Origin of the sequence: Nocardia brasiliensis IFM 10847, assembly GCF_000710915.1 — a bacterium.
Taxonomy (GTDB): Bacteria; Actinomycetota; Actinomycetes; order Mycobacteriales; family Mycobacteriaceae; genus Nocardia; species Nocardia brasiliensis_A.
This window is the reverse complement of sequence record NZ_BAUA01000194.1, coordinates 1-43,312: the sequence shown is the minus strand read 5'-3', so window position 1 is coordinate 43,312 and position 43,312 is coordinate 1. Positions and strand designations below refer to the sequence as shown.

The 43,312-nt window shown below is 67.4% G+C and carries 36 protein-coding genes and 2 pseudogenes; 27 read left to right on the top strand and 11 right to left on the bottom strand.

What is annotated here, in order from left to right:
- Together NBRGI_RS46965 and NBRGI_RS38255 are read left to right on the top strand one after the other, a co-directional pair.
- Nucleotides 1-142: pseudogene (locus NBRGI_RS46965) on the top strand (diglucosylglycerate octanoyltransferase); the annotation flags it as partial.
- 3 nt (nt 143-145) lie between these two features.
- Complete coding sequence (locus tag NBRGI_RS38255; RefSeq protein ID WP_029902432.1) at nt 146-988, top strand: DegV family protein; 843 nt, start codon at nt 146-148, stop codon at nt 986-988.
- Nucleotides 989-996: 8 nt separating this feature from the next.
- Here the strand turns inward: NBRGI_RS38255 and NBRGI_RS38250 are convergent, their stop codons facing one another.
- Nucleotides 997-1,779: a DUF5984 family protein gene (locus tag NBRGI_RS38250; RefSeq protein ID WP_029902429.1), complete on the bottom strand. Its 783-nt coding sequence runs from the start codon at nt 1,777-1,779 to the stop codon at nt 997-999.
- Between the two features lie 838 nt (nt 1,780-2,617).
- On the opposite strand from NBRGI_RS38250, the gene NBRGI_RS38245 reads away from it, so the two are divergent.
- From NBRGI_RS38245 to NBRGI_RS38230, 4 genes are all read left to right on the top strand, one after another.
- Nucleotides 2,618-3,457 (top strand): helix-hairpin-helix domain-containing protein, encoded by an 840-nt coding sequence (locus NBRGI_RS38245; RefSeq protein WP_370627914.1) that lies wholly within the window; start codon nt 2,618-2,620, stop codon nt 3,455-3,457.
- A 376-nt stretch (nt 3,458-3,833) separates the two neighbouring features.
- On the top strand, nt 3,834-6,431 hold the full coding sequence (locus NBRGI_RS44650) for a ComEC/Rec2 family competence protein (protein ID WP_235211249.1): 2,598 nt from the start codon (nt 3,834-3,836) through the stop codon (nt 6,429-6,431).
- Between the two features lie 305 nt (nt 6,432-6,736).
- Nucleotides 6,737-7,705, top strand: a complete 969-nt coding sequence (gene holA, locus NBRGI_RS38235; RefSeq protein ID WP_029902424.1) for a DNA polymerase III subunit delta — start codon at nt 6,737-6,739, stop codon at nt 7,703-7,705.
- Between the two features lie 384 nt (nt 7,706-8,089).
- Nucleotides 8,090-9,289, top strand: a complete 1,200-nt coding sequence (locus NBRGI_RS38230; protein ID WP_051728355.1) for an LCP family protein — start codon at nt 8,090-8,092, stop codon at nt 9,287-9,289.
- 23 nt (nt 9,290-9,312) lie between these two features.
- Here NBRGI_RS38230 and NBRGI_RS38225 read toward each other — a convergent pair whose 3' ends face one another.
- Complete coding sequence (locus tag NBRGI_RS38225; protein WP_029902419.1) at nt 9,313-10,383, bottom strand: aldo/keto reductase; 1,071 nt, start codon at nt 10,381-10,383, stop codon at nt 9,313-9,315.
- Nucleotides 10,384-10,506: 123 nt separating this feature from the next.
- Between NBRGI_RS38225 and NBRGI_RS38220 the strand changes: the two genes are divergently transcribed.
- Complete coding sequence (locus tag NBRGI_RS38220; RefSeq protein ID WP_029902417.1) at nt 10,507-11,382, top strand: helix-turn-helix domain-containing protein; 876 nt, start codon at nt 10,507-10,509, stop codon at nt 11,380-11,382.
- Here NBRGI_RS38220 and NBRGI_RS38215 read toward each other — a convergent pair.
- Together NBRGI_RS38215 and rpsT are read right to left on the bottom strand one after the other, a co-directional pair.
- Complete coding sequence (locus NBRGI_RS38215; protein WP_029902415.1) at nt 11,359-11,610, bottom strand: hypothetical protein; 252 nt, start codon at nt 11,608-11,610, stop codon at nt 11,359-11,361. The genes NBRGI_RS38220 and NBRGI_RS38215 overlap by 24 nt on opposite strands.
- 170 nt (nt 11,611-11,780) lie before the next feature.
- Nucleotides 11,781-12,041 (bottom strand): 30S ribosomal protein S20, encoded by a 261-nt coding sequence (gene rpsT / locus NBRGI_RS38210; protein ID WP_014982684.1) that lies wholly within the window; start codon nt 12,039-12,041, stop codon nt 11,781-11,783.
- Between the two features lie 324 nt (nt 12,042-12,365).
- Here rpsT and NBRGI_RS38205 point away from each other — a divergent pair, with 324 nt between their 5' ends.
- From NBRGI_RS38205 to NBRGI_RS38190, 4 genes are all read left to right on the top strand, one after another.
- A complete protein-coding gene (locus NBRGI_RS38205) occupies nt 12,366-13,985 on the top strand; it encodes a circularly permuted type 2 ATP-grasp protein (RefSeq protein WP_051728354.1) in 1,620 nt (539 codons plus the stop codon).
- On the top strand, nt 13,985-14,956 hold the full coding sequence (locus NBRGI_RS38200; RefSeq protein WP_029902411.1) for an alpha-E domain-containing protein: 972 nt from the start codon (nt 13,985-13,987) through the stop codon (nt 14,954-14,956). Before NBRGI_RS38205 ends, NBRGI_RS38200 begins: the two co-directional genes overlap by 1 nt.
- Nucleotides 14,953-15,795, top strand: coding sequence for a transglutaminase family protein (locus NBRGI_RS38195; protein WP_029902409.1), 843 nt, complete (start codon nt 14,953-14,955; stop codon nt 15,793-15,795). The genes NBRGI_RS38200 and NBRGI_RS38195 overlap by 4 nt, the downstream gene beginning before the upstream one ends.
- A gap of 94 nt (nt 15,796-15,889) precedes the next feature.
- On the top strand, nt 15,890-16,678 hold the full coding sequence (locus NBRGI_RS38190; RefSeq protein WP_029902407.1) for an aquaporin: 789 nt from the start codon (nt 15,890-15,892) through the stop codon (nt 16,676-16,678).
- A gap of 40 nt (nt 16,679-16,718) precedes the next feature.
- On the opposite strand, the gene NBRGI_RS38185 is transcribed toward NBRGI_RS38190, so the two are convergent.
- Entirely contained in the window at nt 16,719-17,270 is a 552-nt protein-coding gene (locus tag NBRGI_RS38185; protein WP_014982689.1) for a type II toxin-antitoxin system PemK/MazF family toxin, read from the bottom strand.
- Nucleotides 17,271-17,621: 351 nt separating this feature from the next.
- Between NBRGI_RS38185 and NBRGI_RS48840 the strand changes: the two are divergent.
- The 5 genes and pseudogenes from NBRGI_RS48840 to NBRGI_RS38160 form a co-directional block, all read left to right on the top strand.
- A pseudogene (locus NBRGI_RS48840) lies at nt 17,622-17,840 on the top strand (IS5/IS1182 family transposase); the annotation flags it as partial.
- A 795-nt stretch (nt 17,841-18,635) separates the two neighbouring features.
- Nucleotides 18,636-19,121, top strand: coding sequence for a hypothetical protein (locus NBRGI_RS38175; protein WP_148311120.1), 486 nt, complete (start codon nt 18,636-18,638; stop codon nt 19,119-19,121).
- A gap of 159 nt (nt 19,122-19,280) precedes the next feature.
- Complete coding sequence (locus NBRGI_RS38170) at nt 19,281-19,703, top strand: tyrosine-type recombinase/integrase (RefSeq protein WP_029902402.1); 423 nt, start codon at nt 19,281-19,283, stop codon at nt 19,701-19,703.
- 35 nt (nt 19,704-19,738) lie between these two features.
- Nucleotides 19,739-21,601 (top strand): translation elongation factor 4, encoded by a 1,863-nt coding sequence (lepA, locus tag NBRGI_RS38165; protein WP_370466225.1) that lies wholly within the window; start codon nt 19,739-19,741, stop codon nt 21,599-21,601.
- Between the two features lie 129 nt (nt 21,602-21,730).
- The gene (locus NBRGI_RS38160) at nt 21,731-22,315 is read left to right on the top strand and encodes a Uma2 family endonuclease (protein WP_029902397.1); all 585 of its coding nucleotides are present in this window, start codon (nt 21,731-21,733) and stop codon (nt 22,313-22,315) included.
- A gap of 9 nt (nt 22,316-22,324) precedes the next feature.
- Here the strand turns inward: NBRGI_RS38160 and NBRGI_RS38155 are convergent, their stop codons facing one another.
- From NBRGI_RS38155 to NBRGI_RS38145, 3 genes are read right to left on the bottom strand one after another with little or no spacing between them, the layout of a single operon-like run.
- Entirely contained in the window at nt 22,325-23,653 is a 1,329-nt protein-coding gene (locus tag NBRGI_RS38155; RefSeq protein ID WP_029902395.1) for a sensor histidine kinase, read from the bottom strand.
- The gene (locus tag NBRGI_RS38150) at nt 23,650-24,342 is read right to left on the bottom strand and encodes a response regulator transcription factor (RefSeq protein ID WP_029902393.1); all 693 of its coding nucleotides are present in this window, start codon (nt 24,340-24,342) and stop codon (nt 23,650-23,652) included. The genes NBRGI_RS38155 and NBRGI_RS38150 overlap by 4 nt, the downstream gene beginning before the upstream one ends.
- Before the next feature lie 23 nt (nt 24,343-24,365).
- Entirely contained in the window at nt 24,366-24,782 is a 417-nt protein-coding gene (locus tag NBRGI_RS38145; RefSeq protein WP_029902391.1) for a hypothetical protein, read from the bottom strand.
- Nucleotides 24,783-25,163: 381 nt separating this feature from the next.
- Here NBRGI_RS38145 and NBRGI_RS47840 point away from each other — a divergent pair, with 381 nt between their 5' ends.
- On the top strand, nt 25,164-27,365 hold the full coding sequence (locus NBRGI_RS47840) for a hypothetical protein (RefSeq protein ID WP_029902388.1): 2,202 nt from the start codon (nt 25,164-25,166) through the stop codon (nt 27,363-27,365).
- A gap of 58 nt (nt 27,366-27,423) precedes the next feature.
- Nucleotides 27,424-29,229 (top strand): dynamin family protein, encoded by a 1,806-nt coding sequence (locus tag NBRGI_RS38135; RefSeq protein WP_029902386.1) that lies wholly within the window; start codon nt 27,424-27,426, stop codon nt 29,227-29,229.
- Between the two features lie 9 nt (nt 29,230-29,238).
- On the opposite strand, the gene NBRGI_RS38130 is transcribed toward NBRGI_RS38135, so the two are convergent.
- Entirely contained in the window at nt 29,239-31,224 is a 1,986-nt protein-coding gene (locus tag NBRGI_RS38130) for a glycoside hydrolase family 15 protein (protein WP_029902384.1), read from the bottom strand.
- A gap of 111 nt (nt 31,225-31,335) precedes the next feature.
- Here NBRGI_RS38130 and NBRGI_RS38125 point away from each other — a divergent pair, with 111 nt between their 5' ends.
- Nucleotides 31,336-31,623: a hypothetical protein gene (locus NBRGI_RS38125; RefSeq protein WP_029902381.1), complete on the top strand. Its 288-nt coding sequence runs from the start codon at nt 31,336-31,338 to the stop codon at nt 31,621-31,623.
- A gap of 194 nt (nt 31,624-31,817) precedes the next feature.
- On the opposite strand, the gene NBRGI_RS38120 is transcribed toward NBRGI_RS38125, so the two are convergent.
- Nucleotides 31,818-32,879 carry a M48 family metallopeptidase gene (locus NBRGI_RS38120; protein WP_029902379.1) on the bottom strand — a complete coding sequence of 354 codons (1,062 nt, stop codon included), beginning with the start codon at nt 32,877-32,879 and terminating at the stop codon, nt 31,818-31,820.
- Between the two features lie 71 nt (nt 32,880-32,950).
- Between NBRGI_RS38120 and NBRGI_RS50035 the strand changes: the two genes are divergently transcribed.
- The 8 genes from NBRGI_RS50035 (at nt 32,951) to NBRGI_RS38080 (ending at nt 41,732) form a co-directional block, all read left to right on the top strand.
- Nucleotides 32,951-33,040 carry an Ms4533A family Cys-rich leader peptide gene (locus tag NBRGI_RS50035; protein ID WP_370627913.1) on the top strand — a complete coding sequence of 30 codons (90 nt, stop codon included), beginning with the start codon at nt 32,951-32,953 and terminating at the stop codon, nt 33,038-33,040.
- A 202-nt stretch (nt 33,041-33,242) separates the two neighbouring features.
- The gene (locus NBRGI_RS38110; protein ID WP_029902376.1) at nt 33,243-34,289 is read left to right on the top strand and encodes a sulfate ABC transporter substrate-binding protein; all 1,047 of its coding nucleotides are present in this window, start codon (nt 33,243-33,245) and stop codon (nt 34,287-34,289) included.
- 109 nt (nt 34,290-34,398) lie between these two features.
- Nucleotides 34,399-35,214 (top strand): sulfate ABC transporter permease subunit CysT, encoded by an 816-nt coding sequence (cysT, locus tag NBRGI_RS38105; protein WP_029902374.1) that lies wholly within the window; start codon nt 34,399-34,401, stop codon nt 35,212-35,214.
- A gap of 148 nt (nt 35,215-35,362) precedes the next feature.
- Nucleotides 35,363-36,169, top strand: coding sequence for a sulfate ABC transporter permease subunit CysW (cysW, locus tag NBRGI_RS38100; protein WP_029902372.1), 807 nt, complete (start codon nt 35,363-35,365; stop codon nt 36,167-36,169).
- Nucleotides 36,166-37,161 (top strand): sulfate/molybdate ABC transporter ATP-binding protein, encoded by a 996-nt coding sequence (locus tag NBRGI_RS38095; RefSeq protein WP_014982704.1) that lies wholly within the window; start codon nt 36,166-36,168, stop codon nt 37,159-37,161. Before cysW ends, NBRGI_RS38095 begins: the two co-directional genes overlap by 4 nt.
- A 533-nt stretch (nt 37,162-37,694) precedes the next feature.
- Complete coding sequence (locus NBRGI_RS38090; protein ID WP_029902370.1) at nt 37,695-38,906, top strand: Hsp70 family protein; 1,212 nt, start codon at nt 37,695-37,697, stop codon at nt 38,904-38,906.
- Nucleotides 38,907-39,142: 236 nt separating this feature from the next.
- The gene (locus NBRGI_RS38085) at nt 39,143-40,147 is read left to right on the top strand and encodes an AurF N-oxygenase family protein (RefSeq protein WP_029902368.1); all 1,005 of its coding nucleotides are present in this window, start codon (nt 39,143-39,145) and stop codon (nt 40,145-40,147) included.
- Nucleotide 40,148: 1 nt separating this feature from the next.
- Nucleotides 40,149-41,732: an FAD-dependent oxidoreductase gene (locus tag NBRGI_RS38080; RefSeq protein WP_051728352.1), complete on the top strand. Its 1,584-nt coding sequence runs from the start codon at nt 40,149-40,151 to the stop codon at nt 41,730-41,732.
- Nucleotides 41,733-41,980: 248 nt separating this feature from the next.
- On the opposite strand, the gene NBRGI_RS38075 is transcribed toward NBRGI_RS38080, so the two are convergent.
- Nucleotides 41,981-42,751, bottom strand: a complete 771-nt coding sequence (locus NBRGI_RS38075; protein WP_235211248.1) for an SDR family NAD(P)-dependent oxidoreductase — start codon at nt 42,749-42,751, stop codon at nt 41,981-41,983.
- Between the last annotated feature and the right edge of the window lie 561 nt (nt 42,752-43,312).

The following is a 43,312-nucleotide window of genomic DNA, read 5'->3' as shown; positions in this document are numbered from 1 at the left end:
CGTGCCGCTGGTCGACCTCGCCGAAGCCGTGCGCGAGAACATCTTCTCCGGTGACGCGAACCCGGACGGTATCCACTGGGGCTGGGCCGGACACGAGGCCGTGGCCAACGCGATGGTGAAGGCTCTGCAGGAGGTTCGGTAGTCCGTGGCCGTCGTGGTCGTGACAGATTCGTCGGCCAGCCTTCCTGCCGAATTCGTCGATGAGCTCGAGATCGAGGTCGTCCCACTGCATGTCCTGATCGGTGACCGCGCCATCCGCGAGGGTATCGACCCGATCGAGATCGACTACACCGCCGACACGGTGACTACCTCGGCCGCCTCACCCGGTGAACTGCGCGCCGTGTACGAGCGGGCCTGGGCGCGCAGCGGTGGCGACGGCGTTGTCGCGGTGCATATTTCGCGTCAGCTCTCCGGTACCTGGGAGGCGGGCAGGCAGGCGGTGCGGGATATGGACGCCGCCCATCGCGTGCGGCTCGTCGACTCGCTCGGCGCGGGACTCGCCACGGGGCTGCCCGTGCTCGCGGCGGCCCGACGCGCCCGCTCGGGCGCCGTGCTGGACATCGTCTACGACACCGCGGTCGCCGCATCGAGCCGCGCCCGCACGTTCATCCTGGTCAATCGGACCGAACAGCTGCGCCGCGGCGGCAGGCTCAGCTCGGCCGCCGCGTTCTTCGGCAGCGAGCTGGTCACCAAACCGCTGCTGCAAATCGTCGAAGGGCGTCTCGAACTGCGCGAGAAGGTGCGTACCCGATCCAAGGCGTTCGCGAAACTCGTTGCGGCAGCGGTGGATGCGGCAGGGGAGGACGGTGCCGCGGTCGCCGTCCAGCACCTCGGGGCCGAAGAGGCCGCACAGACCGTCGCCACGCAGCTTCGCGACATGGTGCCTGGGATCCGGGAACTGATCGTGGCCGAGTTCGGGCCCGCCCTCGGCGTGCACCTCGGGCTCGGGGCCGTCGGCGTGCTCGTGCTGCCGGGCGGCTGCGCGTAGCCGCCCGGTCAGGGCAGGGCGGACGACGATCGGCGCAGCGCATCGGCGCCGGACCGCACCGCTGACCAGTCCGTGTCGGGTCGCTCGTTCATCGCGCGGGCGAGCCATCGTGCCCGGTCGTCTTGTTCGTACGCGAGGTGGTCGAGGTCGACATCGATACCCGTTGGGGGGCCGGATGATTCGAACTCGCGCAGGCGGGTCGCCATGGCGGACAGCAGCGCGCGGTCGAATTGTATGACGGCGCTGCGGAATTCGTCGGTAGGTACGCTGATCCGGCCGGACGACGGTGCGGTGAACTCGATCTCGTGCTCCGGGTCCGGCGGGTGGTGCCAGGCCAGGGTGACGGTGTCGGCGGTGCCGTCGACCGTACGCCACCAGCGCAGGTGCGGGCCGAACCAGAGGTAGCCGGTGTCCAGGGTGTGTTCGCCGTACCAGGTGGCGGCGGCGTCGGCCTCGTCGGATTCGGTCCAGGACCAGTCCGCGGTGTCGGCGCCGATGAAATCGGCGAGATCCTCGGGGACCGGTTCCAGCACGCTGGGGAGCAGGGCCAGCAGATCCTCCCACAGACGGGCCACGTAATAGGCGACGTAGCAGTCGAAAGGCGTCTCCACGCCGCCGGACTGCGTGCGCAGGAGTTCGGTGGTGCGCGCGGAGTAACGCAGTAAGGCTTGCCCGCCGAGGTCGATGCCGTACCAGCCGTCGGTGAGCGCGAACCACTGCAGCGTCCGGCGTTGCTCTCCCCACGGGGCGACTCGGTCCACCGGCGCCAAGCCGAAACGGAAACGGATCACCCGCCAAGTCTGGCATCAGCGGCGTGGAATCCGGGTGCGCGCACACCGGTGATCCGGCTGCCGGTCTGCGTGTCGTCGGCGAGTTGTCCCCATCGCGCGACGGTCCACAAGACAGGCGAAATACCTGTTCGGCCAAGACCTTTGCTCCGCCCCCGAAACTACGTTCGGTCCCATGTCACGACAGCAAGAGCGCGACCGGACCCACCAGCGCCTCGGCACCCTGACCGCCCGCGTGCGCGCCGGACAAGGCACCAGCTCGAAACCACCGCGCACCCGGCGACCCCACGTGTCACGGGCGCTGGCGGTGAAGCGGTGGGAGGCCGGGGGACTGCGGGTGCTGACGGAAACGCAATCGGCACCGCAACCGAGCACCGGCGCATCACCGATTGCCGAGCCTTCGCGTACGGACTCGGCACCGAGTCGTGTGGACCGCTGCGATTCCGCGGTGGGCGATCTGAACGGAGCCTCGGATGTGCATGCGCGGACAGGGGTTCCGGCAAGCGCCGGCGCGCGGATGGACGCGAACCATGCCGAGCCTGGCGCGGCGATGCCGTCGATGGTGGTCGATCGTGCCGACTCAGGACCAGGTGTGCTGGCAGACTGCGCGATGCAACCCCGACTGGCGGATGTGTCGGATGCGAGCCTCGGCGCGGACAGGGCACGTCCGATCCCTCAGGTGAACTGGGCTCTCGGAGGGTTGGCTCCCGCGGCGGATGTCGAGGTGACCAGTGCGGGCGACGACATCGGGGTTGCAGGGTCGCGCAGGAAGGAGGAGCCGGGGGCTCTGCCTGGCGTGCACCGAGGAGGTTCAGGGCTCGAAGGCAATTGGGACGAGGAGGTGTTGGCGCCCGCGGTGGACTGCGAGGCTACGGGCGATGACGTCGGGGTAGTGCGGTCGCCGGGATGGCTGACGGAGCCGGCGGCTCGGTGCGGGTGGCGGGATCGGTTGGTACCGGAGCGATTTCGGGGGGCCCGGATCGATCCCGGGCGGCGCGGGGTGTGCACGCTGCTGGCGGTCGGTGTGGTGGCGATGGTGGTGGCCGGAGTCGTGATCTTTCGCGAGCGGCCGATCGCACGGCCGGTGCCGCCACTGCCCGCGGTGCACTCGACTGCTGACGCCGCGGCACCCGCCTCTCCGCCTGGTGCGGCAGCGCAGAGTGGGACCGGGCCGAAACCTGTTGAGCCCAGCTCGTCCGCGGGCGAAGTGGTGGTCAGCGTCGTGGGGTTGGTGCACCGGACGGGGTTGGTGCGACTCCCGACGGGAGCGCGGGTGGCCGATGCCCTCAACGCGGCGGGCGGCCCGCGTGACGGTGCCGACACGACCGGCCTCAACCTGGCTCAGCGACTGTCCGACGGCGACCAGGTGCTCGTCGGCCCCTCCGGCGCCGACCCCGCGGCACCGAAACTCGGCAGCGCGACAATCAGTGCGGGCGGCCGGCCCGCCGCCCCTTCCGCTTCCGGCTCCGCCCAGCCCCCACCATCTTCGGGCCGCCTCGACCTCAACACGGCAACCGAAGCCCAACTCGACGCCCTTCCCGGCGTCGGCCCCGTCACCGCCAAAGCGATCATCACGTGGCGCACCACCCACGGCCGCTTCACCGACATAACCCAACTCGGCGACGTAGACGGCATCGGCCCAGCCCGCCTCGCCCGCCTCCGCGAACTGGTGCGGGTATGAGGGCCGCGGGGTTCGATCCAGTCTGTGTTGCCAACGGCGTTGTGTCGGGGCGCGGCGGCGGTCGCTCAGTGCGCGAACCGCAGCCCCATCGCAATCGCGCGATTCGGCGCGACGCCCAGCATCAGCCCATGGCGGCCTGCCCGGCCCCAAGGACGGGTGCAGAGATGACGGTCTGCCGCGTCGTAATCGCGGAGTTCGGTGTGGCGAAGAGTGTCGGCCCGGCCTGGCCTGCGCGGTGCGGTGGACGGGGGCGGGGATGAGGGCAGGCGGTGTGGTCGAGGTGCCCGGAGAGGAGAAGGAGGAGCGAGGGCGGGAGGTGCTCGATGCGCGGTTGGTGCCTGCGGCGTTGTGTTGTTGGGGGGCAACGATTGTGGCGTTGACTGCGGGGTGGGTGGTGGGGGTGTGGGTGGCGGTTGGGCTGGTTGTGCTGGCGATCGGGTTGTGGGTGCTGCTGTTGTGGGCGATGGCGCATCAGCGGGTGCGGCAGCGGGCGGTGGCGGTGGTGGCGCTGGCGGCGGTGTTGCTCGCGGGCGGGTTCGCGGTGGCGGCGGCGTGGCGGGAACATCAGGCGGCGGCGCATCCGTTGCGGGCGCTGGCCGGGCATTCGGTGCGGGTGCTGGTGACGGCGAGTGATGACCCGAAGCCGGTGCGCGGCAACGCGTTCGGTGGAGAGCGCTGGCTGCTCAGGGCGAACCTGCGCGAGTATCGGGACGGGGAGCGGACGGTGCAGACCGGTGGCGCGGTGGTGATTCTGGCCGTCGGTGCGGGCTGGGCACAGTTGTCGCCGGGGCAGACGGTGCAGTTCCCGGCCAAAGCCGACCTTCCCCGGCAGCGTGACCTCACCGTCGCGACGCTGCGGGCGGTGGGTGAACCGAAGCCGACGGGTGTTCTGCCCTGGTGGCAACGGCTGGCACGTTCTGTGCGTACCGATTTCGCGGGGGCGGTCACCCACGCATTGCCCGCCGAACCGGCAGGGTTGCTCCCCGCACTCGTCGTCGGGGACACCTCGGCGCTGTCGGATCAGGTCCGCGAAGACTTCGAAATCGCTGGGCTGGAACATCTTTGCGCCGTGAGCGGTACGAACTTCACGATCCTGCTGGCGGTGGTACTGGGCGTCGTACGCGGGCTCACCCTCGGTCCGCGTGCTGCCGCACTGGTCGCCGGGCTCGTGCTGGTGCTGTTCGTGGTCGTCGCACGGCCCGACCCGAGTGTGTTGCGGGCCGCAGCGATGGGGTCGATCACCCTGCTCGCGTTGGTGACTGGTCGGCGGAAGCAGGCACTTCCGGCGCTGTGTGCGGCGATCATCGGGTTGCTCGCCGTGTGGCCCGCGCTCGCGGTTTCGCTGGGCTTCGCGTTGTCGGCCTGTGCGACCGGCGGACTGATCTTGCTGGCGCCGAGTTGGGCGGACTGGTTGCGTGCCCGCGGCTGGTGGCGTCTGCCCGCGGAACTTTGTGCGGTGGCGGCGGCCGCGTTCGTCGTGACGGCTCCGCTCGTCGTTGCGGTGACCGGAAAGCTCAGCCTCGTCGCGATTCTGGCGAACATGCTCGTCGAACCGGTCATCGCACCGATCACCGTGATCGGTGCGGTCGCCGCGGTGCTGGCGTCGATCTGGTCGCCCCTGGCCGAATTGGTCGTGCACTGCGCGGCACCTCCGCTGTGGTGGCTGCTGTTCGTCGCCGAGCACGCAGCAGCGGTGCCGGGTGCGTCCGTCGCGATGCCCGGTGGCTTGTGCGGCGGCCTGCTCGCCGCGGCGATCGTCGTCGCCGGCATCCTCGCGTTGCGGTTCGCGGCCAGCCGCAGGATGGTGCTCACGGTCGCTTTCGGCGTCGCCGCGGTGCTGGTTCCGGTCCGCATCTGGCATCCCGGCTGGCCCCCGTCCGGTTGGGTGCTCGCCGTCTGCGACGTGGGCCAAGGTGACGGGCTCGTACTGTCCACCGGCGACGGTTCCGCAGTGGTGATCGACGTCGGTCCCGAACCCCGGCGTATCCGAATGTGTCTGAACCGCTTGGGTATATCGCGCATCGCCCTTCTCGTACTGACCCACCCCCATGCCGACCACATCGGAGGGCTCGCAGGCGCGCTGGGCGGCCGAGCGGTCGCAGCGATCGCGGTCGGTGCGCAGGAGTTCGGCGGTGCTCAGGAACTCGACGAGGCGCTGATCGGTCCCCGGCCGTCGGAACCGGCATCGAAGGTCGCTTTGGGGCCGGTCTCGCACCAGGCGGATGCCGACAGTTGCGAAGCACTTGGGGCACAAGGTGAACCGCCCGGACCTTCGATAGGGGCGGAGCCGAACGGCGGTGAACTCGAGGCCGCGCGATGTGTCCCGGCGGTGACCGGGTGTGGGCAGTCAGGGGTGGAACGTACGCTGTCGTGCGCGTCCGACGAGTGGTGTGTGACCGCGGGTGAACGGTGTCGGCGAATTGGTGCACCACCGGCGGTGCGCTCCGGGGGCGCGCGAGTCGAGAACCTGACTCAGGTTGCGGATACTGCACGGCGCGAACGGATTCCGGTGTTGGCGCTTGCGGCTGGGCAGGTGCTGGAGATCGGCGGGGTCCGGTTGACGGTGCTCGCACCCGAGCTGACGAGCGCACGACCGGCCCCCGGCGCCGAAGCCGAGGATGCCAACGACCGGTCTATCGTTCTCGCCGCCGACACCGCGGCCGGTCGGATCCTGCTGACCGGTGATATCGAGGCTCCAGCCCAGCAATCACTGCTACGGCAGGGAATCGCATTGCGCGCCGACATCCTGAAGCTGCCGCACCACGGATCCCGGACGACCGCGAAAGTGTTCCTGGACGCGGTGCACCCACGCCTGACTCTGATCAGCGTCGGCGCCGAGAACACCTTCGGTCACCCGCACCGCGGCGTCCTTGCCGAACTCGGCGCCCTCGGCACCACCGTCCTGCGCACCGATCACCACGGCGACCTCCTGGTCCTCGCCGGCAACCCACCCACAACCATGACCTCCCGCTAGTGCAGTGCGGCTTGTAAAGCAGATCGCAATACACGGTGGCTCGCTCGGAATCTCGCGCGATCCGCGCCGGCTCGACAACGACGTCGCAGGGCCGACCGTGGTGGGGGTCGAACTGGGGGCAAAGATTCGATCGGCTCGATGCGAGTTGCCGGGTCTTGCGCGGTGCGCGGTGAACCTGCGGGGAGGCTGTCGGTGGGTCACCGTAGGATCGCTGCCGTGACCGACCATAACGAGCGTCAGCGAGTGAACCGCAGGCATGGTGCTTCGTCGGGTGGGGCGAAGGTGCGTGCCGGCGGGGCGGAGTCATGAGCGCGCCCGCACCGTTGCACCTGGTGCTCGGCGATGAAGAACTGTTGGTCGAACGAGCGATCGGCGCGGTCACCGCGCAGGTGCGGGACATCGCGCCGGACCCCGATGCCGTGCCGGTCGACCGCATGCGGGCGGGTGACGCGAGTACCGCGGAACTGGCTGAGCTGCTGAGTCCGTCGCTGTTCGCCGAGGACCGGGTCATCATCTTGGAGTCGGCGGCCGAGGCGGGCAAGGAAGCCGTCACCGTGATCACCGAAGCCGCGAGCGACCCGCCGCCCGGTGTGGTGCTCGTGGTGTTGCACTCGGGTGGTGGCCGAGCAAAAGCGTTGGTCCCGGCGCTCCAGAAAGCCGGTGCCGTCCAGCACGATTGCGCCAAACTGACCAAGTCCGCCGAGCGAGTGGAGTTCGTCCGCGGCGAGTTCCGCAACGCGGGCGTGCGCGTCGCCGGTGACGTGGTGCAGGCGATGTTGGAGTCCATCGGCTCCGAGCTGCGCGAGCTCGCCGCGGCCTGTTCGCAGCTCGTCGCCGACACCGGCGGCAAGATCGATATCGCCGCCGTCCGGCAGTACTACTCGGGCAAGGCCGAGGTATCCGGGTTCGACGTGGCAGAACTCGCCGTCGCCGGCGACCGTCCCGGTGCGATGGAGGCGTTGCGCTGGGCGAACGATCGGGGCGTGCCGCACGTGCTGCTCGCCGACGCCCTCGCCGATTCGGTGCACACCATCGCCCGCGTCGGCTCCGCGGGCCGCGGCGACCCGTTCAAACTGGCGCAGCAGCTGGGCATGCCGCCGTGGAAGGTCAAGAAGGCGCAGGCGCAGGCCCGCAACTGGACCCCCGCCACCATCGGTTCCGCCCTCCAGGTCGTCGCGACACTGAACGCCGACGTCAAAGGCGGCGCCGCCGACGCAAGCTACGCCCTCGAACACGCTCTCACCCGCATCCTCGACCTACACTCCGCAAACTGATCCGAAGGCCGACCGTGTCGTAGTGACCCAGGCGCCGGTGTCGCAAACCGTGATGCCAGCTGTGTGCTGTACCACAGCTCGTGACTTCTGCCGGAACCGGTCGGCGTTGCATCACGGGTGTCCTGCCGTGCTCGCCGGAAAGGGTAAACCGAGCCGTAGAGCGCGTTTTGTCCGAACCTCGTCGACCGCTCGAAGCCTCGCGATGCATTTTCCGGCTCCCGCCGATACGCCCTCAACCAGCATGTTTAGGCAAGATAGCAAATTGCTGGTTACTCATTTCGTGTCAGACTTGACTGGGTTATGGGTGAACACTCGGCACCGGTCCTTCCGGTCGACGAATCCCGGCGGGCCCGTGCGCGGCACTCTCGTCGGTCGATTCGGAATGTGCATGAGCGGCCGGCTCGCCGGGTCGGGCGGATCGTGGTGAAGGTCGTCATCGGCGGGTTGTCGACGGCGATGCTCGCGGGGACCGCGGTCGGCTGGGCGACAGAGGCCAGGTTCGATCGAGGATTCACCAGATCGGCGGCGCTGGGCGTGAACGCGCCGCATTCGCTCGCCGGGGACATGAATGTCCTGTTGATCGGCCTGGATACCCGGAAAGACCAAGATGGCAACGACCTGCCGAAGGAGATCCTCGATCGACTGCACGCGGGCGACGGCGAAGAAGGCGGCTACAACGCCAACACGCTGATCCTGGTGCATATCCCAGCGGACCTGAAAAAGATTGTGGCGGTATCGATTCCGCGCGACGACTACGTCTCGGTGTCCGGCATCCCGGGCTACACCAAAGCCAAGATCAAGGAAGCGTACGGCCTGAAGAAGGCCGCGGTGCAGGACGAATTGATCAACCAGGGGATGACCGACAAGAAGTCTTTGGAGCGGGCGGGCCGGGAGGCGGGCCGGGCGTCGGTCGTGCAGGCGGTGCGCGATCTGACTGGAGTGCCGATCGATCGGTTCGCCGAGGTGACCCTAGCCGGCTTCTACGATCTCGCCGAGACCCTCGACGGCGTCGAGGTGTGCCTGAATCAACCGGTGCGGGACCTCGAGTATTCGGGAGCGGATTTCCCGGCCGGGCGCCAGCGACTCGATCCGGCGCAGTCGCTCGCCTTCGTACGCCAGCGTCACGGTCTGGAGAACGGCGACCTCGACCGCACCCACCGCCAGCAGGCGTTCCTCACCTCGGTGGCGCTCGATCTGCGCCGTTCCGGCACGTTCACCGACCTGCGCAAACTGAACGCACTGATGGACGTCGCGCATCGCGACATCGTCCTGTCCGACGGCTGGAACGTCACCGACTTCCTGCGCACCCTCGGCACCGCGGGCAACCCGGCCGTCGAGTTCCGCACCCTCCCCGTCCTGCGCTACGACTCCATCAACGGCCAGGACGTCAACATCGTCGACCCGACCGCCATCCGCCGCGAGGTCCGGATCGCCTTCGGCGAACCGGACCCCGCCACGGCTCTGTTCAAATCGGCACCCCCGCCCGGGGGCGCGACCGTCGCCGAAACCGCCGATCCCGCACCGGATGTCGGCAAACCGGTGCAGGCCGCGATCGCCGGTGACACCATCCCCTGCGTGAACTGAGCGCCGCGCCCCAGCGATTCGGCTCAGGCGCGGGCCTGGATTTTCAGATCGCCGGACACCACATTCCGAGTCATCGGCCGGGCCAGCATGTCGTGCGGGAAACCCAGTTCGATCGCACTGACCTGTTCCAGGCGGCCCAGCTGTCCGGCGTCGAATTCGACGTCGAGCGCGCCGAGGTTGTCCTCCAGTTGCGCGGCGGTCCGCGCGCCGATGATCGGCGCGGTCACCCCCGGATTGCGTAGCGTCCACGCCAACGCGACCTGCGCGGGCGACCTGCCCAGCTCACCGGCCACGTCCTTGACCACGTCGGCGATGCCGAGTGTCCGTTCGGTGAGCGAACCCTGGGCCGCCGCAACGTTTTTGCGGCTGCCCTCCGGTGAGCTTTCGGCGTTGTGCGCGAGGTCGTCCCGGCTGTACTTACCGGTGAGCACGCCGCTGGCGAGCGGCGACCAGGGGATCACGCCGAGCCCCAGCTCCCGCGCCATCGGGATGAGATCGCGTTCGACGGTCCGCTCCGCCAGGTTGTATTCGATCTGCAAGGCGATGAGCGGTGACCAGCCGCGCAGGTCGGCGATCGTCTGCATGCGGGCGACCTGCCAGGCGGGCGCATCCGAGATGCCGACGTAGAGCACCTTGCCTGCCCGCACGAGATCGTCCATGCCGCGCAGGATCTCGTCGACCGGCGTGTGGAAATCCCAGGCGTGCAAGTAGAGCAGATCGATGTAGTCGGTGTTCAGCTTGCGCAGGCTCGCTTCGACCGAGGCGAACATGCTCTTGCGATGGTTTCCGCCGGAATTCGGGTCGCCCGGCCGCCGCAGCATGGTGTATTTCGTTGCCAACACCAGGCTTTCACGGTTGTTCGCAGTGAATTCGCCGAGAAGTTGCTCGGAGGTGCCGTTGGTGTACATGCTCGCGGTATCGATGAAGTTTCCCCCGCGATCGACATAGGTGTCGAAGATCTTGCGTGCCTCGTCCTGGTCGGCGCCCCAACCCCAATCGGCGCCGAAGGTCATCGTGCCCAGCGACAGCGGAGACACCCGAAGGCCCGAACGGCCGAGCAGCCGATAGGTATCGAGGGTGAGCGCTCCGGACATGTCCAGCTCCTTTTGTCGGTGCTTCCGTACTGATGAAAGCCAGTCTGGAACGGTGCAGCGGCAACGGTAAGGGAAGGTTTTTCCTGGGAAGGTCAGTCCTACTCAGCCGTACTATCAAGGACGATGACTGGAACGGTGAACGCGGATCGAACCCATGAGCTGGCCGCCTTCCTGCGGGATCGGCGTGCGCGACTCGCCCCGGGCGACCTCGGCCTGCCGCAGCGCAAGCAGGCCCGACGCACGCCCGGGCTGCGCCGGGAGGAGGTCGCGGAGCTGGCCGGGGTGAGCACCGACTACATCGTCCGGCTGGAGCAGGCCCGTGGCCTGCGTCCTTCTCCGGAGGTACTGGACGCCCTCGCGCAGGCGCTGCGGCTGAACGCCGACGAGCGCGCTTACCTGTTCGATCTGGCGCAGCAGCGGCAACCGAACGCGGGCAAGCCGAGCACGGTGCCCGCACCCGCGCTGGCCATGCTGGTGGCGGATCTTTCGCCGCTGCCCGCGATGCTGATCAACCATCGCTACGACATCCTGGTCTGGAATCCGGAGATGGCACGGCTGACCATCGACTTCGACACGCTGCCCGCCCGGCATCGCAACACCATGTGGCTGTGCCTGATGGAGCCGAGCATGCGGGACTTCTACGTGGAGCGGGAGCGGATCATCCGAGAGGGGATCGCGGATCTGCGGGCGGCCTGGGCGGCCCATCCCGACGACCAGGCGCTCGGCGACCTGATCGGGGAGTTCATCGCGCACAGTCGTGAGTTCGAGGCCGCGTGGGCCAGGCACGACGTCCGGGTGCAGGGCCGCGGCGCCAAACCGCTGCGGCACCCGATCGTCGGTCGGTTGGTGGTCAATTTCGAGGTGTTGATGCCGGTGCAGGATCCGGACCAGCGCATCGTCATCTATCGCGCGGCGGACGAGGATTCCCAGGCGGCGCTGGATCGGCTGGCCGCCGACCCCACACCGGCAGCGGGGTCACTCGACCGAGCTGAGCACTAGCTCCTCGCCCTCGTCCACCTCGTCGTCGTAGCGGCCGTCCCACTCCTCGTAGGCCGGTACTTCCTCGTCCCTGGTGACGACCCACTCCAGCGAGTAGTTGCCCTCATCGTCGATGGGCACCATCACGTTCTCGATCTTCACCCCGAAGCCGAGTACCTCGGCTGCCCGGATCACATCCGGCAGATCCTCGGCACGGACCACGGTCTGATTGGCGTACACGGTAACCATGCGCCGAATGGTAGCTGGAACCACTGACAAGCTGTGGGTCGATCCGCAATCCCCGCAGATGAACAGTTCGCGCCGTCCGGTCCGGCCGCGGGCACGACAAAAACCGCCGTGGTCGTCCAGGCCACGGCGGCTGCGTCAGTATGTGCGGTACCGGAATCGGTACCGGCGGATCAGAGCTTGTTCAGCGCGAGCGCGAGCGCCGACTTCTTGTTGGCGGCCTGGTTGGCGTGGATGACGCCCTTCGAGGCGGCCTTGTCGAGCTTGCGGCTCGCGAACTGGAGCTGCGCGGCGGCCTTTTCTTTGTCGCCGGCCGCAGCGGCCTCCCGGAAGCTGCGGATCGCGGTGCGCAGCGCCGACTTGACCGACTGGTTGCGCTTGCGCGCTTCCTCGTTGGTACGGATCCGCTTCAACTGGGACTTGATGTTGGCCACGCCTGTTTCCTCGTGTTCCTGTCGCTGAGTGATGTGCTGGGAAAGTTCCTATGCGTGCGTCACACCCTGGGTAAACGGGTAACGCAACGCCGAAGGTCGAGGGTACCAGCCGCCGTCCGGCGCACGAAATCGGCACCGGTCGCCCCGGTGAAACATGCCGACCGGTCGCATGCGGAAATGGGCCGAATGACCGGAAGGTCACGAGTGATGCGAGAAATTTACCTGTGTCTCACACAGCATTGCCGCTGCGTGTAGCACGATTTTTGCATGACTCCCGCCTCTCCGCCACGTTCGGCGCGACCCGCTGCGTCCGAACCGGTCGGTATGAACGGGTTGTTCGAGGGTTATCGCCCCGGCCGCTACGCCGCCGCGTTCGACGAGATGTTCGACGGCTCCGGCCGCGTCCGCCAGCCCTATCGAGGGCTGTTCGCCGCCCTCGACCCGATCGATGTGTCCGATCTGGCGGCCCGCTCGGCCGCCCTGGACCGGGCCTTCATCGACCAGGGCATCACCTTCTCGCTGTCCGGCCAGGAACGACCGTTCCCACTGGATCTCGTGCCGCGCGTGATCGCGGCAGCCGAATGGGCGAAGCTCGAGCGCGGCATCAAACAGCGGGTCGTCGCACTCGAACTGTTTCTCGCCGACGTCTACGGCGAACAGAACATCCTGCGCGACGAGGTGATCCCGAAGCGACTCGTCACCTCGTGCCAGCACTTTCATCGCGAAGCGGCGGGCCTGATCCCGCCGAACGGGGTGCGCATCCACGTCGCGGGTATCGACCTGATCCGCGACGAGCGCGGCGATTTCCGAGTGCTGGAAGACAATCTGCGTTCGCCGTCCGGGGTTTCGTACGTCATGGAGAACCGGCGCACCATGGCGCGGGTCTTCCCGGATCTGTTCTCCTCGCATCGGGTGCGCGCGGTCGGCGACTATCCCGGCCATCTGCTGGCGGCGCTGCGTGCCTCCGCCGCACCGAACGAAGCCGATCCGACGGTGGTCGTGCTGACGCCCGGGGTGTACAACTCCGCGTACTTCGAGCACTCGCTGCTGGCCCGGCAGATGGGCGTGGAACTGGTCGAGGGCCGCGACCTGTTCTGCCGCGACAACGTCGTCTACATGCGCACCACGGCCGGAGAGCGGCAGGTCGACGTGATCTACCGGCGGATCGACGACGCCTTTCTCGATCCGATGCATTTCCGGCCGGACTCGGTGCTCGGCGTCGCGGGACTGCTCAACGCCGCGCGAGCGGGCAATGTCGTCATCTCCAGCGCGGTGGGCAACGGGGTCGGCGACGACAAGCTGATCTACGCCTACGTGCCGACGATCATCGAGTACTACCTCAACGAGAAACCGGTGCTGCCCAACGTCGACACCTACCGCTGCTGGCTCGACGACGAACGCGACGAGGTGCTCGACCGGATCGCGGAGCTGGTGGTCAAGCCGGTCGAGGGCTCGGGCGGCTACGGCATCGTGATCGGGCCCGACGCCACCCCGCGGGAACTGGAGGCCTCGCGCCGACGGATCAAGGCGGACCCGCGCGGCTGGGTGGCGCAGCCGGTTGTGCAGTTGTCCACCGTGCCGACCAAGATCGGCAACGAGCTGGTGCCGCGGCACGTGGATCTGCGTCCCTTCGCGGTCAACGACGGCGACGAGGTGTGGGTATTGCCCGGCGGGCTTACGCGAGTGGCACTGCCCGACGGCTCGCTGGTGGTCAATTCGAGCCAGGGCGGCGGCAGCAAGGACACCTGGGTGCTGTCCGGGCGGGACTCAGCGGCCGATCGGGAACTCGCGGGCGCGGAACTGGTCAGCGATCCGCCGCAATCGGATTCGCGCGAAGTGGGCCGCGACCTCACGGCCGCGCAGGCGAATCAGCAACAGCAGCAACAACAACAGGAACAGCGGCAATCGCGACCCGGGCAGCGGCGAGGGACGGTGAGCCCCTGATGCTGGCACGCAACGCGGAATCCCTGTACTGGATCGGACGCTACGTCGAGCGCGCCGACGACACCGCGCGCATCCTCGACGTCGCGGTACACCAGTTGCTCGAAGACGCGACCGTCGACCCGGACCGCACGTCGCGAGTGCTGCTGCGGGTGCTCGGCATCGAGCCGCCGGACGGCACCCTGGACGTCTGGTCGGTCACCGACCTGGTCGCATTCAGCCACGACGGCGGCTCGATCATCGACTCGATCGCCAATGCCCGCGAGAACGCCAGGGGTGCAAGGGAAGTCACCTCCAGCGAGATGTGGGAGTGCCTGAACGCCACCTATATCGGGCTGGCCGTCGCGGAGAAGGCGGCGCGCAGTCTCGGGCCACACGAGTTCTTCCACTACGTGCAGGACCGCGCCGCCATGTTCGCCGGGCTGTCCGACTCCACGCTCAGCCGCGACGACGGCTACCGGTTCCTGCTGCTCGGCCGCTCCATCGAACGGGTGGATATGACTGTGCGGCTGCTGCTTTCCCGCGCGGGCGACCGCACCTCCTCACCCGCCTGGGTGACCGTCCTGCGTTCGGCGGGCGCACACGACACCTACTTGCGCACGCACCGCGGTGCGCTGGATGCCAACCTCGTGGCCGAATTCATCCTGCTGGACCGGCTTTTCCCGCGTTCGGTGTTCCATTCGGTGCGGGTGGCCGAAGCCTGCCTCGCCGAACTGGACCAGCGGCCGAGCAGCCGCGTCGGCGCCAGGCACGAGGCGCAGCGACTACTCGGCCGGGCGCGCAGCGAGCTCGAATTCCTGCCGCCCGGGGTGCTTTTGGAGGATTTGCAGAACCGGCTGCTGTCGCTGCAGAAGACCTGCCGGGAAGTGAGTGAAGCGATCGCATTGCAGTACTTCCACGCGGCCCCGTGGGTGGCGTGGACCGATCTGCGTAGCAGTCGAGACGACAATGTGCAGGTCGAGGGGGAGCTATGAGCTGGCGAATTCGGGTGGTGCACACCACCGGTTACGTCTACGACGCGCCCGTAACGCGCTCGTTCAACGAAGCCAGGCTGACGCCGCGCGCCGACAGCAGACAGAACGTGATCCTCAACCGGGTGGAAACCGTGCCCTCCACCCGCTCTTATCGCTACACCGACTACTGGGGCACCGCGGTCACCGCGTTCGACCTGCACGCTCCGCACACCGAACTGGAGGTCACCGGCTCCTCGGTGGTGGAGACCGAGCCGTTCGCCGGACCGGCCGAAGAGCTGGACTGGGACGAGTTGCACGCCGGGCACATCGCCGACCGCTTCGACGAAATGCTCGCGCCCACCGTGTTCGTGCCGGCCGACCGCACCCTGGCAGGTATCGCCCGCCAGTTGGCCAAGGGCCTGCCGCCTGCGAAAGCCGTTGTGCGCGCGGCGGAATGGGTACACAGAGAGATGACCTACCTCGCGGGTACCACGTCCGTGCACACGTCCGCGATACAGGCGTTCGCCGATCGGCAAGGGGTCTGCCAGGATTACGCGCACCTGACCCTGGTGCTGTTGCGCAGCATGGGCATTCCCAGTCGCTACGTCTCCGGCTATCTGCACCCCGACCCGGCCGCCGAGATCGGCGTGACGGTGGCGGGACAGTCGCACGCCTGGATCGAAGCCTGGACCGGGATGTGGTGGGGCTACGACCCGACCAACAACATCGCGATCAGCGAGCAGCACATCTCGGTCGGCGTCGGCCGCGACTACGCGGATGTGCCGCCGCTGAAAGGCATCTTCTCCGGCGGTGGCTCCACGGATCTCGAGGTCGTTGTAGAGATCACTCGTCTCGCGTAGCGTCCGGGTAACACCGTTGATCTTGAACGGCTCTGTTTTCGAAGCGGCACCACGGTTGGCACTGGCTACTCGTTGAACGCGGAAGGTGGAACAGATGTCTCCAACGGCTCAAGAAGTTGTCGAGGAAGTCGCCGAACTAGGGCCGATTCCCGAATCCAAGAAGTTCGGGGCGGAGGCGCTGGGCACCTTCGTCCTGGTGATCGGCGGTGTCGGAACGGCGGTGCTGGCGGGGGATCGGGTCGGCGCGCTCGGCGTGGCACTCGCCTTCGGGCTCACGCTGCTGTTCCTGGTCTACGCCATCGGGCCGATCTCCGGCTGCCACGTCAATCCCGCGGTGACGCTCGGTCACCTGCTGCTCGGCCGGATCGGCGCGGTCACCGCGGCCGGCTACTGGATCGCGCAGTTGATCGGCGGTTTCCTCGCCGGGCTCGTGCTGTTCGCGCTGGCGAAGAACCTGCCGTCCTACGATCGGGCCGTGGCCGGGCTCGGCGCCAACGGCTGGGGACGGCACAGTCCGTCGGCGCAGACCGGGCCGCTCGGCGAGGTGGTCCTGCAGAACGGTTACGGCATGGCCGCGATGATCATCATCGAGGTGATGCTCACCGCGCTGCTGGTCTTCGTGGTGCTCGCCTCGACCGACCAGCTCTCCGACGTGCCACTGGCCGGCCTGTCGATCGGCGTCACCCTGGCCGTCATCCACCTGATCTCGATTCCGGTGGACAACACCTCGGTGAACCCGGCCCGCAGCCTCGCCGTCGCGCCCTACCAGGACGGCGCCATGGGCCAGGTCTGGGCGTTCGTGGTGTTCCCGCTCGTCGGCGGCGCGCTCGGCGCGCTGCTCTACGGGCTGCTGTTCGGCCGCTCGCGCAACCTGCTGTCCTGACCGCTGCTCGCCGGGCTCGGCCGAGCCCGGCGACTTCGGTTCAGTGCCAGGCGTATTCGGCGCACAGACGGTGGGCCACCAGGTCGAAGGTCTTGCGCGGCAGGATGGCTCCTTCGCGGCGGATGCCGTCCTCGGGAACGTCGAGCACGCGGTCCAGCCGGACCCAGCTCGGCCGGCCTTCGGCGTCCCAGCTGCCGCTGCCGATGCCGACCCAGTTCCGGTCGAAGGCGCGGTCCGCTTTCGAGGACAGCATCAGGCCGAGCAGCGTCCTGCGATCGCGGCCGACCACCAGGACCGGGCGATCCTTGCCGTTGGCCGGATCCTCCTCGTAGGGCACCCAGGTCCACACGATCTCACCGGGATCGGCGCGCCCGTCCAACTGCGGCGAGTACACGATCTGCCGCGCCCGTTCCGCGGTCGGCACCGGCGTGGACGCGGTCGGCCGCACCCGCACCGGACGTGTCCCACGCTGGGTCAGCGAACCGACCAGACGCTCCACCAGCTTCGGTCCCTGCTGCCGGACGATCCTGGGACCCTGCTCCTTCGCGATGATGCCGAGCTGCTTGCCGAGGGAGTTCCAACTTCGGGCCATCTTCGCAATATAACGGCGTACGCCGCGCTTCTCATCCGTGCCGCACCGTCGTCGAACGGCTGGAATTCGTCGATATGGGCTTGCAATACCGGATCGGCTGCTCGCGGTCGAATGAAGCCCCTCGTAACCAGGGCTGTGTCGGCAACCGAGACCACCCGGTCACTTATAGCGTTATGGCATCGAATGTGTGAGCGCTCACGACAGGCGGCCATCCGGCTCTTCGAGCCAGGCTCTTCGAGCCAGGCGTCGAAGTGCGGGCATGGGGAGCGGAGTGCGGCGACGCCGAGTTCGGCGATGGCCAGCGGGCCATCATTGGTTTCGAATATTGCGGGCAGTTCGTGCGTGCGGTCCCCGGCAGTGCGATCGCGGCGCGGGCCGCGACGACGCAAGCCCGCGAAACTGCACGCCGACAAGGCATATGATGCAAAGCTGCGTCGACGGGTGCGCGACCGGGGCATCATCGTCCGGATCGCCCGCAAGGGCATCGAATCCAGTGAACGCCTCGGCCGCAACCGGTGGGTGATCGAACGCACGAGCTCGTGGCTGACCGGCTACCACCAGCTCAACATCCCGGCCGCCACGCTCACCCGCTTCAAGAAACTGATGAAAGCTAAACCGGCGACATGAGACAACGGTCTCAGGTTCGAGACCTGAATTTCTCAATCGGATAGAGGGGTACGGTGGTAATGAGGACTCCGTACACCGCCAGTAGAACCACAGCGGCGGTGCTTAGCTCCCTGAATGGGTCAGCCAAGATGTACGCAAGATAACCTAATGGCGGCAGACATAACAGGGCGCCGCCGCCGCCCCAGTAAAGGAATGTTCTGTTCAGCTGCTTCCTGCGGATCGGATCGGTCTTCAGATGGTCTGGGATGTATCCTCCGTAGCCTTCGGATTCGCTTGTCGCAGTTCCGCGAAACCCTTTCGAGGCAACATAAATCGACCCGAACATAATTAGTCCATAAATCAGAGCCATAAAAAGCGGACGCATAATTTACCCCTGTAGCCCATCGCTTTGAGGTGCAGGCTGCCGGGAGAGCTATCTCCCGGCAGCCTACACATACTGGATGCTACCTCAGTCCAGTGGAGAGATACCGATTACCAGGGCAACTACTGCGGCAATCGTTTTCTCCTTTTGTGTGAAATCCAGATATAGCGATCTGTGAGTTAATAACTCGTATAGACGACCGTTCGGTTTGTCAGCAATAGCTCACTGGGGCTGCTCGAATCCGGGCGGCAATGAATGGCTACGGCAAGCCGGAGCGGGTAGGAGTTGCAAGCATCCAAGTTCGTGAAATCCTTATAAGGCCAGAGTGGTCTCAAAAGAAGGTCAAGAGGTGCATCGTTCGTTGGAGGATCGCAACGGTGTCCCAATTGAAAACCTTCGACAAGCGCGGTCGCCATGATGCCCCTGATACGGCCGAGTATTTCAAGAGTAAAATCGAAGGTAGCTCCGAGATGGTGAATACATCGACCCTGACCTCGGAAAGCGGAACATACAAAGAGTATGCCGAGAAATGGCGGGATCGCGCTCGCGCGGAAGGAACATTCAAGGCTCGGCAGCAGTTTGGCGATATCCGTGGCTGGACAGACCTGTTACTCACCAGGCGTCCCTGGTGTGAGAGAAAACCGATCCAGCTCTCGACGACCTCGTTGTATCTCCAGCACCTGACGACTCTGTTGCAGATCGCCGTTTATGACGGCTTGATCCTCGAGAACGCTGCCAGCAAGTTCAAGCTCGACGGAGACGAACTACGAAGAGGGTCTGAAGGCCCCACGGCCACCGAACTGCTCACCCCGCACCTCATCAGTCGGATCCGGCGCATGCTTCCGAGACTGTCTCCCTCATGATGCTGTTGAGCGCCCTGACGGGCCTGCAGGGCAGCGAAGTTGCGGGCCTTCGGGTCTGGGACGTGAACTTCGTGCGTCGGGAGCTCAATGTCGTCCAGCAGACAGCGCACAGCGCGAAGAAGGAGCCGGTCACCCCCAAGACCAAAGTCTTCGCGCCACATGGTCCTGCTGTCCAAGTCGGCCGTCGACGAGCTGCCCGCATACCTGGCCAACGACTCCTACAACCGCGGACCCGGCGATCTGATCTTCGCGGCATCGCGCGGAGGGCGCGGGTACGCAACCTTGCTCGGAGGCAACTTCCGTCGCGCCTGCGACAAAGCGGGCCTCGTAACCGAGTGGTCGTGGCATGACCTTCGGCATTATTTCGGTTCGCGCCTCATCTTCAGGGGGCGCGACGTGAAGACGGTCAGCGAACTTCTAGGACACTCCTCGCCGAATATGACCTGTAAGGTTTATGTGCACCTGTGGCCCGGCCAGGATGATGCGCTGCGAGATGACATGGACGAAGCGCTCCAGGACATTACTGCGCAGCGATGGGATGAGAATGGGATGGCGTCGGACCTGGGAGCGATGGCTGCATAGCCGCATGGGATCATGGACAACGCCGAATCCCCCTTGTGACCAGGAGCCCCGTGCCTAGCTTTGCCGATACGACGTTCACCGATCCGACTCGGATCCGGAACTTCTGCATCATCGCGCACATCGATCACGGCAAGTCGACGCTGGCCGATCGGATGCTGCAACTGACCGGAGTGGTCGAGGACCGGCAGATGCGCGCCCAATATCTGGACCGGATGGATATCGAGCGCGAGCGCGGCATCACCATCAAGGCACAGAACGTGCGGCTGCCGTGGCAGGTCGACGGCACCGACTACGTGCTGCACCTGATCGACACGCCCGGTCACGTCGACTTCACCTACGAGGTGTCGCGTGCGCTGGAGGCGTGCGAGGGCGCGGTGCTGCTCGTCGACGCGGCCCAGGGCATCGAGGCGCAGACCCTGGCCAACCTCTACCTGGCACTGGACAAGGATCTGACGATCATCCCGGTGCTCAACAAGATCGACCTGCCCGCCGCGGACCCGGACCGCTACGCGAGCGAGATCGCGCACATCATCGGCTGCGAGCCCGACGACGTGCTGCGCGTCTCCGGTAAGACCGGCGTCGGCGTGCCCGAGCTGTTGAACGAGGTCATCAAGCAGGTGCCCGCGCCGGTCGGCGACCCGGACGCGCCGGCCCGCGCGATGATCTTCGACTCGGTCTACGACACCTACCGCGGCGTAGTCACCTACGTCCGCGTAGTGGACGGCAAGATCATCCCGCGCGAGAAGATCAAGATGATGTCCACCGGCGCGCAGCACGAACTGCTCGAGGTCGGCATCGTCTCGCCGGAACCCAAGGCGACCCAGGGGCTCGGCGTCGGCGAGGTCGGCTACCTGATCACCGGCGTGAAGGACGTGCGCCAGTCGAAGGTCGGCGACACGGTGACGGCCGCGCGCAACGGCGCCACCGAACCGCTCACCGGCTACCGCGAGCCGCGCCCGATGGTGTACTCCGGCCTGTACCCGGTGGACGGTTCGGACTACCCCGACCTGCGCGACGCGCTGGACAAGCTCCAGCTCAACGATGCCGCGCTGACCTACGAGCCGGAAACCTCGGTGGCGCTCGGGTTCGGTTTCCGCTGCGGCTTCCTCGGTCTGCTGCACATGGAGATCACCCGCGAACGCCTGCAACGCGAATTCGACCTGGACCTGATCTCCACCGCGCCCAACGTGGTCTACACGGTGGAGATGGAGGACGGCAGCGAGCACGTCGTCACCAATCCGTCGTATTGGCCGGAGGGCAAGGTCCGGCATGTGTTCGAGCCCGTGGTGAAGTGCACGGTCATCTCGCCCAGTGAGTTCATCGGCTCGATCATGGAGCTGTGTCAGGGTCGTCGCGGTGAACTCGGCGGCATGGACTACCTGTCCGAGACCCGGGTCGAGCTGCGCTACACCATGCCGATGGCGGAGATCATCTTCGACTTCTTCGACTCGCTGAAGTCGCGCACCCGCGGTTACGCCAGCCTCGACTACGAGGAGTCGGGCGTGCAGGAGTCGTCGCTGGTGAAGGTGGACATTCTGCTGCAGGGCGAGGCCGTCGACGCATTCAGCGCGATCGTGCACAAGGACGCGGCACAGGCTTACGGCAACAAGATGACCACCAAGCTGCGCGAGCTCATCCCGCGCCAGCAGTTCGAGGTGCCCATCCAGGCGGCCATCGGCTCGAAGATCATTGCCCGCGAGAACATTCGCGCCATCCGCAAGGACGTGCTCGCCAAGTGCTACGGCGGCGACATCAGCCGCAAGCGCAAACTGCTGGAGAAGCAGAAGGAGGGCAAGAAGCGGATGAAGACGATCGGCCGCGTCGACGTCCCCCAGGAAGCCTTCGTCGCCGCCCTCTCCTCCGACGCCGCCTCCGACAAGCCGAAGGGCCAGAAGTAGGAAGGTGCGGCTCGGCTGGTTTGGAACCTTGCTCGACAAGCCTCGGAAAACAGCAGGATAATGCCTTGTAGGTGGTGATGTATGAGGCAGAATTCGTCCGCGAGCGGTGCTGAACCAAGGAGGATGGCGATGACTGCGGTGCACGAGGACGCGATCCTCACCGAGGATTTCGAAGTGATCGAGCGCTCGGTCGCACGACAGACCGAGGGGGTTCGGCTCGAGCTGATCAACGGACGACTGGGGGTCAAAGGCATGCCAGACGGTGATCACGGCCGGATTCTCAACTGGCTGTTGCTGTTGCTTTTGCCATTGAACCCGGGGTTGTTTCTGCATGTCATCGGGCAAGGTCTGGTTGTCGGGCCCTACCGTAAGGGACGGGCTCGCCCGGACGGCATTCTCGCGCCGCTCGATGCCTTTGTCGGCGCTGGTGAGTGGGCCTCTGCTGATCCTGTCGTGATGGCCGTCGAGGTCACCTCTCGCGATTCGGATACCACTCAGCGCGATCGAGTGGATAAGCCGCTCGCGTACGCTCAGACCGGGATCCCGATCTATCTGCTCATCGACCGAGAAGCAGGCAAGGTGATCGTGCACAGTCAACCGGAGGACGACGGATACGAGGTTGTGCAGAGCTATGCCTTCGGGCATGAAGTAGAGCTTCCCTCTCCGGTGAGCTTCACGATCGACACCGAGAAACTCAAGGACTTCGCCGACTGAGGCGCGCCCTCACCGAGTCGCGATGCTCACTCTGAGGCGGGTGCCGCCCAGTGGGCTCTTGGTGAGTTCGGCTGTGCCGGAGTGGAGTTCGGCTTGTTGCAGGACGAGGGCCAGGCCTAGGCCGGAGCCGGGGGAGCCGGGGCCTTTGACGAAGCGGTCGAAGGCGTTGGGGCAGACGGTTTCCGGGATGCCGGAACCGTTGTCGTCGATCAGAATGTCCACTTCGTCGGCGTGGGGGGCCACGGAGATGGCGATGGTGTCGGCGTGGCCGTGCTGCACGGCGTTCGCGACGGCGTTGGTGACGATGAGCAGGACGCCGCCGGGCAGGCCGGTCACCGTGACGGGTTCGCATTCGGTGAGGGTGACGGCGACGTCGGGGTAGCGACGTTGCGCGTCCTGGGCTGCGCGGTCCAGGGTTTCGCACAGATCGAAGGATTCGAACACGTCGGGTTCGGTGAGTTCGCCGACCGCGAGCCGCTCCAGGTCGGTGAGCGTGTTCTCGATCTGCTGCTCGGCGAAGAGCACCTCGGACAGGATCGCGCCGCGCTGTTCGGCGGGAATCTCCTTGGTGGCCAACACCTGAAGATCGGTGCGCAGCGCGGTCAGCGGCGTGCGCAGCTCGTGCGCGCAGACGGCGGCGAAATCGCGCGCACTGGTCAGCGCGCGATTGGTGGCGTGGTGTGCCGCCTCCAGCCTGGTCAGCATGCGGGTGATGGCGTCGGAGAGTTCCTCGGATTCCCGCGCGCCGCGACCGGACAGCGGCGGCAGCTCCTCGAGCGTGTCGATGCCATGGGTGGCGGCGGCCAGGCCGCGCAGCGGGCGCGCGGCGTAACCGGCCAGGAGCCAACCGAGTACGGCCGCGATCAGCGCTCCCGCCACACCGATGCCGAAGCCGATCAACTGGCTGCGGTGAATGGCGGAAGCGACGACGTCGCGGTTCGGGTCCAGCGAGACGAGCACGCCGGGCAGTCCGTCGACGCGGGTGATCGCCACGTCGGAGGGCAGGTCGTCGCGCCGGACGGTGGTGGCCTCGTCCGGGATATCGGCCGCGTTCGGCGCTTCGGTCGCATACGTCGAGGGACCCGCGCGTTCCGGCGCGGCAGGCGGCGGCGGTACGGCCGGCCCGGGCGGCCCGGGAGCCGGGAGTGTTTCCGCCGGAACGCCTTTCAACGGCGGCGCGACTCGGACCGCCATCGAGGAGACGGTCTCGTCCAACTGCCGCTCGCCGGACGCGTTGAGCAGCGCGGCGAAGGTGACGGTGAGGGTGAGCGCGACGAGCGCGGCCACCACGCCGGACACCACCGCCACCCGGGTACGCAGTGACGGTGACCGTTTCACGGCTGCTCCCGCAGGACGAATCCGACACCGCGCACCGTGTGCACCACCCGTGCCGCGCCGGGCGCCTCGAGTTTGCGCCGCAGATACGAGACGAACACGTCGACCACGTTGGTGTCGGTGGGGAAGTCGTAACCCCATACCGCGGAAAGGATCTGCTCGCGGCCGAGCACGATCCCCGGATGGTCGGCGAGCAACGCGAGTACCTCGAATTCTCGTTTGGTCAGGTCGACGGGTTTGCCCGCGGCCAGCACGCGATGCCCGGCCAGGTCGATCTGCACCTGGCCGACGCGCACCGGCGCGCCGGCGGGTTCGGCGGTGCCGACCCGGCGCCGCAGCAGCGCGCGCAGCCGGGCGACGAGTTCGCCGAGGTCGAAGGGTTTGGTGAGGTAGTCGTCGGCGCCGCGTTCGAGGCAGGCGATGCGGTCGGTCACGGCGCTGCGCGCGCTGAGCACGCAGATCGGGATGTCGTTGCCCATCGCGCGCAACGCCGTGACCACGCCTTCACCGTCGAGCGTCGGCATGTTCACGTCCAACACCATGGCGTCGGGCGTCTGGGTGCGGCACATGGTCAGCGCCTCGGCGCCGTCGCTCGCGGTGATCACCTCGAAGTCGGAAAGTTCCAGCCCGCGTCGCAGCGACGCGAGGACACGAACCTCGTCGTCCACGACCAAGATCCGGTGTCCGGTCATGGATCAACAGTAGTCCCGGCAGGTCAGCGCACGCTGGCGGCGACGCAGCCTTCCTCGAGCGGCGCGGTCGCCAGCGGGGGCGTCCCGGGCGCGAGCGGAGCGGTGGCCAGGGGTGGCGTCCCGGGCACGAGCGGAGTCGCCGGATCGATCGGGGTGGCGGGCACCGCTTCGACCGGGCCCTGGCGTTCGATGGTCACCCAGGGGCCGTCCTCGCCCTCGTTCGTGGTGATCACGACCTGTCCGTCCGGGTCGTCGATCGACGGGCACACCACGACCTGGCCGGGGCCGACCGGCTCGCTCGGGACGCCGGGAGCGGGCGCGGGGACCGCGGGCCGCACGGGTTGCGCCGAGGCGGCACCCGCCATGCCCGCGACCACGGTGGCGGTGAGCGCTGTTGCGCCCAGCACGGCGGCGACGCGGCGTCCGATGAGTGAGGTCATGAGGGGGTCTCCTTCAGCTCGATCCTGTCGACCGGGTGGCTCGACGAGTTCGACGTTAGGTACGGGATCTTCACGAGTCGTTGAGTAACTGTTAGAGAACTCTTAGGTCTGCCGGAATCGCTGGTGCGACGAGTTCGAACGGGCAGAATCAGCCCTGGTCAGCGCCGGTTTTGAAAACGGCGTACGGTTTGCTCGACCCACTAGAAATAGGGCTTTCGTTCTGCTTTTGGGGATGGCAAGGTTGTGTTGCTCGCCACCGCTGGACTCTCTACAGTCCTGGGTAATGTGACAGTCGGGTTTTCCCGAAATAGTGTTAGGTGATCTTCACTCGGTCCGGCCGGACGCGTGAGGATGGCTGTTGGAACCCGAGATGGAGCTTTCATGACGCGTGACCTGCCCTTCGATGACGACGCCACCGAGGGAGCCGAGCGCACGGGTGACACCGCCTATCGAGTAGCCACCGGCGTCGCGCGCGTTGCCCGCGCGGGCGCCTACGTCACCGGCGGCGCACTGATCGCGGCGAACGGCGGCGGCGTGCCCGCCGCGCCCGGTTCCCGGTTGGACAGCATGAACACCGGCTGGGCGCACAACAGCGACCCGGACTCCGGTGCCCCCTCGCCGGTCATCACGTTTCCGGACCCGGTCATCGAACCCGCGCCGCTGAACCCGCAGCATTCGCCGAATCTGCCGGTCTCGCACGGTAATTCCGGTTTCGACCTGCCCGGCACCGCGGGCGGCGCGAACTTCCCGCTGCCGACGCTGCACGGTGACTACAACGGCACCGACGCCGGGCTGCCCGGGATGCCCGGCACCGATTCCGGTCACGGCTTCGGCCTGCCGAGCCTGCCCGGCAACGCGGCCTCCGCCGACGGTGTGCCCGGTCTCGGCGGCATCCCCGGCACGGACACGGCGCAGTCCGGCGGACTGCAACTTCCGGGCACGCCCGGCAACGCACCGAACCACGATCTCGATCTGCCCGGCGGTCAAGGCTTCGGCCTGCCCGGCCACGGACTCGGTCAGGCGGGCCACGGCTTCGGCCTGCCCGGCGCCAACGGCTTCGTCGCGCCGGGCACGTTCGATCTGCCCGGCGCACACCCGATCGCGGGCACGCCCTCGGCCGGAACGCCCACGGGCGACGGCCCGTTCGACGGCGTCGGCGGTGACAACCTCGGCGTGTTCGTCGGCACCTCGTGGCAGGTCGATTTCGGCATCGGCCCGAACGGCGTCTACTTCAACTCCGAGATGAAGGTGGACGTCGGTGTCGGCCAGGTCGGCGACCAGCTCGACCACTTCACCGACTGGCTCGGCAGCGCGCTGCCCGCACAGTCCGGCGGCGCGCGGTCGGCCACCGATCCGACCGATTCGAACCATCACGGAAACCCCGGCGTCGTCGGAGGACTCACGACGCCGCTCGGCGGTCCCTCTACGACGCAGTCGGCCATGTCCGCGCAGTCGGCACCGGCCGCTACCCCGACCACCGCGCACCCGGCCGCTACCCCGCCCGTCGCTGCGCAGGCGCCCGCGCCGGTCGTGGCCACGGTCGCGCCTGCTGCCGTCGCGCCGGTCGCCGTCGCGCCCGCGGTCGTGGCTCCGGTGGTCGTCGCTCCGGTGGCGAGCGCGGTGCAGCCGGTGGTCGCCACTCCGTTGCAGACCACGATCCAGCCCGACGCGGCCAGCACGCCGATCGCGAACGTGATCGGCGCACCGCCGGCCGGTCCGTCGGTGCTCACCGCGCCGGCCGCCGCGACGCCCGCGTTGTTCGATCAGGCGCGCCCCACGCCGGTGGTGAAACCGGCTCCGGTGGTAGACCATTCGCGTCCCACCGACGTCTCGACTCCGACGACGCCGAACTCGCCGACCACCATCACCAAGACGGTGCCGACGACCCCGGTGGTGCCGTCCGACGTCACTACGCCGTCCGTGCCGAAGACGTCGAACCCCGACGTGACCAAGGTGCCCGGCGTGACGCCTCCGACGACGCCGCACACCCAGCCGAGCACCGGCCAGACCGACCCCACCACGAAGGTGCCGAGCACGACCGGCTCCCAGCCGTCGACCCACGTCCCGACCACGTCCCCGGACGACGACGTGACCACTCCGGGCACGGCGCCCACCGGTCCCACGAGCGGTGCGGGCGACGACATCACCACCCAGCCGACCGCGCCGACGCAGCCGACCGCGCCCACCCGCGACGTACCGACGGCCACCCAGCCGGAACCGACCGCGACGGTGCCGACGCACGACATCCCGACCCGGGACGTGCCGACGCACAACGCACCGGCCCCGACGGCCGATCTGCCGCCGACCTACCACGCGCCGACGCCGACCCAGGCCCCCGTGCCCACCTATAAGCCGCCGATCGTCGACCCGAAGCCGCACGGTATCTCCGATCCGATCAACGTCGGGCACCCGTACTATCCTGCAGGGGACTCGGTGCAGGTCGTGGATCACGTGACCTACACCGATCACGCGCCGCTCACGGTCGCCGCGAGCGGTGGTCTGTCCGGCGGGTTGATGCCGGAATCGACCCTGGCGGAGACCCACCACATCGTCCCGGGCGGCGTGGACATAGCGTTGCTGTAAACCGGAACGCAGGGGGCGTCCCGTGCAGATCGAAAGCAAACCACTGTAAGGAGGACGGTTGTCTGCCGCAGCCGGGCTGAAGGCCGCGACGGTGAAACACCCGGACGCGATGGCGCCGCTGATCCGGATACTCGACGAGCTGCGGGAGATCGCCGGATTCGCGGGGCGGGACGACCTCGGCAGTCGTTTGAGTATGGTGCGCGCCCGGGTCAGCGACCCACGGGTGCGGCTGGTCGTGGTCGGCGAGCCCAAGAACGGGATGAGCACGCTGGTCAACAGCCTGGTCGGCGCGTCGGTCAGCGCCACCGACAGTGACCTGAGCGTGCCCGTCATCGTCGAGTACGGGCCGGAACCGACTGCGACACTGGTGCGTTCGGTCGACGGACGGACCGAACGCCAGTCGGTGGATCCGCTCGACCCCGGCCCCGCCATCTCCGCGTTCGGCGTGATCCGCGCCGAGTTCACCCAGCCCAGCCCGCTGCTGGCCGACGGGGTCGTGGTGATGGACGCGCCCGGCACACGCGGCGCCGCCGACAACACCACCTGGTCGATGATCGCCGCCGCCGACGCCGTGCTCTACGTCGGCAACGCGGCCACCGAACTCACTGTCGACCAGATCGCCTACCTCCAGCGGATCCAGCAGATCTGCCCGACCGTGATCTGTGTGCTCAACAAGATCGACCAGTTCTCCCACTGGTCGCACACCCAGCAGCGCAATCGGGAACTGCTCGACGCCGCCGGCCTCGGCTTCGCGGTGGCGCCGGTCTCGGCGGAACTGCACCGGCAGGCGGGACTGTCCGGCAACTACCAGCGCGACATCGAATCCGGTGTGCCGCAACTGATCGACCACCTCCGCGACTACGTGGTGTCGCGCGCGGACAGCGTGGCGCTGGACGCCGCCGTGCAGGACATCCGTTTGGTGAGCGACCATCTCGCGCTGACCCTGCGCAACGAGGTCGAGTCGCTGCGTGATCCGCGCCGGCGCGCCGAGATCACCGACAAACTCGTCCGCGCCCGGGACGACGCGGACCAGCTGCGGCAGCGCACGTCGAACTGGCAGGTCACGCTGGTCGACGGCAGCACCGAGCTGATGGCCGATATCGAACACGATCTGCGGCACCGGCTGCGCAGTTTGATCCGTGATGCCGAAGCGGAGATCGCGCAGACCGATCCTGCCCGGCGCTGGAAGGAATTCGGTACCGATCTCGACGCCAGGATCTGTGAAGCGGTCGAAGAGAACTTCGTGATGGCGCACTATCGGTCTGTCGAACTGTGCGAGCAGGTGGCCTCGAAGTTTTTGGCGGACAACCGCGTTGCCCCGCTGCCGGACCTGCGGCTGGAGAACCCGGGTGAGGTACTCGAGCCAGTGCAGCCGCTGGAGCCGCTCGAAAGCGCGAAAGCCAGTGTGACGCAACAGTTGCTGTCCACCCTGCGCGGTTCCTACGGCGGCATCCTGATGGTCGGTCTGGTCACCAGCATCCTCAAGATGTCGCTGGTGAACTGGTATTCGATCGGTGCGGGCGTGCTTCTCGGCATCAACGCACTGTGGGACGAGCGCAAGAACTTGAAGGCACGACGGCGCGCGGAGGCGAAAGTCGCCGTGTCCAGGCTGATGGACGACGTGATCTTCCAGGTCAGCAAGGAATCACGAAACCGCCTGCGCGCCATGCAGCGTGTCCTGCGCGACCACTTCACCGAAATCGCCGGCAATGTCGCCAAGCAGGCCGACGAGGCCCTGCGCCTCGCCGAGGCCGCCTACCAGAAATACGGCGACCGCAGCGGCGACCGCATCGCCGACCTGGACAAGCAGATCGTCAAACTGCGCGAACTGCGTGAACAGGCCGACGGCCTGTCCACCCCCTGACCCCGCTGCTCAGGCGGGGCGGTTCGCTGGTACGTGGGCGGGCTGGAAGCCGCTCGCGGGACGGTTCTCTTCGGCTCGGATGACGTGGGTGACCGCGTTGATCAGGGCGAGGTGGGTGAAGGCCTGGGGGAAGTTGCCGAGGTGGCGTCCGCTGCGGGGGTCGATCTCTTCGGCGTAGAGCTGCAAGGGGCTGGCGAAGCCGAGCAGGCGTTCGCACAGTTGCCTGGCGCGCTGCACCTCGCCGATTTCGACCAGCGCGGACACCAGCCAGAACGAGCAGATGGTGAAAGTGCCCTCGGCGCCGGACAATCCGTCGTCGGTGGTCTCGGTGCGGTAGCGCAGCACCAGTCCGTTCTCGGTGAGCCGGTCGGCGATGGACAGCACGGTGGCGCGGATCCGGTGATCGTCCGGCGGCAGGAAACGGGTCAGCACCGCCAGCAGCAGCGAGGCGTCCAGGGTGTCACCGCCATAGGTTTGGGTGAAGACGCCGTTGCTGTTCACCCCGTGAGTGAGGATGTCGTCCTTGATCTCGTCGGCGAGGGCGTACCACTCGGTCGCGTGCTCGATCTGGCCGTGCAGTTCGGCCAGTTTCGCGCCGCGGTCGAGCGCGACCCAGCACATCACCTTGGACGAGGTGAAATGCTGTGGCTCGCCGCGCACTTCCCAGATGCCGCGGTCGGGCTCGCGCCAGCGCGCGATGGCCGCGCGCACCTGACGTTCCAGCAACGGCCACAACGTTTCCGGCACCTGCTGGCGCGACTTCACGTGCAGATACACGGCGTCGAGCATGGTGCCCCAGATGTCGTGCTGGTCCTGGTTGTAGGCGGCGTTGCCGATGCGCACCGGGCGCGCCCGGTCGTAGCCGCTGAGATGGTCGAGGGTCTCCTCGGTGATGAGGCGTTCGCCGCCGATGCCGTAAAGCACTTGCAGCGGAACAGCATCGCCGTTGTCGCCGGTGGTCGCGTCGCGCAGGAAGGCGAAGAAGTCGTCGGCCTCGCGATCGAGCCCGAGAGTGTACAAGCCCCACAGTGCGAAGCTCGAGTCGCGCACCCAGGTGTAGCGGTAGTCCCAATTGCGTTCGCCGCCAGGCGTTTCCGGCAGTGAGGTGGTGGAAGCGGCGAGTAGCGCGCCGGTGGGCGCGTAGGTCAAGCCCTTGAGCGTCAGCGCACTGCGCTGTAAATAGCTGCGCCACGGGTGATCCGGGAAGTTGCCGAGGGTGATCCACTGCCGCCAGGACTCGGTGGTCTGCCACATCTTCTGTGCCGCATCCTGATACGTCTTCGGGGCGGGCAGCTCCGACCAGGTCAACGCGACGAACACGTCGTCGCCCTCCTGCATCCGGGTGCGTGCCCTGGCCTCGCGGCCCTCCAGACCGAGCCGCAGATCGGTGGTGAGCACCAGCGTCGGCCCAGCGGCGGGGTCGTCGGCGCGGACCGCGGTGGCCTCCTCGTACACCTTGCCGGTGTACTCCCAGCGGGCCGTCGCGCGGTGGTAGTCGAACGAGGGTTCGCAGCTCATCTCCAACTCGACGGTGCCGTTCACGCATTTCACCGTGCGCAGCAGCATGTGCTCGGCGTCCCAGTCCATCGGGGTGCGGCGGTGTGTCTTGGAGCGCTGATCGTTGTTGTGCCACGGCCCGAGCACCAGCGCGTCGCGCACGATCAGCCAGCCGGTCTCGGTCTGCCAGGTGGTTTCCAGGATCATCCCGCCCGGCAGATAGCGCCGCGCGGCGGGCACGTTCACGCCGTACGGGCCGATCCGGAAGTGGCCCGCGCTGCGATCGAGCATCGCGCCGAAGATGCTCGGCGAATCCGGGCGGGGGACGCACATCCACTCGACCGCGCCGTTGTTACCGATCAGGCAGCTGGTCTCGCAGTCGGACAGGAACGCGTAGTCGTCGATCGGCGGAAAGGCGCCGTGCCGCGGCTCGGTCAGCTGGCTGGGTACCGGCAGGTCGTACGGCTCGTCGACGGTGAGATCATCGGAGGACGGCATACCCCACAGTATCTATGCCCCTAGCCTGCGAATAGGGGTGCCGGCGGCCGGCTCGGTCCGCGCCGGAATCGGGCTTGCTTCTCTCTCAGGTGGACGCACTAGGCTGGGTTCGTGGTACATCACATCGCAGGTTGGTGGGACAGCTTCGAGCTGTGGGTTGCGGGCCTCCCGTTCATCCCGCAGTTCCTGGTCGTGCTGGTCGGCATGGTCCCGATCTGCTTCGCCATCGCCTTCGCGCTGGACCGGGTGCTGCGCGCCGCGCTGCGCGTGCTCGACCGCAAACACCCCGCCGAGCCCGCCGTGCGCGTGCCGGCCGATGCCGCCGCCCTCACCGCCGACCCGGACGCGGTGCTGCTGCCCGGCGACCCGCGCAGGCCCGTGCAGAGCGGTGCCCGCTGATGCCACGTTCGCGCGTCCAGCTGGCCCTGATCGCCCTGCTGGTGCTGGTGGTCGTCGCCTGGCTTTTCACCCGCTGACGAGCGCGGGCTGGCTGTCGCCGTCCCGCCGCGCACCTCTCGTCGTCCCGCGCGCGTGTCAGCCGACCGACACGTGCGCTTCGTGCCGAACCGCACGCGGCACCTATCGAACGGGATCTAGTTGTTCTGCTCGCCCGAGCGCCAGTCGTTGAACCGCTTGCCGATCTTGGACACGGTGTCGCCGACCTCCTGACCGACCGTGCTCACCGCGGAACCGACGTCGCGGCCGAGGTTTCGCACCGTGCGGATCAGCGGGTCCTCGGATTGATCGAAGTTGTTGCGGTAGGTCCGGGCGGCCTCCTTGATCTCCGCGCCGATGCTGGCGTTCTTGTCGTGTTCGCGGCGCGGATAGTCGCCGGCGAGGATGCGGTCGTATTCACCGCTCTGGATCCAGCGGCGCAGCTCCGAAGCCCGCAGCACCGAGAACGGATGGCTCTGCAATTCCAGGTTGAGCAGTTTCAGCACACCGTCGCGCAGGTCGCCGGAGCGTTCGTAGTCGTCGGCCTGGGCCAGGAACGCGCCGTGATTCATCTCCTTGATCCAGGTGCCGCCCGCCGTCTTCATGTGCACCCGCACCGAGGTGTCGACATCCTGCACGCACAGCAGCCCGGCCCGGTCGCCGGAGAGCTCGGATTTGCGGCTCCATTCCATCAGCGCGGCGACGATGGCGCGTAATGCCCAGCCGCCCACCGGCATCCAGCCGAAGCTTGCCGAAATCCGCAGCAAATGCATGAGCATGGTGCGGTACACCGCGTGGCCCGACAGTGCGTGGCCGAGCTCGTGTCCGACGATGAAACGCAACTCCTCGGTATCCATCAGGTCGATCAAACCCGTGGTCAGCACGATGAACGGCTGGTCCATACCGATCGTGAAGGCGTTCACCTGCGGGCTCTGCAGCACGAACATCTCCGGTGTGGTGCGCGCGTCGAGCACCTGGACGCAGTCCTCGCGCAACTGATGCAGCGAACGGAACTGCCGCTCGTCCACCCGCACCGCCGTCGCGAGGTACATCAACCGGTGCTGGCGTTCCTGGAGCAAACCCGACAGGGTGCGCAGGATGGCGTCGAAACCGGACAGCGTGCGCAGTGTGACCAACGCGGTGCGATCGGCGGGATGCTCCCACGCGCGGGTGCTGATGCCGGGAAACCGTGCGCGGACCCGATCCGGGCTGGTAGTCATGGGATGAAACCCCCCTCTTCCTGGAACTCTGTAATTCGAACTAACACAACGTGCTCTGCTACAGTCTGCCCGTGTCTTCGAGTGTCGTCCCGCTGGTCCGCCATGAATTGGCGTTGATCGCGATCGGCAACCTCGCGGTCGCGGACATTCTCTGTCGCTGATCGGCGACCGGGCACGGCTGCGCGTCCCTACTTCGTAGACTGGCGTGCAACTCTTTCGCAGACGTCCCCGAACCCCCGGCGGCCTTCCGGCCGACAGTCACGCCATTGCCGCATAATTCCGGCGACAGGTCTACCGATCCACCAGCATGTCTGCGCCACTCGACGCCCCGAGTCGGCAGCCAGTAGGAAAGGTCCACCCGAAATGTCTCGCAAAACTCGGCTCTTCTCGCGCCGCAGCGCCGTTGCCATCGCCGTCACCTCAGCCGCGGCGGTCGTGCTCACCGCCTGCGGTGGCGGAGCCAGTGACACGGTCGGGGGCAGTGGTGCCGACGGCAGCGGTGGCACGCTCAACCTCTACGCCTACGCGGTGCCCAAGCCCGGCTTCGACAAGGTCGTGCCGGAGTTCAACAAGACCGAGAAGGGCAAGAACGTCGTCGTCAACGGCTCCTACGGCGCCTCGGGGGATCAGTCCCGCAAGGTCAAGGACGGCGCCGAGGCCGATGTCGTGAACTTCTCCGTGGAACCCGACATCACCCGCCTGGTCGATGCCGGGCTGGTCGACTCGAACTGGAATGCCGACGCCACCAAGGGAATCCCGTTCGGCTCGGTCGTCGCGATCGTGGTCCGCAAGGGCAACCCGAAGGGCATCAAGGACTGGGACGACCTGCTGAAGCCGGGTGTCGAGGTGGTCACCCCGAACCCGTTCAGCTCGGGCTCGGCGAAGTGGAACCTGCTCGCGCCCTACGCGGCCAAGTCCGAGGGCGGCAAGAACCCGCAGGCCGGCCTGGACTACCTGAGCCAGCTGGTGTCCAAGGAGCACGTGAAGGTGCAGCCGAAGTCGGGCCGGGAGGCCACCGAGACGTTCCTGCAGGGCACCGGTGACGTGCTGCTCAGCTACGAGAACGAGGCGCTGTTCTCCGAGCGCAACGGCGACCAGATCGAGCACTTCGTACCGCCGGTCACCTTCAAGATCGAGAACCCGGTCGCGGTGTTGAAGTCGAGCAAGAACCAGGAGAAGGCCGTGGCCTTCCGCGACTTCCTGTACACCCCGGAGGGGCAGCGGGCTTGGGCCGCAGCCGGTTTCCGGCCGGTCGACCCGAAGGTGGCGGCCGAGTTCGGCAAGGACTTCCCGACGCCGCAGCAACTGTGGACCATCGCCGACCTGGGCGGCTGGAAGACCGTGGACAAGGAGCTGTTCACCCCGAACACCGGTTCGGTCGCCGTGATCTACGACAAAGCGACCAAGTAACCGGGCTGAACGGACGGAATACTGGACGACTGTGACTGACAGCAGCACCGCCGGGGACGGGGCGGCACCCGTTTCCGGCGGTTCCCAGAAGGTGAGCCCGGCCGGGCGCGTGAACTGGTCGTGGCTGCGCGTGACCGGCTCGGTGGGCCCGCTCGGCATCGCCACCGCCGTGCTGTGGCTCAGCATCATCGTGCTGCTGCCGCTGGCCGCACTCACCGTCACCTCGTTCGACGAGGGATGGTCCGGCTTCTGGAGCGCGGTCACCGCGCCCGCGGCGCTGGACTCGTTGCGGATCACCGTGTTCGTCTCGGTGGTGGTCGCGGTGATCAACGTGGTGATGGGCACGCTCATCGCTTGGGTGCTGGTGCGCGACGAGTTCCCAGGCAAGAGCATCGTCAACGCGCTGATCGACCTGCCGTTCGCGCTGCCGACCATCGTCGCCAGCATCGTGCTGCTCTCGCTGTACGGACCGCAGAGCCCGATCGACATCCACCTCAACGCGACCCAGCCCGGCCTCATCGTGGCGCTGGCGTTCGTCACGCTGCCGTTCGTGGTGCGTTCGGTGCAGCCGGTGCTGATCGAGGCGGACCGCGAGGTGGAACAGGCCGCGCTCTCGCTGGGCGCGAACAACTGGACCACGTTCCGCCGCATCGTCTTACCGACGCTGGCCCCGGCGATCATCTCCGGCGGCGGCCTCGCCTTCGCCCGCGCCATCGGCGAATACGGCTCGGTGGTGCTGATCGGCGGCGCCATCCCGCGCGAGACCGAAATGGCCTCGCAGTACATCCAGAAGCAGATCGAGATCGACCGGCCGATCAACGCCGCCGCGGTTTCGGTTGCCCTGCTGGTCATTTCGTTCGCGACCCTGCTCGTGCTCCGCCTGCTCGCCGAACGCAGCGTGCGCAAGGAACAGGAGACGCGGTGAACAGGCCTGCACGTCGACACCTCGCTGGCGCTCGGCTTTCGTCGTGCACACCAGCCGCCGACATGCGATCGGGGGCGCTGCGCTTCCCCGATTGCGGCATACCCATCCGTATGTACAGCGGCCGGGGTCTACACCAGAGGAGCACGTGATGAAACTCTCTGTGTGGTCTAGGGTTCCGCTGCGGGTGGTGGCGCTGGGTTACCTGGCCGTCTTGCTGGTGCTGCCGCTGGTGATCATCCTGTATCGCACCTTCGAGAAGGGGATCGGCGCGTTCGTCGATTCGATCTCCACGCCCGCGGCCATCTCCGCGTTCCAGCTGTCGATGATCATCGTGGCGATCGTGGTGCCGGTGAACGTGATCTTCGGCGTCGTCACCGCGATCGCGCTGGTGCGCGGAAAGTTCCCGGGGCGCACCCTGGTTCAGGGCATCGTCGATCTGCCGTTCGCGGTGTCGCCGGTGGTGGTCGGCGTCGCGCTGATCCTGCTGTGGGGCGCCGGCGGCTGGTTCGGCGGCCTGGAGGACATCGGCGTCAAGGTGATCTTCAATCTGCCCGGCATGGTGATCGCCACCATCTTCGTCACGCTCCCGTTCGTGGTGCGCGAGGTCGAGCCGGTGCTGCACGAGATCGGCGACGAACAAGAGCAGGCGGCCGCCACCCTGGGCGCCACCCGCTGGCAGACGTTCTGGCGGATCACCTTGCCCGCCATCCGCTGGGGCCTCACCTACGGCGTGGTGCTCACCGTGGCCCGCGCGCTCGGCGAGTTCGGCGCGGTGATCATGGTCTCCTCGGCGCTGCCCGGTAAGTCGCAGACCCTGACGCTGCTGGTGCACGGTCGATACATCAACGACCACAACACCTTCGGCGCCTACTCGGCCGCGACCCTGTTGATGGGCCTCGCGCTCGTGACACTCCTGTTGATGACCCTCCTCGAACGCAAGCGGGGCGCCAAATGATCACCGTGACCAATGCGAAGAAGAACTACGGTTCGTTCGCCGCGCTCGACGACGTCACCATCGATATCCCGTCCGGCGAGCTGACGGCCCTGCTGGGGCCCTCGGGTTCGGGCAAGTCCACGCTGCTGCGGTCGATCGCGGGGCTCGAGTCGCTCGACTCCGGCATCGTGGTGATCGCGGGCAACGACGTCACCCGCGTGCCGCCGCAGAAACGCGACATCGGTTTCGTATTCCAGCATTACGCCGCGTTCAAGCACATGACCGTGCGCGACAACGTGGCGTTCGGCCTGAAGATCCGCAAGCGCCCCAAGGCCGAGATCGCCAAGCGGGTGGACGAATTGCTCGGCATCGTCGGTCTCGACGGCTTCCAGCATCGCTATCCGGCTCAGCTGTCCGGCGGTCAGCGCCAGCGCATGGCGCTGGCGCGCGCGCTCGCGGTCGATCCGCAGGTGCTGCTGCTCGACGAGCCGTTCGGCGCGCTGGACGCCAAAGTCCGTGCGGACCTGCGTACTTGGCTGCGCAGGCTGCACGAGGAGGTGCACGTCACCACCGTGCTGGTCACCCACGATCAGGAAGAGGCCCTCGACGTGGCCGACCGCATCGCGGTGATGAACAAGGGACGGATCGAGCAAATCGGTTCTCCGGAGGACGTTTACGACCGCCCGGCGAACGAGTTCGTGATGTCGTTCCTCGGTGCGGTTGCCCGGCTGAACGGACATCTGGTGCGCCCGCACGACATTCGCGTCGGTCGCGAGCCGAGCATGGCGCTGGCCGAGCACGAGGGCACCGCCGAATCCGCGGGCGTGACGCGGGCGACGGTCGAACGGGTGGTGCATCTCGGGTTCGAGGTCCGGGTGGAACTGCGCAATGCCGCGACCGGCGATCTGTTCGCCGCACAGGTGACCCGCGGTGACGCGGAGGCCCTGCGGCTCGCGGATGGGGAGACCGTCTACGCCCGGGCCACCCGGATCCCGGAGCTGCCCGCGCAGTGAGGCGCCGCGCCGGTCGGCTGCTGCGACGTTGCTGATCTTGTGCTGGCGCAAGGTTATCCGCCGAGCGGGAGCACCGAAGTGTTGCCGCATTGTCCGGTACAGAGTTGCGGCGGTGACCCGGCCGGGTCACCGCCCGGCGCGACCGGCGGTCGGCTTCAGCGTGTCGTTCCCGCGAGTCTGCGCAGTATCGCGCGCCGCAGCCCCGGTGTCCGGCGAATAGGGATTGTTAGGGGCTATCACCGCATGTGAGAACGTGTATCCGGATGCGATGCCGGATGGGTGCCCGGTGCGGCCTCGAGCGGCAACCCGGTACGGGACATGATCGAATGTCGGCGTGTCGCAGTGAAATCCGGGCGTCGGCGCGATTCGCGCACTCCAGGGCGGGTGACCAGGACTGATCGTTGTGCTATGCAACCTGTTTCAGAACAGGCGGGCGGCGGACAATAGGGTGTCCGGTGGTTGGCAGGCGAGTCGCGGAGTGGTTGCGTGGACGGAGTTCGAAGCAAATCGGCTCGGCGATCAGGTGGATTGCGATGGCGGTTGGTCTGGGTTTGAGCATCGGCACGGTGAACACGGTTTCCGCTCTCGCGGAGGAAGGTTCGAGCGGCGCCCACCCAGCCCGCTGGTTGCGTCAGCTACCTTCGACGCAGGCTCCGCCGGGCCGCCGGTGGCCGCCGCGCGCCCAATCCATCACCCGCCGCACCACACTGACCTTCGACAGCACCGGCCTCGCCCGGGTCGGCATGATTCCGCGGCACGGCCGCGCCATCACCGAATTCGCCGATCTCTCCCAGCGCTCCGTGGTCTGCGCCCGCGTCGGGCATCGGGCACTCTCACCCGCCGACCTGGTCGCGGTGGTGGCCGAATGCCTGATCAGCGAGGCACTGCTCGATCATCCCCACGATGCCGGTCACGGGGTCGGCATCGCGCTGACCCATCCCGCGCGCTACACCGACGCGCACGTCGGTGATCTGCGCGCGGCGCTGGACGCGATCGGTCTCGACCACGTCGCACTGGTCGCCGAGCCGGTCGCCGCGGCGACCTGGCTGGAGGCCGACCGCGGCCCGCTGATGCCCGGCCTGGCGCTGGTCTACGACCTGGGCGGGGCCAGTCTCGATGTCACGCTGGTCCGGGTCGGGGCGGGCTGTCCACGTAATCCGATCGTCGGCGAGCCGTTGCGCTCGCCGGAGTTCGGCGGCCGCGCCTTCGGCGCCCTGGTCGCCTCGCGCGCCGGGCACGGCCTGCCGTCGGACTCCATCTCCGGCTCGGTCGCCGGCACCACGGCCGACGAGTTACGGACCAGGCATGTGCGGGCCTCCCTGGAGCTGGTCTACAAATGCCTGCGCATCGCCGACGTCACGATGGCCGATGTCGACTGTGTGCTCGTCGTCGGCGGCGCTGCCCGGCCGGTCGAGGTGGCCCAGGTCCTGGCCGGCGAGCTGGCCCGGCCGGTGATCGCCGCCCCGGATCCGGAGCGGACCATCGCGGACGGCGCCGCGATCATCGGCCGCCGGGCGGCGGTCGCCGCGGAGGAGTCGGCGGGCAGGCACCACGGAAAGCGGCGCGGCGGGGGCGCGCATCGACGGGCGGCCACCAGGGCGATGGTGTTCTCGCAGCGGACGAAGCGCAGGCTGAGCCGGGTGGCGCTGGCAGCGGGGCTGTCGGTCGCGGGCGTCGCAATGGCGCTCGCCTTGCCCGCCGACGGGGTGATCGTGGGGATGGCGCAGCTCGCGACCCTGCGCTGACCGCGGGCGGTCGTACCCGGTGGTGATCGTGACGAGGGCGATCGCCACCGGGTACGCCGCTTTTTGCGGTGAGTGGGAACTGCGGGCGGCGGTCTCTCGCGATACGCCGCCACCACTTGCTCCTGATCGTTCGACCAGCTCTTTACGGGGTACTCGCTTCGTGGGTTGACGTGACAGCCTGTAGGTGTAACCATGGGGTACAGGTAAACGTTTCGAAGAGAGAGGCAGTGACGACGATGTCTGCAGCCGTGACGCCCCCGATCGACCCCGATCTGGAGAAGGCGCAGGAGTACGCCGCGACGCTTCTACTGCTCTCCGAGGGCTCGGTCAACAAGCATTTCGACCCCTTCGACGATATCGACTGGGACAACCCGGACTTCGACCCGAACGCGGGCGCGCACCGGTGGATCCTGCCGAAGTCGGCCGACCCGCTCGGCCGGCACCCCTGGTACCTCGCGCAGTCCGACGAGCGCAAGATCGCGATCGGCAAGTATCGCCAGGCCAACGTCGCCAAGGTGGGCCTGCAGTTCGAGTCGATCCTGATCAGCGGCATGGTCACGCACAACTTCGGCCTGCCCAACGGCTCGCCCGAATTCCGGTACTGCTCCCACGAGATGATCGAGGAGCACAACCACACCCTGATGTTCCAGGAGATGGTGAACCGGATCGGCGACGACGTGCCCGGCATGGGTCCGCTGGTGCGCAAGTTCAAGTACCTCGGTGCGCCGGTGGCCGCGTGGTTCCCCAACCTGTTCTTCATGGCGGTGCTGGCCGGCGAGGAGCCGATCGACCACATCCAGAAGGCGATCCTGCGCTCCGACGAGGACGTGCATCCGATCATGCGCGGCGTGATGGCCATTCACGTGGCCGAGGAAGCGCGCCACATCTCCTTCGCGCACGAGTTCCTGAAGATCCACGTGCCCGAGTCGAACGCGTTCAACCGGTTCGTGCTCTCGATCGCGATGCCGATCGTGATGTGGATCCTCGGCCGCTCGATCTTCACCCCGCCGCGTTCGTTCTGGAAGGAATTCGACATCCCGGACTACGTCCGCAAGGAACTGTTCTACGGGTCGAAGGAATCCAAGCAGGAGTTCAGCGACTTCTTCGGTGACGTGCGCACGCTGGCCAAGGACATCGGCCTGATGAACCCGATCTCCAAGGCGGTCTGGAAGCTGCTCAAGATCGACGGCCACACCACCCGTTATCGCTCCGAGCCGCTGCGCGCGGTCAAGGCTGGCTGACGTGCCCTACATCGTCACGCAGTCGTGCTGTAGTGACGCCTCGTGCGTGTACGCCTGCCCGGTGAACTGCATCCACCCGACGCCGGACGAGCCCGACTTCCTGACCGCGGACATGCTGTACGTGGACCCGAAGGCGTGCGTCGACTGTGGCGCCTGCGCGACCGCCTGCCCGGTGGACGCGATCGTGTCGTCGAAGAAGCTGACCGAAGAGCAGAAGCCGTTCATCGAGATCAACGCCGATTTCTACCGGCAAGCCCGGCCGCGTCCACTGCTGGCCAAGCCGGTGCCCGCGGCCGAGATCCGGACCGCGCGCCAGCCGCTGCGGGTGGCGATCGTCGGGTCCGGCCCGTCGGCGATGTACGCGGCGGACGAGCTGCTGACCCAGCCCGACGTGGCGGTGACCGTGTTCGACCGGCTGCCGGTGCCCTACGGGCTGGCCCGGCACGGTGTCGCGCCGGATCACGCGAAGACCCGGAAGGTCAGCGAGCTGTTCGACATCATCTCGGCGCAGCCCGGCTTCGCCTCGTATCTGAATGTCGAAGTGGGCGCACATGTTTCGCACAACGAGCTGCTCGACCACTTCCACGCGGTGATCTACGCGGTCGGCGCTTCGGCCGATCGCAAGCTCGGTGTGCCCGGTGAGGGCCTGGCGGGCAATGTCTCCGCCACCGATTTCGTCGCCTGGTACAACGGGCATCCCGATCACGCGGATCGGCTCTTCGATCTGTCGCAGCAGCGCGCGGTGATCGTCGGCAACGGAAACGTCGCACTCGACGTCGCCCGCATCCTGACCAGCGATCCGGAAACGTTGTCCGGCACCGATATCGCGCCCTACGCGCTGCGCGCGTTGCGCGAGAGCAAGATCGAGGAAGTGGTGATCCTCGGTCGCCGCGGTCCGCTCGAATCCGCTTTCACCGTGCCGGAATTCGTTGGTCTGCTCGGCTCCGACGTGGACATCGTGATCGAGGGCGACCTGCCCGAGCTGACCGAGGGGCTGCCGTACCAGGTCGAGCAGAAGCTGCGGCTGCTGCACACGGTGCGTACCCGGCCGGTCGGCGAGCGTAAGCGAATCGTGTTCCGCTACTTGGCTTCGCCCACCGAACTCGTCGGCACCGACCGGGTCGCGGGCATCGAGGTGAGCCGCAATGAACTCGTCACCGACGCGGACGGGCGCACCAGGGCGGTGGCCAGCGGTGCGACGGAACGCCTCGACGCGGGTCTGGTGCTCACCTCGGTCGGTTACCGGGGTGTCGCGTTGCCCGGCTTGCCCTTCGACGACGCGGCGAGCGTCATCCCGAACCTGAACGGTCGGGTGCTGGAACGGGTCGACGGCGCGGTGCTGCCCGGTACGTATGTCACCGGGTGGATCAAGCGCGGCCCCACCGGCTTCATCGGCACCAACAAGTCCTGCGCGCAGGAAACGGTGCAGCAGCTCGCCGACGACTACAACGCGGGCCGACTGCCCGAACCGGGCGGCAGCGCAGCGGAATTCGACCGGCTGATCCGGCAGCGGCAGCCCGCGGTGCGGGTCGCGGGTGCGGCCAAGCGCGTCGGTCCGGTGCGCAGGTTGCTGGCTCGCTCCTGAGCGAGACCCCTCGTGGATCATGAGATCGGCGAGGGGGCTGCTGTTTGCGTAGCCCTATTTTCTGGGCCTTGCCGCTATGACTGGGCCCGTCCACGATAGAAGTGGGCGGGGACTCACCGGTGACGCGGTCACGAAGTCCGCAGTGTCATCACCTGCCTGTTCCAGCGAGGTGCGTCGGGTCGTCCTCGCTGATGGCTCGGGCGGGCCGCGCACGGCGGTCCGCCCGAGTATTCCTGTCGCCGGGTGTATCAGCGCGCGGTGAAGCCGCCGTCGATCGCCAGGGCGGCGCCGGTGACGAAACCGGCCTCCGCGCTGAGCAGGAACGCGCAGAACCCCGCGATCTCCGCCGGCGTGCTGATCCGGCCGAGCGGATGCAGGGCGGCGATGGCCGCCTCGCCCTCCGGTGTCGCGCCCATCGAATTGCGGAACGCCGGCGTATCGACGGCCCCGGAGACCAGCGCGTTCACCCGAACGCCCTGCTCGGCGGCCTCCAGCGCGACCGCCCGGGTCAGGCCGACCACGCCGTGCTTGGCCGCGACATACGGTGCGACCGAGCCCATTCCGACCACACCCAGGTTCGACGCGTTGTTCAGGATCGCGCCGCCGCCGGCGGCGACCAGCGCGGGCACCTGGTGCCGCAGACCATAGAACACGCTCGTCAGATTGAGTTCCAGGTCGGCGCGCCAGCCCGCCTCGTCGATCTCGGCGACGGGCCCGAACGCGTTGACCGCGCCCGCGTTGTTGAACGCCGCGTCCAACCTGCCGAACTCGGTGACCGCGGCCTCGGTGAGCCGGGCCACGTCCTGTTCCACGGTGACGTCGGTCGGCACGAACAGTGCCCGCCCGCCTGCGGCGCGGATCTCGGCGGCCACCCGCTCGCCCGCGTCCTCGCCGCGGGCGCCGAGCACGACTGCCGCGCCCTCGGCGGCCACCCGCAACGCGACGGCCTTGCCCACGCCGGAGCTGGCGCCGGTGATCAGTACGACCTGATCCGCGAACCGTGCTGTCATGTTGTCCATTTCCCTTCTGGTCCTTGCGCTCTCACCGTCCTGTGGTGCGGTCGCAGTACTCAGTCAAGTCCGTGGCAGATGCCTGCGCTGGCGGGAAACAGTCGTCACGTTGACGTGTCATCGGTTCGGGCGTGTAGTCGGAGCTAATTCAGGTGAAGTGGTACAGCTGATCGAATTAAGCTGCGCTGGCAATGGTTTAGTTACCGACCGGTCAGTGTGTTGGAGTAACTTATGATTCGATGGGGGAGGCCGTCCGATATTCGTGCATGTGCACATTGTCCGGATCGCTACGTGATAACGGGATCGGGTGATGTGTTGTTCAACCTTTGACCGTCCAGTGGGCTGAACATCGCTGCCGCTCCGCATCTTCGCAGGTGATCCGGATCATTGCGCTGTGCAGCTAAACGTTTCACGCCATTTCGTCGCCGTTCATATCAATTCCGCATCCTTCCAGCGAGCCGAGCAGCTAATCTGTGCTGGCTGTTTGGAAGACGACCGCGGCCACATGGTTCTCTGTGTGATGGACGTGGTCTCGGTACGTTGACGGGATAGCATATGACCACAGGTCTG

Bases quoted from the DNA above. Each gene is read 5' to 3' on its own strand.
- NBRGI_RS38195 (WP_029902409.1), top strand. From the start codon at position 14,953: ATGAGCTGGCGAATTCGGGTGGTGCACACCACCGGTTACGTCTACGAC.
- NBRGI_RS38205 (WP_051728354.1), top strand. From the start codon at position 12,366: ATGAACGGGTTGTTCGAGGGTTATCGCCCCGGCCGCTACGCCGCCGCG.
- NBRGI_RS38075 (WP_235211248.1), bottom strand. From the start codon at position 42,751: ATGGACAACATGACAGCACGGTTCGCGGATCAGGTCGTACTGATCACC.
- holA (WP_029902424.1), top strand. From the start codon at position 6,737: ATGAGCGCGCCCGCACCGTTGCACCTGGTGCTCGGCGATGAAGAACTG.
- NBRGI_RS38190 (WP_029902407.1), top strand. From the start codon at position 15,890: ATGTCTCCAACGGCTCAAGAAGTTGTCGAGGAAGTCGCCGAACTAGGG.
- NBRGI_RS38185 (WP_014982689.1), bottom strand. From the start codon at position 17,270: ATGGCCCGAAGTTGGAACTCCCTCGGCAAGCAGCTCGGCATCATCGCG.
- NBRGI_RS38090 (WP_029902370.1), top strand. From the start codon at position 37,695: ATGGCGGTTGGTCTGGGTTTGAGCATCGGCACGGTGAACACGGTTTCC.
- NBRGI_RS38220 (WP_029902417.1), top strand. From the start codon at position 10,507: ATGACTGGAACGGTGAACGCGGATCGAACCCATGAGCTGGCCGCCTTC.
- NBRGI_RS38095 (WP_014982704.1), top strand. From the start codon at position 36,166: ATGATCACCGTGACCAATGCGAAGAAGAACTACGGTTCGTTCGCCGCG.
- NBRGI_RS38085 (WP_029902368.1), top strand. From the start codon at position 39,143: ATGTCTGCAGCCGTGACGCCCCCGATCGACCCCGATCTGGAGAAGGCG.
- NBRGI_RS38110 (WP_029902376.1), top strand. From the start codon at position 33,243: ATGTCTCGCAAAACTCGGCTCTTCTCGCGCCGCAGCGCCGTTGCCATC.
- NBRGI_RS38225 (WP_029902419.1), bottom strand. From the start codon at position 10,383: ATGTCCGGAGCGCTCACCCTCGATACCTATCGGCTGCTCGGCCGTTCG.
- cysW (WP_029902372.1), top strand. From the start codon at position 35,363: ATGAAACTCTCTGTGTGGTCTAGGGTTCCGCTGCGGGTGGTGGCGCTG.
- NBRGI_RS38215 (WP_029902415.1), bottom strand. From the start codon at position 11,610: ATGGTTACCGTGTACGCCAATCAGACCGTGGTCCGTGCCGAGGATCTG.
- NBRGI_RS38170 (WP_029902402.1), top strand. From the start codon at position 19,281: ATGGTCCTGCTGTCCAAGTCGGCCGTCGACGAGCTGCCCGCATACCTG.
- NBRGI_RS38200 (WP_029902411.1), top strand. From the start codon at position 13,985: ATGCTGGCACGCAACGCGGAATCCCTGTACTGGATCGGACGCTACGTC.
- NBRGI_RS38160 (WP_029902397.1), top strand. From the start codon at position 21,731: ATGACTGCGGTGCACGAGGACGCGATCCTCACCGAGGATTTCGAAGTG.
- NBRGI_RS47840 (WP_029902388.1), top strand. From the start codon at position 25,164: ATGACGCGTGACCTGCCCTTCGATGACGACGCCACCGAGGGAGCCGAG.
- NBRGI_RS38150 (WP_029902393.1), bottom strand. From the start codon at position 24,342: ATGACCGGACACCGGATCTTGGTCGTGGACGACGAGGTTCGTGTCCTC.
- NBRGI_RS38145 (WP_029902391.1), bottom strand. From the start codon at position 24,782: ATGACCTCACTCATCGGACGCCGCGTCGCCGCCGTGCTGGGCGCAACA.
- NBRGI_RS38120 (WP_029902379.1), bottom strand. From the start codon at position 32,879: ATGACTACCAGCCCGGATCGGGTCCGCGCACGGTTTCCCGGCATCAGC.
- NBRGI_RS38130 (WP_029902384.1), bottom strand. From the start codon at position 31,224: ATGCCGTCCTCCGATGATCTCACCGTCGACGAGCCGTACGACCTGCCG.